We start from the raw sequence: 55,983 nt of genomic DNA, 5'->3' as shown, positions 1-55,983 counted from the left end.
GGAATGGCTCGGGGACGGGCAGCCCCCCGAATTAACCCCGCATTAACCATAACTGTCCCACGGTGAGGCGATCAGGCGTCCGAATTGCCGGCGCCGCTCAAACGCCGCACGGGCCCGTCACGCCATCATGTCGGTCGACAATTCCAGTGCCTCGCAGACGGCCGCATCCGACTCATCGCGGCGCGTTGCGGGCGCGATCAAGCAGGCTTCGAACCAGACCGGCGTCAGCTTCGAATACATGCTGACCACCGCCAAGATGGAATCGGATTTCGATCCGTCGGCCGGTGCCACCACCTCGTCCGCCCACGGTCTCTATCAGTTCATCGACCAGACCTGGCTCGGCACTGTGAAAGAGGCGGGTCCGCAGCTCGGCTATGGCAACTATGCCGACGCCATCAGCAAGACCTCGTCCGGCACTTACACCGTCGACGATCCCTTCATGAAGCGCACGATCATGAAGCTGCGCGACGATCCCGAGGCCGCTTCCAGCATGGCGGCGGCGTTGACGCAGTCCAACAGCTTCAAGCTCACCGGTCTGCTCGGCCGCAGGCCGTCCGACAGTGAGCTCTATATGGCGCACTTCATGGGCGTCGGCGGCGCGGCGAAACTGATCGCCAATGCCGAGGACAACCCGCAAGCGGTCGGTGCGCGGCTGTTTCCCAATGCGGCATCCGCCAACCGGTCGATCTTCTACGCCAAGGATGGCCGCGCGCGCAGCGTCTCCGAAGTCTATTCGGTGCTGAACGCGCGCTATGCGAGCGCCTCGAATGCGAAATCCACGCGCAGCGCGATGGCGATGTATGGTGACACGCCGTCGACCACGCAGGTCGCCGCCGCCAACGGCGTGCAGCCCACCGTGCCGATGGTCAATGGGGCCGCCTATCTCCAGACCTTTCCGGATGCGCGTGGTGTGACGCCGGTGAGCGCGACATCGTCGGCGACGGTCGCCGACAACACGCCGATCACGCCGGCATTCCGTTCGATCTATCAGCCCGGCGATGCGACGCAGCCAGTCTCGACGACGGTGCAGAAATTGTGGGGCAACAACGCCTCGCTCACTTCGGTCGCGTCGACAACGCCCGACGTGCGGCCGCCGCAGCCGCTTGATCTGTTCAGCGATCGCAGCGGCACGTTCTCGAGCTAGCGCGCTATCGCGCCCTTGGGCTGCTTCCAGCCCTTAACAAATCATCAATAAAACCAGCCAGTTATGGTGAACGCTTTGTTAAGCGTCGTGGTTTATTTTGTGTTGCAGGTGACAGGCCGTCACCGTTTTCTTTTTTTCGTTGCGTAAGCCGGAAGCACCATGATTGTTCGGCAGTTCATTAATTGGATCAGGACCGCGCCCGCCGGTGAGCGGGCGGAGGCAACGCGGGCGTTGGCCCGGGCCTGGCTGATCTCGGATCTTTCTCACGACGACCGTGTCGCCGCCGAGGGCGCGCTGCTGATGCTGCTCGACGATCCCTCGCCCCTGGTGCGGCAGGCGATGGCCGAGGCGTTTGCGCGCAGCACGGATGCGCCGGCGTCGATCGTGCGGGCGCTGTCGGCGGACCAGCCGACCGTGGCGCTGCCCGTACTCGAACATTCGCCGCTGCTGATCGATGCCGATCTCGTCGACATCGTCGCGACCGGCAACGACGAGGTGCAATGTGCGGTCGCCCGCCGCATCGCGCTGCCGGTCTCGGTCTGCGCCGCCATTGCCGAGGTCGGCTGCGCGGCCGCCGCACTGGAGTTGATCGAAAATCCCCACGCCGAGCTGGCACCGTTCTCGTGGAACCGCATCGTCGAGCGTCACGGCCATCTCGCCGCGATCCGCGAGGCGATGCTGGTGCTGGACGACATTCCTGCCGCAACGCGCGCGGCACTGGTGGCAAAGCTTTCCGAGACGCTGGCACAGTTCGTGGTGGCGCGGAATTGGCTGAGCGCCGACCGTGCCGAACGCATGACGACCGAGGCGCGAGATCGGTCCACCATGAACATTGCGGCGCGCTCGCGCGGCGACGACATGCAGGGCCTGGTGAAGCATCTGCGGATCACCGGCCAGCTCACCGCGGGCCTGATCCTGCGCGCGCTGCTGTCGAGCAATCTCGAGCTCTTTGATGCTGCACTTGCCGAATTGGCCGATCTGCCGCTCGCGCGCGTCTCCGCGCTGCTGCACGACCGTGGCGGCAACAGCCTGCACGCGCTGCTTCGTCGCGCAGGCTTACCCGAGGCGACGTTCGCAGCATTCCAGGTCGCGCTTGATGCCTGCCACGAGCAGGGCTTTGTCGACACCGACGACACCGCGGCGCGCTTGCGCCGGCGCATGGTCGAGCGTGTGCTCACCCATTGCGAGGCCGACCGCGGCGCCACCGAGCCGCTGATGGTCCTGTTGCGCCGCTTCGCCACCGAATCCGCGCGCGAAGAGGCGAGGTTGTTCTGCGACGAGCTGGTTGCGGAAGACACGATCGATCCGGTGTACGACGACCTGATCGCAGCGTAGTTCAAGCCGGACCCGCAAACTTCGTCATTGCGAGCGCAGCGAAGCAATCCAGAGTCTTTCCGCGGAGGAATTCTGGATTGCTTCGCTGCGCTCGCAATGACGAGAGGAGAGAGCGGAGTCGTTACTCCGCCGGCGCGATGCTCGGCGCCAGGATCACTTCGAGATGCTCGGGGCGGTCGCGGTTGACGTCGGCGAGATAGTCGTCGGCGACCTTGCGCAGACGGCGGCTGAGCTCGGCGGAGATGCTGATGCTGTCGAGCTTGGTGTTCTCGTGCACGATGGCGAGGATCGCGTTGATGTGGTGCGTGAACAGTTCGGCCGGCACCTTCTCGAGATCCGGCGCGTGCTCGATGACGCGGCACAGGCTCTCGGCAACTCCCGCCGCGGCCGGAAAGCCGAACGTGGCGGCGTCGCCCTTGATGTCGTGCGCGGCGTGGAACAGCTCGTCGCGCCGCGCCTTGGTGAAGCCGTCGTTGCCGATGGCGACGTAGGCAGACGACAGCCGGGTGACCTCGGTCGTCATCCAGCTCTTGAACTCGCCGGACAGATCGGCCAGCGCCTGCTCGGCGCGTCCGATCGGATCGTCCAGGTCCTTTTCCTCGACCCGGCGCAGAACTTTACGCAGCGGATTGGGCTGCGTGATGAGTTGATGCGTGGCGAAGGCCGTGACCTCGATGTCCTTTGCGCTGTTCTTCGCCATGATGCCTGCCTCGTCGGGTGGGACCCTGCGCTAGATGGAGGAGCGGGCCTTGTCGAGCAGCGAGGGCTGCTGGAGCACCTCGTGCTTTTCGCCGACGCGGCGCTCCGGGCCCATATAGGCGGAGTTGGTGTTGCGGCGCCGGTCCGGGCCGAAATAGGTCTTGGTCTTGATGAAAGGCCGGGGACTGGCGACCACGTTGAGAATGCGCTGGTAGAGGCCCTTGGCCGAGATCGGCTTGGCCAGGAATTCGGTGACGCCGGCATCGCGCGCGACCGTGACGCGGCGCTTCTCGGAATGGCCAGTCAGCATGATGATCGGCGCGTAGGGGTTGCCCTTGGATTCAGGCTGCCGGATCATCTGCGCGAGCTCGAGCCCGTCGAAGATCGGCATCGCCCAGTCGGTGATGACGATGTCGGGCACGTAGTGACTGTACATTTCGAGCGCCGTGGCGCCGTCCTCGGCCTCATAGACCTCGCGCGCGCCGAACGAATGCAGCAGCGTCCGCAGGATGCGGCGCATGTGCGGATTGTCGTCGCAGACGAGAAAGCGCAGCTTGTTGAAGTCGATGCGAAACATGACGCCTGGGCCAAAGCGGTCAACCTTCGTTAACCATATCGTGCCGAGGGTTAACGAAGCGTTGCGAACAGGCGGCCGGCGGGGGGCGGAGCCGGCAGGTCAGTACCCGAACTGCTCACGCAGGATCCGTTCCTCCAGGCTGTGGCCGGGATCGAACAGCATGCGCATCGAGATGGTCTTGTCGGACAGGATCTCGACGCGCCGGACCCTGCGTACCTCCTCATGGTCGGCAACGGCCGCGACGGGCCGCTTGTCGTCTTCCAGCACCTCGATCACGACGTAGGCCGTGTTGGGCAGCAGTGCGCCGCGCCAGCGCCGCGGCCGGAAAGCGCTGATCGGTGTCAGCGCCAGCAGCGCGGCGTTTATCGGCAGGATCGGCCCCTGTGCGGAGAGATTATAGGCGGTCGAGCCTGCCGGCGTCGCCACAATGATGCCGTCGGCGATCAGCTCGGGCATGCGCTCGCGCTCGTCGATCAGGATACGCAGGCGCGCCGCCTGGTAGGTCTGGCGGAACAGATAGACCTCATTGATGGCGTGATGCAGGTGGACGCGGTCATGGGTGTCGGTCGCGCGCATCAGCAGCGGGTTGATCCCGGATTCATGCGCGGCCTGGAGACGGGCGCGGAGGTCGTGCGTCGAGTATTCGTTCATCAGGAAGCCGACCGTGCCGCGGTGCATGCCGTAGATCGGCTTTCCCGAGCGCATGTGGCGGTGCAGCGTCTGGAGCATCAGCCCGTCGCCGCCGAGCGCGACCACGACGTCGGCCTCGCTCGGATCGCAATTGCCATATTGCGTGGTGAGCTGGTGGAAGGCGGCCTCTGCCTCGCTGCTCGGGCTGGCGACGAAGGCGATCCGGTCGTATCGCGATGGCTTGGTCATGGCTTCCAGGCAGGTGTTGCTGGCTCAAGAAAGTTCCGCCGAGGTCGTCTATACGACCTGGGCCTCCATTGTCGAGGACGACCGCCCGGAAGGCAAACGCGCCCAGCGGGGAGGGCAAAAGCCAAGCGGATCGGCCCGGAAAGCCCTACCTGGGCCTCCAATTCCCCAAACCGTCGCAATTGCCGGCTACAGCTGCGGCCAGCGACCGACGGGCCGGGGCAGGGAGAACAATCATGGTCATAGGCTTGCCGATGCTGCGCTGCGCGGGGCTGGTGCTGGCGGTGTCTGCCTTCGCGCTCGCAGACGTAGCGTTCGCAGACTTGGCGCGCGCGGACGATCCGCCGCAGCCGCGCAACGAGGCGGCGGCGCCTGCGGGACAGAAGGGCGGTCGCGGCGGCAATGCAGCGCAGGCCTCGCCATCTGCCGCCGACCAGCATCGTCTGCCCGGAGATTCGACCACCAAGCAGACCCTCGATCTGCCGGGGCGAACGCTCAACTTTGCCGCGACCGCCGGCTCCATCCGCGTATTCGATGACAAGGGGGAGCCGCTCGCCGACATCGCCACCACGTCCTACGAGCTCGACGGCGCCGATCGCACGCGCCCGGTGACGTTCCTGTTCAACGGCGGGCCCGGTGCCTCGTCGGCGTGGCTCCAGTTCGGTGCGGCCGGGCCGTGGCGGCTGCCGCTCGACGGCGAGGGGGTGTCGCCGTCGGCCTCGCCCGAAGTGAAGCCTAACGCGGAAACCTGGCTCGACTTCACCGATCTCGTTTTCATCGATCCCGTCGGCACCGGCTACAGCCGTGTCATCGCGAGCGGCGAGGATGCACGCAAACGGTTCTATTCGGTCGATGGCGACGTCAACGCGATTGCGCTCGTGATCCGCCGCTGGCTCGAGAAGCACAACCGCCTGACCTCGCCGAAATATGTCGCTGGCGAGAGCTATGGCGGCATTCGCGGGCCCAAGGTCGTGCGCCAGTTGCAGATTCAGCACGGCGTCGGTGTCAAAGGCTTGGTCCTGGTGTCGCCGCTCCTGGATTTCCGCGAGTTCACAGGCACGAGCCTCCTGCAATATGTCGCGACCTTGCCGAGCTATGTGGCGGTGGCGCGCGAAGCCAAGGGGCCGGTCAAGCGCGCCGATCTCGCTGATGTCGAGGCCTACGCCCGCGGCGAATTTTTGGCCGATCTCGTCAAGGGTGAGGCGGACAAGGAAGCCTCCGATCGTCTTGCCGACAAGGTCGCGGAGCTCACCGGCATCGACCCGGCGGTGAGCCGCAGGCTCGCCGGCCGCTTCGACGTCGGCGAATTCCGTCGCGAGCTCGACCGCAAGAATGGCATGGTGACCGGGCGTTACGACGCCTCCGTGCGCGGCTTCGATCCCTATCCGGATTCGAGCAGCTCGCGCTTCGGCGACCCCTCGGGCGATGCGCTTCAGGCGCCGCTGACGAGTGCCGCGGTCGATGTGTTCACGCGCAAGCTTAACTGGCGGCCCGACGGCTCCTATGAAGTCCTCAACGGTGCCGTCGAGCGCAACTGGGACTTTGGTGGCGGCATCAACCCGCCGCAATCCCTGTCGGAGCTGCGTCAGATCCTCGCCACCGACGCGAAGCTGAACGTGCTGGTCGCGCACGGCCTGTTCGATCTCGCCACGCCCTATTTCGGCACGAAGCGGGCGCTCGACCAGCTGCCGGCCTTTGTGACGTCGCGCGTGAAATTCGTCGTCTATCCCGGCGGCCACATGTTCTACTCGCGCGATGGCTCGCGACAGGCGCTTCGGAGCGAGGTCGAGGCGCTGATCAGGGAGTAGGCCGGCGTTTTCGTGGCGGGTATCTCCGTGCGATCTCGCGCGCGACGACGACCGCCGGCTTGACATTGGCGCCGGCGATCCAGATGTCGCTGACCTTGCCGCGCTTGTCACGGACGCGGCGAACCGGCTCGCCGTGGCTGGAAACTCCCGCGGCCCAAGCAAGCCTGCCGGTGTCGCGGCCGGTGACCTCGATCTCGCCGGAATCCATGAACGGATTGTTGAACTGGGGATTGGCGAGCAGCACGCGGTTGCCTATCGGCACGAAATCTGTCGCGCCCCAGATCGTCCACCAGCGGCCGGTCCAGTCGCGCAGGCGCCGGTCGGCTGCGCCGCGGGTCTTGAAGACGCGCAGGATCTGCATGGCGCCGTCCATCCAGATCGGGGCTGGGCCGTCGATGGAGTTGCTGAGGATGCTGATCGCGAGCTCGCATCCGGGGATGGAGCAAGTCCGCGAGATGTAACCCTGGAAGCCGCCGCCATGCCCGAACCAGTCCCAGCCGTCGGTCTTGCCGGCGTTGACGCCAAGGCCGTAATAGCCCTCCAAACTTTGCGGCACGCGCCAATGGTTGCGCGTCATCTCGCGGCGGCTCGCGACCGACAGCACGCTCTTCCTGGCGTTGGGAGCGAGCTGGGCAAAGAAACGCGCGGTGTCGGCTGCGGTAGCGACGAAGCCTGCGGCCGATGCCATCGCGTGCGCGGGATTATCGCCAGGGATTACGCAGCGCTCGCCGAGCGGCAGCTTTCGCGTGTGGCCGCGCGCAAACAGCGCGCCCCTGGGAAGCGGCGCATTTGGCTCGGTCTCGCGGAGGCCTGCAGGCTCGACGATCTCGCGCTTGATCCAGGCGGCGTAGGGCTCCTTGGTCACCGCTTCGATGATGAGCCCCATCAGGGCAAAGCCGTGGTTGGAATATTTGAAGCGCGTGCCTGGCTCGATCGCGGGAGGCCCCTTCAACTCGGCGAGCAGCTCCTTGGCGTCGAGATAGGGACGGCTGTCGATGAACTGGCCGGAATCGGCGCCGTCGCGCGTCAGCCCGGAGCTGTGCGAAAGCACCTGGGCAATCGTGGTCTCGGCCACGCGCGGATGCAGACCGCTCACATATTGGCCGACGGGATCGTCGAGCCTGAGCTTGCGCTGCTCGCGCAGCTTCATGACGCCGGCCGATGTAAAACTCTTCGAGTGCGAGGCGATGCGGAAGCGATGGCGCGGGGTGAGCTTCTCGCCGGTGTCGAGATTGGCAAGGCCGAACGCATGTTCGGCGACGACCTCGCCGCGATGGACGAATGCGACCATGACGCCGGGCTGTTGGACCGTCGTCTGCTGGAATTCGATCCAGGAGCCGATGTAGTCGATCGCGGATCGCAGCCACGTGTCCATTGCGCACCAATTTGCGAGGGGATCGGTTGCGAGAAGCTAGCCGAGAAAGCAGAACGGGCACAACCCGGAAGGTTGTGCCCGTTCTGTCATGCGAAGATGCGATGTCTTCAGTAGACGAGCGTCGCGCCGGTCGGCTTGTCGAGCGCGGCAGCCAGCGAGCGATATTCGGAGCTGTCGGTGCCGGCGAGCATGGCAATCTTGTTCAGGTGATACTGCGCCTGTTCGCGGTTGCCCTGCTCGAGCTGCCAGAGGCCGTAATACTGCCAGGTGCGGACGTGGTTCGGATCGTCCTTCAGCGCGATCTCGTAATAGACTTTCGACGACTGGTAGTCGCCGAGCTTGCGATAGGAATAGCCGATCAGGTTCGCGACGTCGGCGACGTCGTCGCGCTTGAGCGACTTCAGCTGGCCGATCGCGCCCGTATAGTCGTTCCTGTCGTAGATCGTGGTGTAGGCGGTGCGATAGGCCGCGAGGAATTTCGGGTCGCTGACGGAAGAGCTCTTCTTCTTGCCCTTCTTGGACGAGTTGTCCGACTTCGGCGGTGAGGAGGGCTCATCGCTGCCCGCCGCATAGGCGCTGGTCAGCACCGGCGCGGCCGCCAGCGACATGGCGACGAGTCCCGGCACGACAAGCATTGAGAATTTGCGCATCGAAGTTCTCCCGTATGGAACGTGGCGATCCTACACGATTGCCCGAATACCGGAACACCCGGTACGCAAAAACATTCCCGGCACCCCGGTGTATTCGCCTTTCCTCAGATGACAAACTTGTCATCGAGATGAACGGGAGCTGGCCGCGGGCTTCAGACAGGGTTCAGTGCGCTCCCTCTACGCTCTGACCCATGATCGAAGGGTTGGCGAGAGGGCGCCCGCCTCAAGATCCTTCCAAGAGGAGACCACCATGTTGAAGACCATTTCCGCAGCCTTGCTCGCAGCTTCCGTCATCGCAGCCCCGGCCTTCGCAGCTGAAGCCGGCAAGACAACCACGACCGCGCCAGTCATCAAGGCGGACCAGACCCAGAGCAAGGTCTCGACCACCGCCGCGAAACCCGACGCCAAGACGGACGGCAAGACGGACGGCAAGACGGCCGACATCAAGTCGGGCGCCAAATCGGGCGCCAAGTCGGATGTGAAGGCTGATGCCGATACCAAGGCCAAGGCGATGAACGCCAACGCTGCGATCACGCCGGACCAGCACAAGACCGTGCGGACGCATCGTCATCACGACAAGCACCTTTCGGCCAAGAAGTCGCTGAAGACGCCGTCGGGCGTCACCAAGCCGGTGACCATCGAGAAGCGCAGCTAACGACTGATCTGATCCCGCGCGGCGGCATCCCTGGATTGCCCTGCTGCCGCGCGCGGAGTTCAGGCCCGGCTCGCCCGTCACGCCCCGCGCGCAAGCGCGAGGCGCTGGCGGCGGGCCGGTGCGCTGTCTGTGGAAGCGAATTCCCTTTGCGCAACCTTGGAGCTAGAAACAACTCCGAGTCCGACTGGCTGGAGCGAGTCCGACTGGCTGGAGAATGTGATCCCTTGGGGCGATTGGCGAAACGCGCGGCGATCCTGGTGCTGCCTCTGGCGCTCACGGCCTGTTTCGGCAGCGATGGGGACCGTCCGTCCCTGCTGGAGGGACGCGGAGGGCCGCAGTCCTTTCCCGATAATTTTCGTAGTGACGCGCTGGCCCTGATGCGCGCCTATCTCAACAATCCGGTCGGCGTGCGCGACGCCAGCATGGCCGATCCGGTGCTGAGGGAGGTCGGCGGGCGGCAGTTCTATGTCAGCTGCCTGCACTTCACGCCGCGCGAGACCGATGGCACCTATAAGGCGATGCGAGAGCGCGCCATCATCTACGTCAACGGCCGGGCCGACCGCGTCATCGATCGCGCTAACGAGATCTGCGCAGGCGCGGTTTACGCACCCTTTCCAGAACTGGAAAAGATGGCGCGGTAGCGCAAAGCGCGCCTTCATCGCGCGGTGCTAGGACAAGAACCGCCGGAGCCGCTGGATCACATTTCGGCGAGCTTTGAACGGATCGGTTTTGCCCTGCGACAAATCGTTACGGCTGGACATGTGCGGACGACAAAATCTGCCGGCGCAGGCCGGACGAGATGGAACAAAAGCGCGATGTTGCCGCTCCGTCACAGTTGCGAACGATCAACGTTCCGGCATCGCCGCGAAGCAACCCAATTCACGCCACGTTGTTTCCTGAGTGTCGTACGTGAAAGAACGGGGATGACCATGAAGACGATTTTGCTCGGGGCAGCAGCTCTGCTCGCTCTGGCCGCACCGGCGGCCGCAGCGGACATGCAGCCGCACACTTATACCAAGGCTCCGGCCTACACGCCGCCGCAGGCGATCTACAATTGGACCGGCTTCTACATCGGCGGCCATGTCGGCGGCGCCTTCGCCGGGGACAGCAGCTTCCAATCCAGCGACGCCCGCTTCCTGGGCGGCGTGCAGGGCGGCTTCGACTACCAGTTCGCGCCCAATTGGGTGGTGGGTATCGAAGCCCAGTACTCCTGGCTGCCGACCAACAATAACGGTGTCACGTTCCCGCTGGGCACCCAGGTGACCTCGAGCACCGACCAACTCGGGTCGGTGACCGGCCGCATCGGCTACACCTGGGGCCCGACGCTGCTCTACGCCAAGGGCGGTTACGCCTGGCGCAACGGCGGTCTTGGCGTGAACATCGCCGGCGTGCCGCAGGCCTTCACCGCCACCGGCAACAGCAAGGACGGCTATACCGTCGGCGCCGGCCTCGAATACATGTTCGCGCCGAACTGGTCGGCCAAGGCCGAGTACCAGTATTATAACTTCGGCAGCACGACGATCACCGCCGGTCCAGCCGACGTCGTCGGCGTTCGCGGCCGGGACGACGAGCATACCGTCAAGGTCGGAGTGAACTACCGCTTCGGCTGGGGCGGTCCGGCGGCCTCGCGCTACTGATCCGCCGCGCGCGAGCCACGACCACGATCTGACAAAGGCCGGCTTCCTGCCGGCCTTTCGCTTGTTTGCCTTGCGTGAATCATCTGGCGCGTCATTTGCAAGCAAACAGTCTGGCGCGCGCCTTCTCACGCGTGTCACGGGGATCGGGTAAACCAAAAATAATTTCTGCGACTTACGGAACTGGCGCTCCGGAAAGCGGTATTATTGAATTGCTGGGCTGGTGGGACAACGAACATGCGTATCTTGGCGTCGGTGCTGGTGGTCTCGTGCTTCGTCGTCCTGCCGTGCTTTGCCCAAACAATCCTCAAATCCGAGCCTTTGATGTTGGCACCCTACGAGGTCGCCTTCGTGAAGGACGCCTCCTGTCCGTCGGGCAAGGTGCTCAAGGTCACCGGGGCGATCCGCGGGCTGCACCGCCGCAAGGCCTGCGTGGCGCTTGCCGGTGAGCAGGCCTCGCTGGCGATCGCGACACCCTGAGGCACTCGGCCAGATCTCACGAGCTGAGCTGAAGCTCCATCCTGGATTCCCGCTCGGCGTCCGCCTTGTTCTTGGCGGGGTCCTCGCCTTGGGCGGCCAGGCATGATCTGATCTCATAGTCATTGTCGAGCACCCGGCGCGGACCTTGCCGCTCGTCGTCGGTGCCGAGGTCCACGACCAAGCCGCTCCGTTGCGCGAGTTTCCAGACGTCGGCTTCGCTCGGATAGGCCTTGCTGATCTGGCTGTCGTTGCAGAACAGGGCGTAGGGCATGCTTCCCGCTCCCGGAAAGCCCGTTAACGACTTCATGGCGCGAAGGGTTCCAAGCCGATCACGGGGCCGTGATCCGCCCTGATCAAGGGGGGTAGGGGCGCCGTGCCCTGAGTCCCTTAACGAGTCCTGAATCCCCCAAAAAAGAAACTTTGGGACTCATTTGGCGGAATCAGCGGATGTTTCCGGCCATGTCGACCGACCTGAAAACCTGCTGCGGGCACATGCTTCTGCCCCTGACGCTGGCACTGTTCGGTGCCTGTGCAGCCAATCTCTGGCTGGTGTGGTCGTGGCTCTAAGGCCTTGGTCGCAGGCGGGCCCTACTTCTGGGCCGGCGGCGGCGGGGCGGCATCGCGGATGGCGGCGCGCAGCTTGGTCAGGGTCGCCGCGCAATATTCCTCGCGCTCGCGCTCGAAGCGCTCCTGATGCTTTCTGAAGTTAGCGATGCGCGCCTGCATTTCGCTGCGGAAATCGCCGGCCATCCGTGGCGGAGGGACCGGCAGCGGTTGGGGCGGCGGTGCGACCTGCGGCGGCGGATCGGCCTGCTGCGGCTCGAACGCGACGGTCACGGTCTGGACGGAGACAATCTCCGCGGCCAGGATCGGCGCAACGGCAGCGGTATCCGGCTGACGGGCGCCATCCTTCTTGCCGGAAACCGATTGGACGAAGGCCAGCGTCTGCGCGATCAGTGCGTCGCGCTCCCTGATCCACTTCATGATCCACCACCCTGTTGGAGCTATTCCATCAAAGCCTGAGCGCCGAATCAAGAAGGCTGTCGGCAAGGGATTGCATATTTTTCCCGGACACCCGACAATGGATGGATGGATTCCAGGGCCGACCCGTCGGACGAAGCGCAGGGCCTGCGGCTCGTACGCGCCTTTCTGTCATTGCCGCCCGACAAGCGGGCGGAGGTGATAGCGTTCGTCGAGGATCTGGTGCGCGCCCATGCCGGGCCTGACGACGGGCATGGGATCTCCCCCATCCGTGATCGATAGCTATCGCTGGCGGATCGGGTCGCCCATAGTCGATCGAAGCTTACGTGCGGCGTCCCGCTGGCTATTCTCCCGTAAGATTACCCGTGTCATTTCGTATCAAATTTTAACGTTGGCGGGTTCCAATGCCGCCGCCGGGACTGCTTCGGTCAATGGGGACCGAAAGATTATTAGGCGGCTGCGATGAGCTTTTTGAACAATTTGAAGATCGTGTCGAAGGTTGCGTTGATCGTGACCGTGATGGGCTTTGCCCTGGTCGCCGTTGCCGCCTTCGGCATTCGCGAGCTGTCCGCGACGGTCGACGGCTTCGGCGAACTCACCGCCATGCAGTCGGCAGCTCTCAACCTCACGCGGGCCCAGCGCCGCATCGAGACCTATCACGCCGCGCTCTATGCGGTGTTCACCGAGACGACCGAGGCGGGCAACGCCAATCGCCTCAAGATTGCGAGCCAGAACCGCAATGAAATTCGCCAGTATCTGGACGCTGCGGAGCAGGACGACCCGGCGAGAGCGGCCGAAACGAAGAGTGTCGGCGCGCAGTTGACGGCCGCCTTTACCGGCTGCGATCCGGTGCTCCAGGCCGGTGCGGCTGCAAGCAGCCCTGAGGAAAATGCCAAGGCCGCTGATCGTGCTCACAAGGAGTGCGACCCGCTGATCGATGCGGCTCTCGAGCGCGTTGCCAAGTTCACGACCGATACGTCCAAGGCCGTGACCAAGCGCAAGGAAGCCATCGAGGGCGACGCCAAATCCGCGACCTGGACCGTGATGAGCGTCAGCGCCGGCGGCCTGATCATCGGCATCGTGATTGCGCTCTTCATCGGTCTCGTGGCGATGTCGAAGCCAATTGCCCGGCTCAAGCTCGCCATGGAGGGCCTGGCGCGCAATGACCTCAAGACCGAGGTGCCCGAGAAGGACCGCCGCGACGAGATCGGCGAGATGGCCCGGACGGTCGAGGTGTTCAAGACCAACGCGCTCGAGGTGGAGCGGCTCAAGGCGGCGCAGGTGGAAGCCGAGAAGCAGGCCGCCGAGCAGCGCCGCCGCGACATGTTCAACCTGGCCGACGGTTTTGAGCGTGCGGTCGGTGAGATCATCGATACCGTCGGCTCCGCATCCACCGAGCTCGAAGCGTCGTCCTCGACGCTGGCCACCACCGCTCAGCGCGCGCAGCAGCTGACTTCAATCGTCGCGGTTGCTTCCGGTGAAGCCACCGGCAACGTCCAGTCGGTTGCGACGGCGACGGAGGAGTTGTCGTCCTCGGTCAACGAGATCAGCCGCCAGGTGCAGGAATCCGCGCGGATGGCCAGCGAAGCCGTCAACCAGGCCCGCACCACCACTGAGCGGGTCAGCGAACTCTCGCTTGCGGCCACGCGCATCGGCGACGTCGTCGAGCTGATCAACACCATTGCCGGGCAGACCAATCTGCTGGCGCTGAATGCCACCATCGAGGCGGCACGCGCAGGCGAGGCCGGCCGCGGCTTTGCCGTCGTCGCCTCCGAGGTGAAGACGCTGGCCGAGCAGACCGCGAAAGCGACCGGCGAGATCAGCCAGCAGATCTCCGGCATTCAGAACGCCACCCAGGAATCGGTGACCGCGATCCGCGATATCTCCGCGACCATCGAGCGGCTCTCGGAAGTGTCCTCGACCATTGCCGCGGCCGTCGAGGAGCAGGGCGCTGCGACCCAGGAGATCTCGCGCAACGTGCAGCAGGCGGCGCACGGCACCCAGCAGGTCTCGACCAACATCACCGACGTGCAGCGCGGCGCGGCCGAGACCGGCTCGGCGTCCTCGCAGGTGCTTTCGACCGCGAAGATGCTGGCGACCGACAGCACCCGGCTGAAGGACGAAGTCGGAAAATTCCTGCGGACAGTGCGCGCGGCCTGAGCCGCACGACATCCAGGGTCCGGCGGCCTCGCGCCGCCGGTACGCCGCCGCTCCTATTGCGGCAGCAAGAGCGCCATCGCGATCGCGAAAAGGAAGACCGTGGCCACCACGGCCGCGACCGCTCCGGCGATGATCTTGGCGCTTTCCCGGCTGGTATAAGGCTGCATGGTGCCTGGACTCTACCTGATGTTGAACTCTGATCCAATCCGTGGTCAGTAGCCGTCCCCGCGACGCAAGCGGACAACATGCATTCCCGAAGGTTACACCATGAGCGATGATGTCAGCGACGGCTGGACCGCATCCGCGTCTGCATGGATCGTCGAGCAGGGCGAGCACGGTGATTATGGCCGACGTTTTGTGCTGGATGCACCGATGCGGGCGCGCCTCGAGGGGCGCGGCTTCCGCAACGCGCTCGATGTCGGCTGCGGGGAGGGGCGCTTCTGCCGCATCATGCAGCATGCCGGCATCCGCACGACCGGCATTGATCCGACCGAAGCGTTGCTCGGGCGTGCCAGGGAGCTCGACCCGCATGGCGACTACCGGCTTGGCCGTGCCGAGACGATGGAGGTCGAAGCGGAGTTCGACCTGGTCGTCAGCTATCTCAGTCTGATCGACATACCCGATCTCGCCGCGGCGATCGCGAAGATGGTGGCTGCGCTGCGGCCGGGCGGTACGCTTCTGATCGCCAACCTGACCAGCTTCAACACCGCCGGTCCGCCCGAAGGCTGGACACGTGACGGCGAGGGCGCCTTGCGCTTCATTATCGACCACTACATGGACGAGCGGTCGACCTGGGTGACCTGGCGCGGCATCCGAATCCAGAACTGGCATCGCCCGCTCAGCACCTACATGACGCTGCTGCTCGACCACGGCCTCCAATTGCGCCTGTTCGTCGAGCCGGAGCCCAAAGGCGGCGATCCCGACAGGAATGCCTTTCATCGCCGGGTGCCCTTCTTTCATATTATGGAGTGGCAGAAGCCGGCTTGAGCAGGTGCGGTCAGGCGGCGAGCTTCGCCTTGAAGAATTGTGTGACGCGATCGATCGCATCTGATGTCATCGGGTCGGTATCCGAGAAATCAAAGCCGTGGGCTTTGCCCGGATAGGGCACGAATTCGGTCTATACTGCGCTTGCGACGGAATCTTGGCGCGAGTCCCATCCGATGATCTCCCATCGTCCCTCCGTGCTTGCCCATGAGCGGTTCGTTGCCGACCGCGAGAATTTTGCCGGCCTCGATCTCGCCACGCGGTTCGAGCGGATTCAGCGGACCAACCTCTGGGGGGCTCCGACCTCGGTCTCGGGCCTCGGCTCGGAGGATCGCGCCACCGCGGGAATGCGCGAGACGCTGCCCGGCCTGTTGCAGCGGCTTGGCGCGCGTTCGCTGCTCGATGCGCCCTGTGGCGATGCGGGCTGGATCGGCAGCACCAATCTCGAGGTCGATTATACCGGCATCGACATCGTGCCGTCCCTGATCGCGGCCAATACAGCGCGGGTGGCGCGAGGGGATGTGCGCGGCCGCTTTCTCGTCGCCGACATCACGCGCGATCCGCTGCCGGGTTGCGACGTCATCCTGTGCCGCGACTGTCTTGTGCATCTGAGCTTCCAGAACATCGCGCACGCCATCGCTCGCTTCCGCGCAAGCGGCGCGCAATTCTTGCTGGCTACGACGTTTCCGGAGTGGGAAGACAATGGCGATTGCGAGGACGGCGACTGGCGCGCGCTCAACATGATCAAGGCGCCGTTCCACTGGCCGCCCCCGCGCGAACTGATCGACGAGCGCTGCGAGGAAGGCAATGGCGGCTGGCGCGACAAGAGCCTTGGGCTCTGGCGGCTCGATGAGTTGCCCGAAGGCGGCGCAGAGCCCGTCTGACAGGCCGCTTGGCCGTCATCGTCGCGACGCGCGATGCTGCAGGACCAGCACGCCCGTCACGCGTTTTCCGACAATGGGCATGCCAAATCCGCCGTTTCATGAGGCCATGCGAACTTCGCCGGACTCAAACCTCCGGACATCGAAGCAATAAATGCAGGGAGTGTGGTCGATGATCGATGCTAGATGCAGTTGTGGCGCAGTTGTAGTTTCGCTCCCGGGGCCGACCAGTCGGGTCGCGGCCTGTCACTGTATCGAATGCCAGCGGCGGACCGGCGCGCCATTTGGCGTCGGCGCGTTTTATCCGGCTGATGACGTCACGATCTCAGGGGCGCCGAAGGAATATGCTCGTCACGGCGAGAGCGGCGGCACAGTCCGTTCCTATTTTTGTCCTGACTGCGGCTCGACCGTTTACTGGAAGGCCGAAAGTCTGCCGGCGATGATCGGCGTCGCCGTCGGCGTGATTGCGGATCCGAATTTCCCGGCGCCGATCAAATCGGTGTTCGAGCGGTCGAAGCATGTGTGGGTGGAGATCACCGGCGCAGGCGTCGAGCATCTCCAACAGGGCACTCTGCGGAAGACGTCGGGCTGACGGGCGCGCATCGAGGGTGGTGCCGGCTGAGGGGATTGAACCCCCGACCTTCGGTTTACAAAACCGCTGCTCTACCGCTGAGCTAAGCCGGCCACTCGCAAGGAACCCATGCGGGTTGCCGGCTGGCGCCAGCGCGTCCGCTTGTGCGCGGTCGCAATACCAGACTTGTCCGGGAAGTGCCAGAACCTGCGCTGCCGTCCGCCGGCATGAAACAGGCGGCCCCTTTTTGGTGCCGCCTGAGCCATTTCGATTGAGTTTTTGGGCCTACTGGCAGAGGTGCTGCCGACCGTCTTCACCCTTGAACCACGTGCCGGGCCTGCACACGATGCCGTTGCGGGCCGCATAGGCATCCCAATTGCCATACCAGCCGGGTCCGCTGCGGTCGTAGCTCGCATAGGAATTGCTCCAGCCCTGGAACGGCGCGGCGGCGACCGTTGCTGCGGTGCCGACGGCGGCGCCCGCCACCGCCCCCGCCGCGTCGACCGGCCAGAAGCCCGATTGTCCCTGATTGTTCGGGTTCACTTGCCGCTGGGCCGTGTGCCGGCGGCGATAGGTGCGATTGGTGGTGGGATTGGCGGGGCCGAGATTTTGGCAAGCGGGATCCTGGAACAACCCCGTGCAGCGGGCCGAATTGTCGGCCGCGGTCTGCGCGAAGGCTGGTGTGGCCAGCGTGGACGCAACGATTGCGGCCAAGCCAAGAAGCTTCAGGCTTGTCATGGCATTTTCTCCATGTTGTTGAGACCTGTGCTAAGTGCGATCTGACGCTGTCGTTCCGCGTTTTCTGGCCTGCGGGGTCACATCGACGTGAACCCGCTCAGGATGTGAGATCTGTGCCAGGCAACCTTGTCTACGTTAGCGATGCAACGGCTGTCTCTCCCCTTAACGCTTCACTAGCGTGCTTCGCAGCATTTGAGCGCCGCGCGAGGCTTACGCGTTAGGCTTACCGGAATTTGGTCAGCCGTCCTTAACCCTCTCTATGCTGCAATCCGTTAGGTTGTGCTCCGCATAACCGGGATCCTTCCATGCGCGCATTCGCGCTCGCAGCCTTTCTGATCGGACTGCCCGCAACGGCTCTTGCCGGCGGCGGCTTCGATATCGTCGTGCCCGGCCGTCCCGGCGTGCCCATCATCATCAACAATATCGATGCGTCCTACAGCGTCGTCGAAGGTGTCTGGGGCCTGGGCAAGAGCCTCCAGGTGCAGCCCACGATCTATGGCGGGCGCTACGTGGCCGAGCGGCAGCCCTCCGATGTCGGCCATTATTATCCGAGCATGGGCTTGCAGCCCGGCTATGGCCGCCTCGAGATCGAGCCGCCCGCGAACCGCAGATTGCCGCAGCCGGCAGAGAGCTATCACCAGAGCTGGGGCGCGTCATCCGCGCCGCTGCCGCCGCAAATGGATGTGCCGGTCAACCCGCCGCCGGTGATCCTCGCGCCTGAGATCAACGACCATCCGCGGCGCCCTCGGCCGCGACCGCATGCAGAGATGCCCGGCAAGCCGCCGGGTTAAGAAGCGTCAAAATCCAAAAAAACGGAAATCAACAGGAGAGAGTAATGCGTCAGATGATTTCGGGACTGGTCGCGGCGGCTGCCGTGATGTTCGTGGGCAGCGCGCCGGCGATGGCCTGCGGCTTCAATCCGTGCCAGCCGGTTGCGCCGGTCTATTCCGGTTGCAACACCGGCTGCGGCGGTTACGGCTACGGCGCCGGCTACGGTTATGAGCGCCTCGCCGAGCCGAGCTCGCAGTACTACTACGTCAACCAAGGCCCGACCTACACTGGCCCGGGTGCCTTCGCGCCGACTCCGACCTACCAGGAAGACGCGGTCGTCGCGCCCGCCAATTATGGCTACGGCTATGGCTATCGCGCGGCTGCCTATCCCTATCGCCGCCCGTACTACCGTCCGTATCACTATGGCTACGGCCCGCGCTACGGCTACCTGCCGCGCACGCATTACGGCTATGGTCCGCGCTATGGCTACGCCCATCGCTACGCGCCTGCGCCGTATTACGGCGGCCACCGCGTCCTGCGCCGCTATTACTGATCTCTGATCGGTTGAGCCCAATGAAGCGCCCGTCCGCGTGATGCGGACGGGCGTTTTGCTTTTGTCTCCAAAACAACCCCATGCACAGTAGCCGCGGATAGCGAAATCAAGGACTTGAAGCGCAACGGGATCGAGATGAGTGATCATCGCGCACTGGCTCGTTGTTCGAGCCTGTCATTTCCGAAAAACAGAAATTCGCTTGACCCGTCGGGCAAAACAGGCGCACGATGGCATCGTCGGGATGTGGCGGCGACGCCTAGCGCTTCATCAGTCCGAGCCGGCTCGCGCCGACATAGAGCGAGAGCGCGGCGGCGTTCGAGACGTTGAGGCTCTTGATCTCGCCGGGCATGTCGAGCCGCGCCACGACGCTGCAGGTCTCGCGAGTCAATTGCCGCAAGCCTTTGCCTTCGGCACCCAGCACCAGAGCGAGCGGCTCGCGTAGCGTGACGTCCGAGAGGTCCTCGCTGCCTTCGCTGTCCAGACCGACAGTCAGGAAGCCGCTGTCGTTCAACTCGTTCAGCGCGCGGGCGAGGTTCTGCACGGTGATGACAGGCACCAGCTCCAGCGCGCCGGAGGCGGCTTTTGCAAGCACGCCGGTTGCTTCCGGGCTGTGGCGCGCGGTGGTGACGATCGCTTTCACCGCGAACGCGGCGGCGGAACGCAGGATGGCGCCGACATTGTGCGGATCGGTGATCTGGTCGAGCACCAGCACCATGCCCTCCAGCGCCAAATCCTCGATGTCGGGCGAGGGCAGGGGATCGGCCTCCGCGAGCAGGCCCTGATGCACGGCGTCGGGCGACAGCAGCCGGTCGATCTCCTGGGGCCGAACGATCTCGGGCGCGATCCGGGTCTCGATGTTCTCGTCCGCCAGGCGCCGGGCGGCATTCTCGGTCAGCGTCAGCTTGCGGATCCGTCGCTGCGGGTTCGCGAGCGCCATCGTGACGGTGTGCCAGCCATAGAGGATGACGGGTCCGTCGGCATGCGAATCGCGGTCGCGCCAGGCCGGCCGGCCAGCCGATTTTCCCGGTTTGTTGAAGGGCTTAGCCCCGCCGCGGGGGGCCCTTGGGGTGAATTTTCGATCCTTCATGCGCTCGCTTGTGTCACGGGTCCCGGAATATGGCAATTTGGGTGGCTTCGAGGGCGATTTTAGCTGTTCGCCTCGGTTGACTTTGCCCCACCGCATCGCCCATAAACGCGCCCGGTCGCGCCCCCATCCGGGCTGTCGCGGCCTTCACGTTCCATGGCCGTCTTCGGTCGCCGGCAAGGTCCGGCCCGATTGTGCTGCCGTCGAGCGGGGGAGTGTCCCGAGTGGCAAAGGGAGCTGACTGTAAATCAGCCGCCTTATGGCTTCGCAGGTTCGAGTCCTGCCTCCCCCACCAGCCTTCGCTCACTTCGCGAGCTTCGGCTGGGCAGGCCAGCCAAGATGACTATTGCGCGAAGCTAGCGAAGGCTGCCACGCCGTAGCCCGATGGGCGCAGGCGGGCTGTCTCCAAATGCTACCCCAGCATCTCCTTCACCATCGGTACCACCTTGCGCCCGTAGAGCTCGATGCTCTTCATCAGCTTCTCGTGCGGCAACGGCCCCGCCGAATATTTCAGCTGAAACCGCGCAATGCCAAGCGCCTTGGCCGTCCTGGCGATCTTGCGCGCGACCGTTTCCGGCGAGCCGACATAGAGCGAGCCGTGCTCGGCTTCGCTGACGAATTCGTCGCGGCCCATCGCCGGCCAGCCGCGCTCGCGGCCGATGCGGTCGCGCATGGCCTTGTAGTCCGGCCAGAGCTCTTCGCGGGCCTGTTCGTCGGTTTCGGCGACGTAGCCGGGTGAGTGCACGCCGATCGGCTGCGCGGGGCGGCCGAACTCCTTGAAGGCGCGGTGATAGAGATCGACGTAGGGCACGAAGCGTTCGGGATCGCCGCCGATGATGGCGAGCATCAGGGGCAGGTCGTAATGCGCGGCGCGCACCACGGATTGCGGGCTGCCACCGACACCGATCCAGGTTTTGAGCGTTCCGTTCTCGACCGGCGGATAGACCAGCTGATCCCTCAGCGGCGGACGCAGCTTACCTTCCCAGCTCACCGGCTTCTGCGACAGCAATGCGGCGAACAGATCGAGCTTCTCCTCGAACAGGTCCTCGTATTTGCGCAGGTCGAAGCCGAACAGCGGAAAGGATTCCGTGAACGAGCCGCGGCCGAGGATCACCTCGGCGCGTCCATTGGAGAGCGCATCCAGCGTGGCGAAGCGCTGGAATACGCGGATCGGATCGTCCGAACTCAGCACTGTCACGGCCGAGCCGAGACGAATGCGCCTGGTGCGCGATGCGATCGCGGCGAGCACGGTTTCGGGCGAGGAGATTGCGAAATCGGCACGGTGATGCTCGCCGAGCCCGATGAAGTCGAGTCCGAGCTCGTCGGCCAGCACCGCCTCGTCGAGGACGTTGCGGATCACCTGCGCATGCGGAAGCATGCTGCCGGTTGCGTCCCTGGTGACGTCGCCAAAGGTATCAAGTCCGAATTCGAGCGGTGCGGTCATCGATCAGGTCTCTGTGGGGAGGATCGTCGAGACTTAATGGATGGCCACCGAGCCACAAGGGCATTCGCGGAAATGCTCGGTTTCCGTTTTACCGCCACATCCCTCGCATCCGCGCGCCGATGTCGATCTTCGGGCCTAGCGATGCGGCGCGCGCGCCTGCCGCGGCGGCCTTCGGCCAGGCGGCGCGCTCGAACAGATAGACCAGCTGCTCCGGGATGAAGCGGGTGCGTGAGGCGTAGACGTGGCGGTCGCCCCTGGCTTGCTGGCCATGGACGAAGAAGCGTTGCGGCACGACGAGATGCAGATCGTCCTTGGCGCGCGTCATCGCGACGTAAAGCAGGCGGCGCTCCTCCTCGAGCTCGGCGCTGGTGCCGGCGCCGAGGTCGGACGGCATGCAGCCGTCGACGACGTTGAGCACGAACACCGACTTCCATTCCTGGCCCTTGGCGGAATGGATGGTGGAGAGGATCAGATAGTCCTCGTCGCGCAAAGGAGGCCCGGATTTGTCGCTGGTCGCGTTCGGCGGATCGAGCGTGAGTTCGGTCAGGAATTTTTCGCGCGATGAATAGCCGCTCGCGATCTGCTCGAGCTGCATCAGATCGGCGCGGCGCGTCTCGGAATCCTCGTGGATGCGGTCGAGGTGCGGCTCGTACCAGAGACGCGCGCGCTCGAGATCGACCGGCCATTCCGAGTAGCGCAGGTTTTCGATGGTGCGGACGAAGCCGGTCCAGTCCGCGCCGGCGCGCGGCGGCACCGGAAGCTGACCGAGCGCGTGCAGCGGGTCCATGCTCTCCGCCATCTGGTCCAGCACGCGCTGCGCGGTCGCGGGCCCAATGCCCGGTAACAGATGCAGGATGCGAAAACCGGCAACGCGATCGCGCGGGTTCTCGGCAAAGCGCAGCAGCGCCAGCACGTCCTTGACATGTGCAGCGTCGAGGAATTTCAGTCCGCCGAATTTCACGAAGGGGACGTTGCGGCGGGTCAGCTCGATTTCGAGCGGGCCGGAATGCGATGAGGTGCGGAACAGTACCGCCTGGTGCTTGAGAAGCGCGCCTTGCTCGCGATTGGCCAGCACTTGCTCGACGATGTAGCGGGCCTGGTCGGCCTCGTCATGTACGGTGACGAGCTGCGGCTTCTGCGAGGAGGTGCGGTCGGTCCAGAGATTCTTGGTGAAGCGCTCGCGCGCGAGGCCAATGACGCCGTTGGCCGCCGCCAGCACCGGCTGCGTCGAGCGGTAATTGCGGTCGAGCGTGATCATTTCCGCGCGCGGCGAGAAGCTTTGCGGAAAATCCAGGATGTTGCGCACCGTCGCGGCGCGGAACGAATAGATCGACTGCGCATCGTCGCCGACGACGGTGAGCCCGCGTCCATCAGGCTTTAGCGCCAGCAGGATCGAGGATTGCAGGCGGTTGGTATCCTGATATTCGTCGACCAGCACGTGATCGAAGCGGCCGCCGATCTCGTCGGCGATCAGCGCATCGCTCATCATCTGCGACCAGTAGAGCAGCAGATCGTCGTAATCGAGCACGTGCTGGGCCTGCTTGGCCTCCACGTAAGCGGCAAACAGTCCCTTCAGTTCGGCGGCCCAGCCCGCGCACCAGGGATAGTGAGCTCCTAATACCTTCTCGATCTCCATCTCGGCATTGACGCAGCGCGAGTAGATCGACAGGCACGTGCCCTTGGCCGGAAAGCGGCTCTCCGTTTTCGACAACCCGCGTTCGTGCCGGACCAGATTCATCAGGTCGGCGGAATCCTCGCGGTCGTGGATGGTGAAGGCGGGATCGACGCCGATCCGCTCGGCATATTCGCGCAACAGCCGCGCGCCGATGCCGTGAAAAGTGCCAGCCCAGGTGAGCGCATCGCGCATGATCGCGGCGTTGTTCTCGCCCAGCACTTTTCGGGCGATGCGCTCGACGCGGCCGGCCATCTCGGCGGCGGCGCGGCGGGAAAACGTCATCAGCAGGATGCGGCGCGGATCGGCACCGGCGACGATCAGATGCGCGACGCGGTGGGCGAGGGTATTGGTCTTGCCGGAACCGGCGCCGGCAATGACGAGCAGGGGGGCGCCCACGGTCGCGCCATCGGTCACGCCATGCTCGACGGCGCGGCGCTGCTCCGCATTGAGCGTGTCCAGATAGGTTGTCACGAATCGCCCCGATGAAGCCTGCAGAATCAACGATCCCCGGGCGAATCGCAATGCGGCTGGATGCAAGTCGCCCAAGGATTTAGGGGAGAGGGCGTTTGCCCCGCAATATGCGTCCTATTTCTGGTTCCTGGCCTTTGGCGGACGTCTGATCCGCCGCCGCATGGATGCGGCGATGGACGGCAAGACCTGGTGGCGCCGCTGTCCGTCATCCCTTGGTCGCTGCCGCGCCGAACCCATCGGCCGGCACGTAAAGCTTGACCGGTCGGATTTCGTAGACCGCACTGGGATTGACCTGGCGCAACAACCGCGCCGCCGCGATCGCCTCGTCATCCGTGTCGTATTCGACGAGGTGGAAGCCCAGAAGCTGCTCCTTGGTTTCGGCGAACGGGCCGTCCAGCACGATCCCAGGGCCGGGGCCACGCAAGGTGCGGGCCTTTTGGGTGTCATCCAGACGGGCGGCCGGCCCAAGGTGTCCGCTTGCCCTCAAGGGCGCCTGAACCTCGATGACTTTGGCGACGACCGCGGCATCCTCCGCCGGCGACCACGACAAAATCTCGTCTTCCACATGGTAAGCCAGGATCGCGTAAAGCATCTTCACCTCGTTTGTTTTTGGGCGCGCAGCACGAAGGACGTATGGTTGCCGCCGATACCGACAACGGCCGACCTCAAAATATTGCGTCGCGGCGTGTGCGACGAAACGTTTCTGAAACCAGATTGCCGCCCGGCGTGCTGATTGCCTCCGTCGCCGTACGCGAGCGACTTCGCACGCTCTGAGCCGGCGTTGTCAGGGGGCGCTTAGAACCTGCTTGACGAGGGCCTCGCGCAGCGCCGCCAGCTCGCCGCTCGTCTCCATCTGCTCGATCACCTGTCCAACTTTCGGCACCAGGTCGCGGTGGCGTTCGTGCAGGTAATGGTAGATGCGGATGCGCTCGAGCGGCGGCGAGAGCGGGTATATCCTGGCCTGTAGATTGAGCTTGCGAACAGCGACCAGCCCGCTGAAGAGGTCGGTGACCATCACGTCGAAACGATCGGCATCGAGCATCCTGATCATGTTCTCGAGGCTCATGGTCGCCGTGACGTGGTCCATGCCGCGCGTGCCGGCTTCCGATGAGCCGACGCCGCGGACGATGCCGATGCTGTAGTCCCTGATGGAATTCCAGCCATTCACGTCGAAATGGAGTTTGGTCGCGAACACAGCGGGTTCGATGTAGTTGATCGCCGGCGTCACCTGCAGCAGCGTGGGGTAATCGCGTGACAGCGTTCCGATCCGCTGGATTTCACCATCGACCTCGCCGGCGCTCGACAGGGCCAGCGCCCGCTTGCCAGGGACGTCCTCGAATTCGAGCTTGATGTTCAGCTTGGCGTAGACGGCCCGAAGCATCTCGCCGCCGACATACTGATCGGGAATGTCGGCGATCCGCGCCAGCCGGATCACCGACTGCGCGGAGGACGAGCCGGCTGCGAACAGCGACAGGCAGACGATGACTATCCGCCACATGGGGCGCCTCTCTGACTGTTGCTTGCTACCATCGGCTTCGGCAGCGCGCGTGATCTACCAGAGATGGGGACTCGCGCAGGGCCACAACACACATCGTTCGCCCGCCATGCGGGCGACACCTGATTTTCACCGATGTCATTCTAGCATGCGAAGTGGTACCTTGCGCGAGGATCCTGCTGCTGGGCGCAAGATATGACCCCACCGACCTCAGATCGCCCAAGGGCCGACAGGATTGCTGCGCGCATCGCGTGCTGAGGGAGAATCAAAACCGTTGAACTGCGCGAGGCTGCGACCGGCAGGCCGGAGAGGTGTCGCCATTTTCGGGGACGGGGTGCATGGGCAACGCAGGTGACAAGAATCCCGATCTCAGCCGCGCCGTTACGCCGGCGGCCGCGAAGCAGGATTTGAGCGGCATCGGAATCGCGTTCACGTCCCCGATGCTCGCGGCGCTGCTATCGCGGATCTTCAACTGGTCGCGAAGCGGCATCGGGCCCCGCCTGCTTGCTGCCGTGCTGCTGTTCTCCTCGATCGTGACGCTGACACTGACCGCGCTCCAGCTCTATCTGGACTATGATCGCGAAGTCGGCGTGATCGAGACGCGGCTCGAGGAGGTCGGCCGCAGCACCACGGGCAGCCTCGGCGAGAGCCTGTGGAATCTCGACCAGAACCAGCTCAAGCTCCAGCTCGACGGTATCCTGCGGCTGCCTAGCATGCGCGCCGCCGAGGTCCGTGAGATTGCCGATCGCCCTAATCCCATCCGTGTCGCCGTCGGTGAGCAGAGCAGCCGCTCGGTCGTGACGCGCGACTATCCCCTGACCTATGCTGTGCAGGGGACCGCGCGCGCCATCGGCGTGCTCCATGTCGAGGCGACGCTGAGTGATGTCTATCAGCAATTGCTGAACCGGGCTCTCGTCATCCTGGCAAGCCAGGCGGCAAAGACGTTCCTCGTCTCGCTGTTCATCATCTACATGGTCCACATTCTGGTGACGCGGCATCTGGTTGCGATCGCCGAGTTTGTCAGCAAGTACAGCCTGGCGCGGCCGCCGCCGCCGTTGCATCTGGAGCGACGGCCTCCTCACGATCCCGACGAGCTGGACAAGGTGATCGACGCATTCAACGCCATGTGCGCCAACCTCGGTCGTGCCTATGGCGAGTTGCGCGAGGCCAATGCGAATCTCGAACGTGATCTGAAGATCCGCCGGCGCGCCGAAGAGGATGCGCGCGCGAGCGAGCAGCGCTTTCGCGACTATGCCGAGACCGCATCCGACTGGTTCTGGGAAACCGGGCCGGATCATGTGTTCACCTATATATCGGACCGGGCCGGCGCCTTCGGCATGGATTGTGAGGCCCTGATCGGCAAGCGACGTCCGGATGCCGCCTTCGACCACGATGCCGAGGCGCAGAAATGGCATGACCACATGGCGACGCTGGATCGTCACGAGCCGTTCCGGATGTTCGAGTATCGCGGCCGCGATCGGGCCGGGCGTTTGCACTACTTTAGTGTCAACGGTCAGCCGGTGTTCGCCGAGGAAGGCCGTTTCATGGGCTATCGCGGCTCCGCCACCGATCTCACGTCGCAGCACGAGACCGAGGAGCGGCTTCGCCAGTCCCAGAAGATGGATGCGATCGGCCAGCTCACCGGCGGCGTCGCGCACGACTTCAACAACGTGCTCACCGTCATCACCGGCACCATCGAGATCATTCAGGAGGGGCTTGCCGAGAAGCCAGAACTCGCCGCGATCGCCCAGCTCATCGACGATGCGGCCTCGCGCGGTGCCGAGATCACGTCTCAGCTCCTGACGTTTGCGCGGCGCCAGCCGCTGGAGCCGCGCGAGATCGACGTCAATGGTCTCGTGCTCGAGACGGCGAAGCTGTTGCGGCCGATCCTCGGCGAGCATGTCGAGATCGTGACACGGCTCGCGGACGATGCGTGGCTGGCGATGGCAGATCCGTCGCAGCTTTCGTCGGCGATCGTCAATCTCGCCGTCAATGCGCGCGATGCCATGCCGGATGGCGGCAGGCTCACGCTCGAGACGGCAAACCGGGAGCTCGACAGCACCGGCAATGGCGACGGCGATGCCGGCTCCTACGTCATGGTCGCCGTGGCCGACACCGGTCACGGCATCCCCGCCGACATCCGCGACCGCGTGTTCGAGCCGTTCTTCACCACCAAGGGGGTCGGCCGCGGCACCGGACTTGGTCTGAGCATGGTCTACGGCTTCGCCAAGCAGACCGGCGGCACCGTCGCGATCGAGAGCGAGGAGGGCCGCGGCACGGTGATGCGGCTGTTCCTGCCACGATCGGCGGGCGAGGCCGCGGCGAGGACCGGGCCGGTGGCGGCGCCCGCGCCGGCGCCCGGGCGCGAGACCATCCTCGTGGTCGAGGACGATCCGCTCGTGCAGGGTTATGTGGTCGCGCAGCTCGGCAGCCTCGGCTATCGCACGCTGACTGCCAGCGATGGCGCAAGTGCGCTTGCGCTGGTCGACCAGGGGGTGAGCTTCGATCTCCTTTTCACGGACATCATCATGCCCGGCGGCATGAACGGGCGGGAATTGGCCGAAGCGGTCCGGCTCCGCCGGCCGCGCGTGCGGGTGCTCTACACCTCCGGCTATACCGACAACACCATCGTCCACGAGGGACATCTCGATCCCGGCGTGGCGCTGCTCCAGAAGCCGTATCGGAAGACTGACCTGTCTCAGAAGATTCGAGAGATGCTCGCGGGCGAGGGGCCGCTCTGAGCGCACGCGCGAGGCCAGCGAAAACGGCCCGACCAAAGAACCGGCCTGACCAAAGAAAAGGCGCGGCGGGGAGACCCCGTCGCGCCCGATTTCTTGCTCGCTGGTCCAGGGCTGAGAGCGCCCCGATGCCAAGCCCTTATTGAGAACTTAGCGGGCGATCCCAGCGAGGTGACAGCGCTTGGTAAAAGACACTGGATCACCTCCTTTCGTTGATTGCGGGAGACCTCAATATAGGCCGGCAGGCCGCCGCTGTTAAGGGGCCGCGGGCCGGGGCGGAACCAAGCTTGTGCGCAAGGGCCGGAAAGCCGGCGAAAGCCGTCGTAGGGGCAGTTGAGACCGCCGCCCGGCCGTGTTAGGGAGCCGGTGTCGCGGGTGTAGCTCAATGGTAGAGCAGCAGCCTTCCAAGCTGAATACGAGGGTTCGATTCCCTTCACCCGCTCCAGAGCTTTCAATCGCTTATGTTTAGCGCGAGGGACGGCTCTTTTTTGATGATCTCATTCTGACAAAGGCTGCTTTACAGTTTCTGTTGCTCGCTTTTGACCAACTGTTTCTCGTATCTCGCATATTCCCACGTTCACGCCGTCACGGCCTTCTGGGCCGCCGTGAAGACGTCGCGTGCGGACGTCGTACCCGCTACGTGCTCCGTACCCTCGACTCCGAGGTCCATCCATCCTGCATTAACGGCATCAAACATTTCTTCGGCAGGTCCGGTGTAGCCCTTCGGGATGCCGAATTGCTCGAACGCTTCCGCCCACCCTTCACGCGGGACTGCAAAGGCTTTCACGTCGAGTTTCAGGACTTCACCCAATTGCTCGGCGACTTCATCCGGGCTGACCATCGAACCAAGCTCGACGACGCGCTGCCCTGACCACGCTGGCCCGGTCAAAAGGGTTGCTGCCGCCGCGCCGATGTCGTTCGTCGCGACCATGGTCGATTTCCGGTTTGTCGGATTGTAGTAGACCGGTAGCGTTCCGCCCTGGGCGACCTGCAAGCCGTAAAGGAAATTTTCGAAGAATCCACCTGCGCGCACAAATGCGATCGGCGATATCAGGTCGCGAAAACCTTGCTCCAGAAGCGACAAGGCCGTGACCATCCCAAGCCCGCTGGTCCTGTTCGCACCCATCGACGAAAGCGCTACCACTCGCGGCGGCGCTGCCTTGGTGAGCGCCTCGACATAGTTCGCAATCACGCCCTTGGCTTCTTTGTAATCGGGCGAGGGGGCCCAAACAGCCGGCAACATGACAAACGCGCCTTCGACGCCTTTGAGCGCCTGCTCGATGGCTGCCGAATCATTCCAATCACCGTCAACCAGCTCCACGCCCCGGTTCGCCCAGCTTGACGCCTTCTCGCGATTGCGGACCAGCGCGCGTACTTCCATGCCATGCGCCAACAGATGTTCTGCCGTTGCGCCGCCCACTTTTCCCGTGATTCCCATGACTAAGAACATGCGTTTTCTCCCGATCTTGAGGGACAGAGCACTGCCCCGGTTGGTTCAACGGATGAGCGGCAGAACGGCCCGGATACGGGGATCGCGCGCGTAGAGGCCGCCCCATGTCATCGCGCCCAGAAGCAGCGAAATGATTTCCGGCGGCGACCCCAACTCACCAATGCGGACATGGGCACAGATGGCACCTCCCAAAAAGCCGGTCACCAGGATCGCGCCGAGGGCGGCGGTGGCCGGGATGGCGTAAAGGATGGCGCAGGCGAGTATGATCGGAGCGACGACGTGGGTCAGGTCGATCGCGAACCCGGTTTCGTGCAACATGCTCGCGATCTGTGCCGGCGCGAACAGCTGAATAGTCCCGTCTGCAACCAGAGCGATAACGACACACGCGCTCATTATCCGGCCGACCCACTGGGCGCGATGCAAGTTCATGGCATCAGGCGCCTGACGAAGGTTCATGGTTTCAGACATTTTGTGGTTCTCCGAGGGGGCCACCAATCTTCGAGGCCTACTGCCTACTGTGTCTCTAGGGTATGATAAACGCCGCGGAAATGAACTCACTGTTCTCTCTGCGGTGAACAATACCGAGGCACGAAAATGCAGAATCTCGAACCCATCCTCATTTTCATAACGGTAGCGGAAATGGGGAGCTTCACCCGCGCAGCCGATAGCCTCGGCATTCAGAAGGGAAGGGCGTCAACGGCGGTCCGGAAGCTGGAAGAAGATGTCGGTGTCAGGCTTTTGCACCGGACGACGCGTAGCGTGCAGTTGACGGAGGACGGACGCGCATTTCATGCCCGTGCCCGCGATCTCCTTGCTGAAGTCGATGACCTACATTCAATGTTCGCAAGCGATCGCGTGGCACTTCGCGGGCGTTTACGGGTCGATCTTCCGACCGAGGTGGCGCGTACGACGATCGTGCCGGCCTTGCCGGATTTCATGGCGACTCACCCCGCGTTGGAGCTGGAGGTGTCGAGTACGGATCGCCAAGTCGATCTGGTTCAAGAGGGGTTCGACTGCGTATTGCGACTTGGTCCCATCGGGGATGAGACGCTGATCGCCCGCCCGCTGGGCAAGTTGCGCATGGTCAACGCCGCCAGTCCTGCCTATCTGGCGCACTATGGCGTCCCTCGATCGCTAGAAGATCTCCGGCGTCAGGGTCATCGGACAATTCATTTTTCGACGATGTTGGGCGCAAGGCCCTATGGATGGGAATATCCGGACGGCGACAGCTACGCGACGCTCCAGTTGCCAGGTGCGCTGCACGTCAACAGCGCGCAGACCTACGAAGCCGCTGCCCTCGCCGGCCTTGGTCTGATTCAGGCGCCATTCTTGGGGATTGGCCGATACTTGGAGAGTGGTGCGCTTGTGGAGATTATACCCGATTTTCGTCGCCGGGCGCTCGACGTGTCTCTCGTCGTAGCACATCGGCGCAATCTGTCGCGCCGAGTCCGCGCATTCATGAAATGGATCGAAAATGTGCTCGCGCCCTACCTGGAATAGCGAATCGAGCGCTTCGTCCTGCCCTCGAAATCAATGTTTTGAGTTATGTCTGAATAGAGATCGTCGGCCGATCCCCGATCATGCGGCTATCCGGAGCTGCTGGGCCCGAGCATGCGGCCGTGTGGTTCGACCTCGACGTGTCGGTTCTTCCGACCAGGCAACGCGGCTGATGACGTGATGTCATCACAACGCAGCTCCCGCGTTCAATCCTTCAACGCGTAGGCGATGACGTAATCGCCGCGCTTGGTGCCGAACGAGCCGTGGCCGCCGGCTGCGGTGACGACATATTGCTTGCCGTCGACCTCGTAGCTCATCGGCGTCGACTGTGCGCCGGCCGGCAAGCGGTCTTGCCAGAGCACCTTGCCGTCGCGCACGTCGTAAGCCCGGATCGTGTACTCATAGGTCCCGGTGTAGAACGCGACGCCGCCGGCGGTCGTGATCGGCCCGCCCAGCATCGGTACGCCCATCCTGAAAGGCAGCGGCAGCGGCGTGGTGTCCCGGATCGTGCCGTTGGGATGCTGCCAGACGATCTTCATCGTCTTCAGATCGATCGCGGCCATCGATCCCCAGGGTGGCCGGTAGCACGGCACGGACAGCGGCGAGAGAAAGCTCTGGATATCGACGCCGAATGGCGTGCCATACATCGGCTGCACCCCGGCCTCGCTGCCGACCGGCTTCTCGGCCGTCGGCGCTGGAGGATTCTGCGGGCCGCGCGGAATGAGCCTTGAGGCAAAAGGCAACGACATCGGGTTGGCGATGGCGATCTGCCTGACAGGATCGACCGCGATGCCGCCCCATTCGAACATGCCGAGATTGCCCGGGAAGACGAGCGTGCCCTGCAACGACGGCGGCGTGAACGTGCCGTCGTAACGCAGTCGATGGAACATGATCCGGCACAACAGTTGGTCGAAGATCGTGCCGCCCCACATGTCCGCGCCGGTGAGTTTTGCCTCGGGGCGAAATGTCAGCGCGGAGAACGGCTGCGTCGGCGCAGTGTGGTCGCCGGGTGCGGCGCCCTGCGGGACCGGACGTTCCGGCGCCGGAACGATCAGCTCGCCGGTTCTGCGATCGAGCACAAAGATGTTGCCCACCTTGGTTGGCTGGATGATCGCGGGAACGACGCCCTTGGCCGTGGTCACATCGATCAGGCTCGGTTGAGAGGGCACGTCCATGTCCCAGAGGTCGTGATGCACCGTCTGGTACGACCAGGCGCGCTTGCCGGTGTTGACGTCAAGTGCAACGATCGAGCTGGAATAGCGCTCGACCAGCGCATTGCGATTGCCGCCCCAGATGTCGGGCCCGTTATTGCCGGTGGGGATGTAGACCAGGTTCAATTTCGGATCGAACGAGGCTGTGATCCACGAGTTCGGCGAACCGTTGGTGTAGTGACGCGTCGGCGACGGCAGCTCGTTCTCGTCTGCCGCGCCGGAGTCCCAGGCCCAAACCAGCTTGCCGGTGTAGACGTCGAAGCCGCGGATCACGCCCGAAGGCACGTCGACCGCGTAATTGTCGATCACCGCGGCGGCGACGACCAGGATCTTGTCGCTGACAACCGGTGGTGACGTCGGCTCGAAGAAGCCTGCCGTCTTGATCCCCATGCCTTGCTGGAGGTCGAGGCTGCCGTGATCGCCAAAGCTCTCACAGAGCTTGCCGGTGTCGGCATCGAGCGCGATCATGCGGCCGTCATTGACGGGCAGGAAGATCCGCCGGGGGCATTCGGCGGGCGCGGGGCTGCCGCTGCTGTCGACGGCACCCGCGGCAGTTTCGTGGTAGGAGACCCCGCGGCAGGTCATGTGCTGGAACGTCTTGTTGAACACCAGCTTGGGATCGTATCGCCAACGTTCCTTGCCGGTCCTGGCGTCGAGCGCAAACAGCACCTGGTGCTGGGAGCAGAGATAGAGTGTGTCGCGCACCTTGATCGGTGTGACCTCGAAGGTCGTCTCACCGGAATCGTTCGGCGTCGGCATGTCGCCGGTGCGGAAGGTCCAGGCGACCTGGAGCTTGCCGACATTGTCGGGCGTGATCTGCTTCAGCGGCGAATAGCGCTGTCCGAATTGCGTGCGTCCATACGCGCGCCAATCGGCATCAGGCTGAGGATCGGCTTCGCTCTGCTGCACGGCAGAGCCGGATTCGGCGATCGTGCCGTTGATGTCGTGATAGCTGGACAGAAGGGCAATGATAAGTACGGCTGACGCTGCCGCAACGCCAATCCACAGCGGCAGCGTCGCGTTGCGGTAAGACACCGGCTCGTCTCGGAGCAGCCCGCGAACGATCACCGGCGTGAGCAGCCAGAGCGCCATGGGGAAAACGATGTCGCCGCGCGATGCAAGCGGCCACCAGTCGAATTGCACCTCGGAGACGGCCCATGCCAGTGTGCCGACCAGCACGATCGCAAACAGCCACAGCGCCGAACGGCGCTGCGCCAGCAATAACGCACCAGTGGCGAGAATGCCGACACCGAGGACGATGTAGAAGATCGACCCACCCAATGCAGCGAGCCAAAGGCCGCCGCCTGCGAGGACCAGGCCGATCAAGGCGTAGACGAGACCGGTGATAAAGACTGCCCTGGATCGCTGCATGGCTGCTCCGGCGCGGAAAAGGAACTACGTCTGTGCAGCGCAAGCGCAACAGAGGACGCCCACTTTCGAGGAATGTGGTTCAATCAACCAAGGCTGGCAACCGTCAACTGCTGCATTCATGTAACATCTGCGCGCAAAGCCGCGGCGCACTTGGCTGCGGGAGCAAAGTTCTTCTAAATATGCACGTCATGTTTGGCGTCGCGTCCGCACCGACGCCAAATCTCGGGAGCCACGTCCGTCATGTATCTCGGCATCGATCTCGGCACCTCGGCGGTCAAGACCGTTCTCGTTGACGGCGCCCAGCGCGTGATTGCGAGCGAGAGCCGCGCTTTGACGATCACCTCGCCGCTATCAGGCTATTTCGAGCAGGATCCCGCTCAGTGGCTCGCGGCGACCTTTGCCACGCTGGACGCCTTGAAGGCATCGCATGGGAAAGAGCTGGCAGCGGTCGAAGGCATCGGGTTGTCCGGCCAGATGCATGGCGCCACGCTGCTTGATGCGAACGAAAAGCCATTGCGGCCTTGCATTCTCTGGAACGACGGACGCTCTGCTGCGGAGTGCCGCATCCTGGAGCAGCGCTGGCCCGCCCTGCGTGCGGTCACCGGCAATAAGGCAATGCCCGGATTCACCGCGCCAAAACTGCTCTGGATCGCCGCGCACGAGCCCGAGATTTTTGCGGCGACGACACGCGTCCTGATGCCGAAGGCCTATCTGCGGCTGGTGCTATCGGGCGAGGCGATCGAGGACGTCTCGGACGCGTCGGGATCGCTATGGCTCGACGCGGCACGCCGGGACTGGTCCGATGCGGCGCTGGCCGCGACCGGCCTGTCGCGCGCGCACATGCCGCGCCTGGTCGAGGGCTGCGCGCCCGCAGCCACATTGCGCAGCGAGCTGGCGCAGCGCTGGGGCATGGCGAGGTGCCCGATGATCGCGGGCGGTGCTGGCGACAATCCGGCGGGTGCCGTCGGCATCGGCGCGATCAGGCCCGGAACCGCGTTCATCTCTCTGGGAACCTCAGGCGCCTTGCTGGCGCCGACCAGCCACGTTGCCGCCAATCCGGACCGCGTGGTTCACACGTTCTGCCATGCGATCCCTGGAATGTGGATTCAGGCCGGCGCGATCCTCTCGGCGGCCTCGTGTCTGGCCTGGGCCGCGCGGCTGTTCGGCGTCACTGAAACCGAGCTGCTGGCGCCGCTGGGGGCGCGCCCGCAGGCGCCGTCTCCCGTGAGCTTCCTGCCTTATCTCGCCGGCGAGCGGACACCGCATGACGACCCCGTCGTGCGTGGCATGCTCGATGGCTTGAGCCACGGCACCGACCGCGCGGCGATCGTGCAGGCCGTGCTCGAGGGCGTCGCCTTTGCGCTGGCGGATTGTCGGGACGTGCTTGGCGATGCCGGCATTGCCGTTACGGAAGCTGACGTCATCGGCGGCGGCTCGCGGTCGCGGTTCTGGCTGTCGGTGCTGGCCAATGTTCTCAATGTTCCGATCCATCGCTTTGCCGACGGTGAAACCGGAGCGGCGTTCGGTGCGGCGAGATTGGGGCGGCTTGCTGTCACGGGCGAGGCAGTCGCCGCCGTCTGCACGCCCCCGCAACGCGTCGAAACCTTCGAACCCGGTCGCGCGCTGGTCGAATCCTATGCCGAGCGGCTTTCCGCCTGGCACGAACTGTATCGGCGGCGCCACTAACATCGCTTTGGTTGCCCATTTCTGCCTGTTCGCTGTTGCCCTGTGCGACGGCCTTTTGTTTAATGGGTGAACCGCGCTTAAGAACGAGATGCGGACAGGAAACGCCTTGTGTGCCGGGAGGCACGATGAACGATCCGATCCTCGAGATGCGGGGAGTTTCAAAATCCTTCTTCGGCATCAAGGCGCTGCGCGCGGTCGACCTGACCGTCTATGCGGGCGAGATCCATGCCTTGATGGGCGAGAACGGTGCCGGCAAATCGACCCTGATGAAAATCCTGTCGGGTGCCTACCGGCCAGATCCCGGCGGCGAGATCCGCATCGAGGGCAAGCCGGCGCGCATCGAAGGGCCGCTTGGCGGCCGGGCCGCGGGCATTTCGATCATTTATCAGGAACTGTCTTTGGCCCCCAATCTGAGCGTTGCGGAGAATATTTATCTCGGCCGCGAGCTCTCGCGTTCGGGTTTGCTGGCGCGTGGCGCCATGCGCGAGGGCGTCGGCCCGATCCTGGAGCGGCTGGGGGCGGACTTTCTGCCGTCGACACTGGTCGCGCATCTCTCCATGGGTCAGCGCCAGCTCGTCGAGATAGCGCGTGCGCTGCACGCGCGCTCGAAAATCCTGATCATGGACGAGCCGACCACCGCGCTGTCAGCCGGCGAAAGCGAGCGACTGTTCGCGCTGATCCGTCAGCTCCGTGCCGAGGGGCTTGCCATCATCTACATCTCGCACCGCATGGACGAGGTCTATGCGCTCGGTGACCGCGTCACCGTGCTGCGCGACGGCCGCCTGGTCGGCTCGCTCGACAAGCAGGACATCCGCGCCGACGCCATCGTTCGCATGATGGTCGGCCGCGACGTCTCCTCCTTCTACAAGAAAGATCATGATCCCGAGGCCGGGAAGGGGCATCCCGTGCTGAGCGCCATCGACATGGCCGACGGGCTGCGCGTCAAGGGCTGCTCGCTCACCGTGCATGCGGGCGAGGTGGTGGGGCTTGCCGGCCTGATCGGCGCCGGCCGCACCGAGCTTGCGCATCTCATCATCGGCGCGGCGCCGAGAATTTCAGGCCGTCTCGAGCTTGAAGGCCAGCCAATCGACATCCGTACGCCCGGCGAAGCGCTCGAGGCCGGCATCGCCTATCTGACGGAAGACAGGAAGGCGCTTGGCCTGTTTCTGGACATGTCGTGTCAGGACAACATCAATCTCGCCGTGCTCGGGCGCGATGCCAAGCTCGGTTGTTTCCTGGATCGCGACAAGGCGCGCGAGCGTGCCGACAGGGCCTTCACCGGGCTCAGCATCCGCGCTGCCAATGTCGGCGTGCCCGCCGGGGGCCTCTCCGGCGGCAACCAGCAGAAAGTGCTGTTGTCGCGGCTTCTCGCCATCGCGCCAAAGGTCCTGATCCTCGACGAGCCGACGCGCGGCGTCGACGTCGGCGCCAAGTCCGAGATTTATTCGATCATCGACAATCTTGCCAAGGCCGGTACCGCGATCCTCGTCATCTCGTCCGATCTCCCTGAAATCATCGGCATCTGCGACCGGGTCATCGTGATGCGGTCGGGACTTGTCGCGGGCGAGGTCAGGCGAACCGAGACGGCGCCATTAACTCAGGAAGACATCATGGCCCTCGCCACGTGGACGGAGCATCTGGATGCCTGACAACGGATCGACGCAGGCGAAGGCCGCCACGGCGAACGACCTTGCTGTCGCCCAGGCGACCAAGCGCCAGCGCATCAGGCTTCTGATCCGCGCGGCCGGCATGCTGCCAGTGCTGCTGCTGCTATGCGCCGGCTTTCATTATCTCTCCGACGGCCGTTTCTTCACCGGGCAGAATCTCGGCATCGTCCTGCAGCAGGCTGCCGTCAACACCGTGCTCGCCGCGGGCATGACCTTCGTCATCCTCACCGGCGGCATCGATCTCTCGGTCGGCTCGATCCTGGCGGCGTCGGCAATGGCCGGCCTGACGATGTCGAAACTGCCCGAGTTAGGTGCGCTGTGGCTGCCGGCCGCGGTTCTCACCGGTCTCGGCTTCGGCGTCGTCAACGGTGCGCTTATTGCGCTGTTGCGCCTGCCGCCCTTCATCGTCACGCTGGGTTCGCTCACCGCCGTGCGTGGCCTGGCGCGGCTGCTCGGCGCCGACACCACGGTGTTCAATCCATCCATTCCCTACGCCTTCATCGGCAACGGATCGCTGACGCTTGTGCCCGGCGTGGCGTCGATCCCGTGGCTCTCGGTGATCGCCCTGCTCGTCATCCTGGTCTCGTGGCTGGTGCTGCGCCGGACCGTGCTCGGCGTGCATATCTACGCGGTGGGCGGCAATGAGAGCGCGGCGCGGCTTGCCGGCATCAAGGTCTGGGCCGTCGTGATCTTCGTCTATGGCGTGTCGGGATTGCTGGCCGGGTTGGGCGGCGCCATGCAGGCGGCGCGGCTCTACGCGGCCAACGGTCTTCAGCTCGGCCAAAGCTACGAGCTCGACGCCATCACCGCGGTCATTCTCGGCGGCACGTCGTTCGTCGGTGGCATCGGCTCGATATGGGGGACGCTGGTCGGCGCGCTGATCATCGCCGTGCTCTCGAACGGCCTGATCCTCACGGGCGTCTCCGACATCTGGCAATATGTGATCAAGGGTCTGGTGATCATCGGCGCCGTGGCGCTGGATCGCTATCGGCTGCAAGGCTCTGCCAGAACCTGAAAAGGCTCCGCCCGAACCTGAAAAGGCTCCGCCAGAACGTAAGGGATCGGGGCGCGATACGAGATTCCGCTACGGCAACTGGTCTGCCGTGCCGGATTAAGGACAGACCAGGGAGGAAGCCAATGTTGAAGATGACCATGCTCGCCGGCGCCGCAATGGCGCTTGCCCTGACCACCGCGCCGTCCTCGGCCAAGGAGCTGAAGTCGATCGGCGTTTCGCTCGGTTCGATGGGTAATCCGTTCTTCGTCGCGCTGTCGAAGGGTGCCGAGTTCGAGGCCAAGAAGACCAATCCCAATGTGAAGATCACCACCGTCGGGTTCGAATACGACCTCGGCAAGCAGGTCACCCAGATCGACAATTTCATCGCCGCCGGCGTCGACCTGATCCTGTTGAACCCCGGCGATCCCAAGGCGATCGGGCCGGCGATCAAGAAGGCGCAGGCGGCGGGTATCGTTGTCGTCGCCGTCGACACCGCGGCCGAAGGCGCCGATGCCACGGTGACCACGAACAACGTCCAGGCCGGTGAGATTTCTTGCCAGTACATCGTCGATAAGCTCGGTGCCAAAGGCGATGTCATCATCGAGAATGGGCCGCAGGTCTCCGCCGTCATCGACCGCGTCACCGGCTGCAAGAACGTGTTCGGTAAGAATCCCGGCATCAAGGTGCTGTCCAGCGACCAGGACGGCAAGGGCTCGCGCGAGGGGGGCCTGACGGTCGCGCAAGGTTATCTGACGCGCTTCCCCAAGATCGACGCCATCTTCGCCATCAACGACCCGCAGGCGATCGGCACCGACCTTGCGGCGCGCCAGCAGAACCGCAGCGGCATCGTCATCACCGCGGTTGACGGCGCGCCGGATATCGAGGCCTCGCTGAAGGATCCCGCGTCGCCGCAGATCCAGGCGTCAGCGTCGCAGGATCCGTTCTTCATGGCGCGGCGCGCCGTGCAGATCGGCGTCGGCATTCTCAGTGGGCAGAAGCCGGCCTCGACCGTCGAGCTGCTGCCGTCGAAGCTCGTGACCCGAGACAATATCGCGGAGTACAAGGGCTGGACCTCGGACCGGTCGCAGTAACATCCCGCAATTTTGCTGATTGCGGCCCAATTCGAGAGGGGCGTCCCGGGAAACCGGCCCGGGCGCGCCTCTCGAGGTTGACCTCAGCGACCGATCTGTCAAAGAAGGGGGAGTTTTGACGGTGGGGCGGCCGAATGGTAGCGCCCGCGGGCGCTATTGGGAGCAGTTAGGGATATGGCTGAGCGGGTCGCTCTCATCACCGGTGTGACCGGCCAGGACGGCGCCTATCTTGCCGAACATCTGCTGTCGCTCGGTTATGTCGTGCACGGCATCAAGCGGCGCTCGTCCTCGTTCAATACCGCACGCGTCGACCATCTCTATCAGGATCCGCATGTCGGCAACGTGCCGTTCCTGATGCATTACGGCGACATGACGGATTCGACCAATCTGATCCGCCTGGTGCAGCAGATCCGGCCGACCGAGATCTACAATCTGGCTGCCCAAAGCCATGTCGCCGTCAGCTTCGAGAGCCCCGAATACACCGCCAACGCCGACGCCATCGGCGTGCTGCGCCTGCTGGAGGCGATCCGCATCCTCGGCATGGAGAAGCAGACGCGGTTCTACCAGGCCTCGACCTCCGAGCTCTACGGCCTGGTGCAGGAGATTCCGCAGAAGGAGACCACGCCGTTCTACCCGCGCTCGCCTTACGGCGTCGCCAAGCTCTATGGCTACTGGATCACGGTGAACTACCGTGAAGCCTACGGCATGTTTGCCTCGAACGGTATCCTGTTCAACCATGAGAGCCCGATCCGCGGCGAGACCTTCGTGACCCGCAAGATCACCCGCGGCGTCGCCCGCATCGAGGTCGGGCTCGAGGAGACGCTCTATCTCGGCAATCTGTCGGCCAAGCGCGACTGGGGTCATGCCAGGGACTATGTCGAAGGCATGCACAAGATCCTGCAAGCCGACAAGCCCGACGACTTCGTGCTCGCCACCGGCGAGGCGCACTCGGTGCGCGAGCTGGTCGAGCTGTCCTTCGCGCAGGTCGGCCGTCGCCTCGTGTGGCGCGGCGCAGGCGCCGACGAGACTGGCGTCGATGCCGGGAGCGGCAAGACGGTTGTGAAGATCGATCCGACCTATTTCCGTCCGACCGAGGTCGATCTGCTGATCGGTGATGCCAGCAAGGCGCGAAAAGTGCTCGGCTGGAAGCCGAAGCGGACCTTTGCGCAGCTCGTCGAGGAGATGATGGCGAGCGATCTGGCCGAGGCCAAACGGGACATCGCAAATGGCAAGCGTACCGTTTGAGCTGAAGGGCAAGAGCGTCTACGTCGCCGGCCATCGCGGTATGGTCGGTACGGCGCTGGCGCGCCGGCTGGCGCGGGAGGACGTGAAGCTCGTCACGGTGGAGCGGCGCGAGGTCGATCTCTGCAACCAGGCTGCCGTGTTCGACTGGTTCGCGCGGGTGCGGCCGCAGGTGGTCTTCCTCGCCGCGGCAAAAGTCGGCGGCATCTTCGCCAACAACACGCTGCGCGCCGAGTTCATCTACGACAACATTGCGATCGCCGCGAACGTGATCCATGCCGCGCATCTGAACCGCGCCGAGAAGCTGATGTTCCTCGGCTCGTCCTGCATCTATCCAAAGCTCGCACCGCAGCCCTTGCGCGAGGACACCGTGCTGACCGGCCCGCTGGAGCCGACCAACGAGCCTTACGCCATTGCCAAGATCGCGGGGATCAAGATGGCCGAGGCCTATCGCGGCCAGTATGGCAGCGACTTCATCAGCGTGATGCCGACCAATCTCTACGGTCCCGGCGACAATTATCACCCCGAGCTGAGCCACGTCGTTGCCGCGCTGATCCGCCGCTTTCACGAGGCGAAACTGTCGGGCGCGAAGAACGTGGTTGTCTGGGGCACCGGCACGCCGCGGCGCGAGTTCCTCTATGTCGACGATATGGCGGATGCTTGCGTGCATCTGATGAAGACCTATTCCGGCGCAGACCTGGTCAACATCGGCACCGGCGAGGACATCGCCATCGCCGAATTCGCGCATGTCGTCGCCGAGATCGTCGGCTATCGCGGCGAAATCAGCTTCGACAGCTCCCGCCCTGATGGCACCCCGCGCAAGCTGCTCGACGTCAGCCGCCTCGACAAGCTCGGCTGGCGCGCGACGACGTCGCTTCACGATGGCTTGAAGAAAGCCTATGCGGCGTACCAAGCCGCCACGATCGTCCCCGCACAATAGTAGGAACCATCGCTCTCAGCACGAGTTGGCCGGTCGGGTGGAAAACACACGAGGTCAACCGTGCAAGAAGCTGTGCGCGTGCGCTCGACCGCGCAAATCGCAGGCCATCCCATTCATCCGATGCTGGTGCCGATCCCCATCGCGTGCTTCATCGGCGCGCTGCTGACCGACATCGCCTATCTCATCTCGGCCGAGATCATGTGGGCGGATTTTTCCGCCTGGCTTCTGCTGGTCGGCGTCATCTTCGGCGTGCTGGCCGCGATCGCGGGCCTGACCGATTTCCTCGGCAATCGCCTGGTGCGCGCGCAGGCGCCGGCCTGGCCGCATCTGATCGGCAACGCCGTGGCGCTGATCCTCGCGATCACCAATGCGCTCATTCACACGCGCGACGCCTGGACCTCGGTCTGGCCGCTCGGTCTCATTCTTTCGGTGCTTACCGTGCTGATCCTGCCGGTGACGGGTTGGCTCGGCTGGGCCATGGTGTACCGCCACGGTGTGGGAGTTGCGCGATGAACTCTCCCCTTATGCAGGCGCTGCTCTGCGCTTCGCTTCTCGGTCTCCTCGCCGGCTGTGATGACGGCAGCGGCGATCCCAAGGCGCAGATCGGCGCCAATCCGAGGCTGCCCGACATCCGGCAATATCTGCTGCCGCCGGTGCACATCGCCCGCATTGTCGGCTGGAAGAAGGACGAGACGCCGACGGTCGCGCAGGGTCTGCAGGCCAAGGCGTTCGCCACCGGCCTGCAGCATCCACGCTCGCTCTATGTTCTCCCCAACGGCGACGTGCTGGTGGTGGAATCCAAGGCGCCGAAGGCCGCCGCGATCAAGCGGCCCAAGGAGATCGTGATGGGCTTCATCGAGTCCTGGGCGACCTCGGGCGGCGACACCGGCGAGAGCAACCGCATCACGCTGTTGCGCGACACCAACGGCGACGGCGTCCCCGACACGCAGAGCGTCTTCCTCGACCATCTCAACTCGCCGTTCGGCGTCGCGCTGGTCGGCAACGATCTGTATGTCGCCAACACCGACGCGATCGTGAAATACCCCTACACCGAAGGCGATACCAGGATCACCGCGCCGGGTACGGTGCTGACGCCGCTGCCGGGCGGGCCGATCGACCATCACTGGACCAAGAGCCTTGTCGCAAGCCCCGATGGTTCAAAGCTCTATGCCGGCGTCGGCTCCAACAGCAACATCACCGAGAACGGGATGGAGGCCGAGCACAATCGCGCCGACATTCTCGAGGTCGATCGCGCCAGCGGTCGCTGGCGTATCTTTGCCAGCGGCTTGCGCAATCCGAACGGCCTCAGCTTCGAGCCGCAGACCGGTGCGCTGTGGACGGTGGTGAACGAGCGCGACGAGATCGGCCCGGATCTCGTGCCCGACTACATGACCTCGGTGAAGGACGGAGCCTTCTATGGCTGGCCCTACAGCTATTATGGTCAGCACGTCGATCCCCGGGTCAAGCCGCAGCGGCCGGACCTCGTCGCCAAGGCGATCGTGCCTGACTATGCGCTAAGCTCGCATGTCGCGCCGCTCGGGCTCGCGTTCTCGACCGGCAGCAGCCTGCCGAGTGATTATCGCAATGGCGCCTTCGTCGGCGAGCACGGCAGCTGGAACCGGCAGGTGCTCAACGGCTACAAGGTCGTGTACGTGCCGTTCGCGGACGGCAAGCCGAGCGGGCCCGCACAGGACGTCGTCACGGGATTCCTCAACAGCGACGACCAGGCACGCGGCCGTCCCGTCGGCGTCGCCATCGACAAGACCGGCGCGCTGCTGGTCGCCGATGACAGCGGCAACACGGTGTGGCGGGTGACGGCCGCGCATCCGCAGGTCACGCAGCGATAGGAGTTGGACGATGGGCCTTGCTCAATACGCGATCGTGCCAGTGCAGGACGAGTGGGGCGTGCTGCATGATGGCGACGTGAAGAGCAGATACGCCACCAAGGAAGCTGCGTTCGAGTCAGCGGTCGCCGCAGCATCCCTGGCGCTGCGCGAGGGGCACGAGGTTCACGTCAGCGTCCCTGGCCGCGAGGCGGGAGAGACCGCGCTGGGAAGCTAGCTTCTTCACGACCAGCCGCCCGCGCCGCGGTCAGCGTCCGCGCGAAATAACATCAGGTTAGGTTTATCGCATAACTGGGTAATTGTGTTAGCCCGGCGAAAGCCTATTGTCGTGCCAATCAAACACCAATCGGCAGTGACTAACGCTTGCGGAGATCCGCACAGCGCGCGGAGAGTGCTGCCCAATTTCTCCAAGAAGCCCGCCAAGGGACCCAGAAACCAATGTGGAGGAATTTTGATATGACCGCGATCCATCAGATGAGTCAGTCCAGGAAGGCCGCTGCCAGCGGCTGGATCGGGTCGGCTCTCGAATATTATGACTTCTTCATCTACGCGACCGCCGCGTCGCTGATCTTCCCGCAAATCTTCTTCCCGTCGGAAAATCCCACCGTCGCCATCGTCGCATCGCTTGCGACCTATGGCGTCGGCTATGTGGCCCGGCCGATCGGCGCCTTCGTGCTCGGACATTGGGGCGACACTCATGGCCGCAAGACTGTTCTCATCGTCTGCATGTTTCTGATGGGCATCTCGACCATGGCGGTCGGGATCCTGCCGACCTATCAGCAGGTCGGCATCCTCGCGCCGGTCCTGCTCGTCATCCTGCGTCTCATCCAGGGATTTGCCGTTGCCGGGGAAATCTCCGGCGCGAGCTCGATGATCCTGGAGCACGCGCCGTTCGGTCGGCGCGGCTTCTATGCAAGCTTCGCCCTTCAGGGCGTGCAGGCCGGACAGATTCTCGCAGCCGCGGTCTTCCTGCCGCTGGCGGCCTACATGCCGAACGAGGCCTTCAACAGCTGGGGCTGGCGGATTCCCTTCCTGCTCAGCTTCTTCGTCATCGTTGCCGGCTACATCATCCGTCGCGAGGTCGACGAGACCCCCGCCTTTGCCCGCGAGGGCGAGCGGGGAGAAACGCCGCGGGCGCCCATTGTCCAAGCCATCAAGCTGAGCTGGCGCGACATGCTCAGGGTCATCTGCATGGCGCTGATGAACGTCATCCCGGTCGTTGCGACCATCTTCGGTGCGGCCTACGCGGTGCAGCCGGCCTACGGCATCGGCTTTGCCAAGGACGTCTATCTCTGGATCCCGGTGCTCGGAAACATGCTGGCCGTGTTCGTCATTCCCTTCGTCGGCAATCTCTCCGACAAGGTCGGCCGCAAGCCTCCGATCGTCGTCGGCGCGCTGCTCTCCGGTCTGCTCGCGTTCGGCTATCTCTATGCCATCAGCATCAGGAACGTGCCGCTGGCGATCCTGCTGTCGCTGTTGATGTGGGGCGTGGTCTATCAGGGCTACAACGCGATCTTTCCGAGCTTTTACCCGGAGCTGTTTCCGACGCGCACCCGTGTTTCGGCCATGGCGATCTCGCAGAACATCGGAACCACCATCACGGCGTTGCTTCCGGCCCTGTTTGCGACCGTGGCGCCTCCCGGCTCGGCCAACATTCCCTTGACGGTCGGCGCGATCGCCTTCGGCATCACGGTCATCGCGGCGCTGGCGGCCATCACGGCCCGTGAGACCTATCGGGTCAGTATCGACGATCTCGGCAATCCCGAGGCCGTTCCGATGGCACGGGCTGACTATGAGCGACAGCGCGCGGAGGCGGCGAGCGGTGCGGCCGCAATTCCGACCTGATAGGAACGAGTGAACGCAATGCCGCTGCAATCGATCGTGCTTGCAGCGGCAGGGCTTCACGCTTTATGTGGCTCCTTATTCGAACTTTGTGCGCGCGAGCGCGATCATCATGAGGTCAAGGGATGAACCCCGTTGTCGTTGCTGTCGCTATCACCGGCTCCGTTCCGCGCAAGAAGGACAATCCGGCGGTGCCCATCCTGCCGTCCGAACAGATTGAATCGACGCAACAAGCCTTCGAAGCCGGCGCCACGCTTGCCCATATCCATGTGCGCAACGATGACGAGACGCCGTCCTCTGATCCCCAGCGCTTTGCCCTGGTGCAGGAAGGGATCAGGAAGCATTGTCCGGGGATGATCGTGCAGTTCTCGACCGGCGGGCGCGGCCGCGATCCCTCGGCGCGGGGATCATCGCTCTATCTGAAGCCGGACATGGCCTCGCTCTCCACCGGGTCGGTGAACTTTCCGACGATTGTCTACGAGAACAGCGCCGCCCTGGTCGAGACGCTCGCGACCGGCATGAAGGCAGCTGGCGTCCGCCCGGAAATCGAGATCTTCGATCTGTCGCATCTGCACGGCGCCCGACGCCTGATCGAGGCAGGGTTGATCGACCCGCGCCCGCACGTGCAATTCGTTATGGGCGTCAAGAACGCGATGCCCGCCGACGAGCATGTCCTCGACATCCTGCTGGCAGAGCTCAGGCGGCTGATCCCGAAAGCCACATGGACCGCGGCAGGGATCGGGCGCCATCAAGCCGAGGTCATGGACTGGGCGCTGGCGCGCGGCGCCGACGCGGTTCGCACCGGACTCGAGGACAATATCAGGATCGACAAGACGCGGCTGGCCGCCAGCAACGCGGAGCTCGTGACTATCGCTGCCGAAGCTGTCACGCGCCACGGCCGGCGCATCGCGACGGCAGCCGAGGCGCGATCCCTGCTCGGGATCGCGGGGTAGGGAGGACCCGTTCTCCACCTGACATGCTTCCGGGTGCCTTCTGCCATTCGGCGGCCAGCGTTTCCGTGCGCTGAGTCTCCGGGTAAGACAGACTGACAGGTGTGATCGGCGCCTGCCGGGCAGGCGACGGGTGGAATGCGGTTCTTGAAATCTGACGGCAGGCTCATCGGGGTCCTGCTGGTGCTTGCAATCACCCAGCTCATTGGATGGGGCACGATCGGCCTTCCGGCCGTGGTCGGCCGCGACCTCGGGGCCGACCTCGGCCTGAGCCTGCCGGCGGTGTTTGCGGGCAGCTCGGTCCTTTACGTCACCATGGGCCTGTGCGCGCCCTGGCTCGCCAAGGCCTTTGCGCGGCACGGTGCCCGCAAGGTCATGATGGTGGGCACTGTTGTCGCCGTGCCGGGCTACATCGTCCTCTTCTTCGCGCGTGAGCCAATACTCTATTTCGCCGGCTGGGTCGTTCTCGGCATGGGCGGCAGCGCCACGTTGTCGACCGGCGCGTATATCATGCTGAACGAGGTCGCCGGACGGGGCGCCAAGAATGCCATCGGCGGGCTGATGCTGGTGACGGGTCTCTCCAGCAGCATCTTCTGGCCGACCACGTCGTTCCTCAGCGCTTGGCTCGGCTGGCGGGGGACCTGTCTCGTCTATGCGGCGATGATGCTCTCCATCAACCTTCCGCTCTATGCGTTTCTCGCGCCGCGCCGGAAAATCGCGACGGACGATGCTGGCGAGGCCGTCAAGGCCGCGCCGCCGCCTGCGATTCCAAGAAGCACCTTCGGTCTCGTCGTCTGCGTCATTACGCTGAATGCCTTCGTCAATTTCGGCATCGGTGCCATCCTGATCGAGCTGTTGCGGGCGGAAGGCCTTGCGCCGGCGCAGGCGCTCGCATTCGGCTCCATGCTGGGCGTGATCCAGGTCAGCGCCCGCGGCCTCGATTTCCTCGGCGGCGGCCGGTGGGACGGCATCACCACCGGGTTGGTCGCCGGCACCGCGCTTCCCGTCGCCATGGTGCTGCTGATGCTGAGCGAGGGTGCGACCTGGGCGGTCGCGAGCTTCATCCTGCTTTACGGTGCCGGCAGCGGCGCAATGGCGGTGGCGCGGGCGACGATCCCACTCGTGTTCTATGACCAGGCCGAGTTCGCCAAGGCGATGTCGATGATCGCGCTGCCGCTCAATCTGGCCTCCGCGATCTCGCCGCCGCTTCTGGCTGGCCTGCTTACCCAGTTCGGCAGCCGCGGCGCGCTTGGGCTCACCTTGGCCTTTTCCTGCGCAACGGTGCTGATCCTGATTCTACTGGGCCGGCGTCGTCCGCAGTTGGCTGCGGTAGCCGCGACCTGAGGTCGACCGGATAATATTCGCAACGCGGAATTGGGCGTCGCAGGCTACTTCTGCTGCGGGGCGGGGGATGGCCGTATGCCCAGCGCGCAGTGCTCGGGGCCGCAAAAATCGTGTATCCGCAGGGAGCACGGTCCGCGATCTCGCTGCCGCGCCAAAATCCAGTTCCCCGGAGGAAATCGACATGTCGGCCCTGCCGCTCTCAGGCATCAAGATCCTTGACCTCACGCGTGTGCTTGCAGGGCCCTTGTCGGCCCAGATGCTGGGCGATCTCGGCGCGGAGGTGATCAAGATCGAGCGGCCCGGCACCGGCGACGACGCGCGCGCCTTCGGCCCGCCTTATCTGACCGATCCCGAGGGCAAGGCGAACAACAACAATTCATTCTATCTCTGCGCCAACCGCAACAAGAAGTCGGTCACCGTCAACATCGCCAAGCCCGAGGGGCAGGCGATCATCCGCGAGCTCGCCAGGGACGCCGACGTCTTCATGGAGAACTACAAGGTCGGCGATCTCAAGCGCTACGGCCTCGACTACGAGACCATCAAGGCGATCAACCCCAGGATCATCTATTGCTCGGTGACCGGCTTCGGCCAGACCGGACCCTATGCGCCACGCGCCGGCTACGACGCGATCCTCCAGGCGATGGGCGGCCTGATGAGCGTCACCGGCCATATCGACGGCGAGCCGGGCGAGGGGCCGATGAAGGTCGGCCCGTCGATCGTCGACTACATGACCGGCATGAACACCTCGATCGGGCTTTTGTCGGCGCTCTACCATCGCGACGTCAATGGCGGGCAGGGGCAGCACATCGACGTCTGCCTGTTCGACACCGTCATCGCCTCGCTGTCGCACTGGCTGCAGATCTACCTCGTCAACGGCAAGACGCCGCCGCGCCGCGGCACCTGGGGCAATGGCGGCATGCCCGCCGGCGTGTTCCGCTGCACCGACGGCGAGCTGATGCTGGTGGTCGGCAATGACGGCCAGTTCCAGCGCACCTGCGCCGTGCTGGGCCAGCCCGAGCTCGCCAACGACAAGCGCTTCATCAAGAACAACGACCGCGTCGTGCACGGCAAGGAGATCATGGCGATCTTCGCCGGCCTGTTCCTGACCAAGCCCGTGGCCTATTGGCTGGACAAGCTCGAGGAGGCCGGCGTGCCGTCGGGGCCGATCAACAATTTCGAGCAGGTGTTTTCCGATCCGCACGTCCAGTCACGCGGCATGCGGGTGAAGGTCGACCATCCCTTCGATCCCGATCTGTCGCTGATCCGCAATGCGCTGACCTTCTCGGAGACGCCGATCGAGACTTACCGCGCCCCGCCGCTGCTCGGGGAGCACACCCAGGAAGTGCTCGGTGGCAAGCTCGGCTATGACGCGGGGAAGATCGAGGAGCTGAAGAAGCAGGGGATCATCTGATTTCATGACCGGCAAAAGCAAGGCGCGACGTCCGCGCTGAAAGCGTGCGCGCGATGCTCGGGCTCGCGTAGAGCCGGGAATGGCGCCGATCAATTCGTGACGGAAGCATGACGATCTAGTGGCCTTACCCGAGGCTTGCGCGCAATCCCCAGACAAACCCGGTCCGTAGTACAACCGGCTTCCGCTTCGTCCGCGACTCAGATTCGATCTCTCCCACTGAGTTCGGGAGGGAAGCGCATGTCCTATACCATCGGGTTCCAAGCAAAGAACCAGAAGGCCATTCTGGCGACTGAGGCGGCCACGGCCAACCAGGCTGTCGCGATCATTGCGGCGCTGCGGCAAAGTGCCGAAGAGATCAAGTTCATCCGCTCGCCACAGGAAGGCGAGATGGGCATCGAGATGCTGCTGCTGCTCGCCAAGGAAGAGGCCGAGGAGATGCCGCAGCGGGCCTAGCCCGCTACCGCGATCACACTTCGATCAGAAGCGAAGCATGCCGGCTGCAGTATAATGTAGTCAGGCACCAGTCTCGCTTGAACCGAAGGTGGCCGTCATGAAACGCGAAGCGCTCCGCGTCGAACCGATCTCGTCCTTTCTCGACCGTGTGAAGGCGCCGACCTCGCCGGTGACGCGCGCCGGCAACATGATCTTCGTCGCCGGCCTGCCGCCATTCGACCCCGAGACTGGCGAGATCGGAGGGATGCCGATCGAGCGGCAGAGCGAGATCATCATGGAGCAGATGAAGCTCTGCCTTCAGACGGCTGGCGCCTCGCTGGACAACGTCATGAAGTGCAACGTCTACTGCACCTCGACAAGACACTTCGCCGCGTTCAACGCGGTCTACGCGCGCTATTTCCCGGTCGATCCGCCGGCGCGGATCTTTGTCTGCACGCCGGAATGGTTCGGCCCCTTCGACGTCGAGATCGACTGCATCGCGATGATGTAAGGGCTACCGCGCGGCGATCCGTGATGGCACCTTGGCTTCGGCCTTGCCCGCCGTCAGCGCCATCGTCGCGACGTTGACGACGCGCGCGACCACGTCCTCGACGTCGTCGAGATCGCATTTGCCGTCCGACAGCTTTGTCAGGCGCTCGCTCTCGCGGATGGTGTGGTGCGCCATCGCCAGCGCAAAATTCAGGCCCCAATAGATATCGACGTCGCTGCGGTCGGGCAGGGACCTTCGCATCGCGCCGGCGAATTTCCGCAAGTGGTCGATCTCGCGGTTCTTGATGCGGCGGATCGGCGGCACGGACTCGATCGAGGCGCGGATCATGAAGCGGGCCGCGGTGGAGCGTTGGTTCTCCGGGCCTAAGCAGCCGCGCAGGGTCGGCCCGACCAGCGCGCGCAAGATCACCTCGATCGGCGCGCGGCCGCCGCCTTGCTCTTCCGCCGCCTTCAACTCGCGCAGGCGCTCGCGGTTGGTCGCGATCGAGCGGGTGACAAATAACTCCGCGATCAGCTCGTCCTTCGAGCCGAAATGGTAGTTCACCGCGGCCAGATTGACATTGGCCTCCGCGACGATGTCGCGCAGCGTAACGTCGCCAAAACCGCGATCGGCATAGAGCCGTTCGGCGGCGGCGAGAATGGCAGACCTCGTATGATCGCTGGCCATGGATGCGCTCAGGGGAGGGGAGTTGCAATTCAAACACTTGTATGAAACTATCGTTTGAAGGCCGGAGAAAGTCAATCCGCACGATGGAAATTGCGCCGCCGTTGAAAGCGGTGCGGGTTCCTCGACCCGCGAACCGCCGAATGGCGCTTGCGGGCCGCGCGCGGCGGGAGGACAGTCCGGCGCAAAACAGGCTTTCCAAAACAGGCTTTCAAAGAGAGACCGAGGAGCGTCCCATGGATTTCGATCTGTCGCCCAAGCAGAAGGAATGGCTCGACCGCGTGCAGTCCTTCATGACCAAGCACGTGCGGCCGGCGGTGCCGATCTATAACGAGCAGGACAAGAGCGGCGATCGCTGGAAGGTCATCCCGGTCCTGGAAGACCTCAAGAAGAAGGCGAAGGCCGAAGGCCTCTGGAACATGTTCATGCCGCCGAACGAGCATGAAGACGACGAATTCCGCGGCGCCGGATTGACCAACCTGGAATACGCGCTGCTGTCGGAGCAGATGGGTCACATCTCCTGGGCCTCGGAAGTGTTCAACTGCTCCGCGCCCGACACCGGCAACATGGAAGTGTTCATGCGCTACGGCTCCAGGGAGCAGAAGCGCAAATGGCTGCGTCCGCTGATGGACGGCGAGATCCGCTCCGCCTTCCTGATGACGGAGCCGGCGGTTGCCTCGTCGGACGCCACCAACATCGAGACCAGCATCGCGCGCGACGGCGATCATTACGTCATCAACGGCCGCAAATGGTGGTCGTCCGGCGTCGGCGATCCCCGCTGCAAGATCGCGATCCTGATGGGCAAGACTGATTTCAACGCCGCGAAACATCAGCAGCAGTCGCAGATCCTGGTTCCGCTCGACACCCCCGGCATCAAGGTCGAGAAGATGCTGCCGGTGTTCGGCTTCGACGACGCGCCGCACGGCCACGCCCAGGTGCTGCTCGAGAACGTGCGCGTGTCGAAGGAGAACATCCTGCTCGGCGAAGGCCGCGGCTTCGAGATCGCGCAGGGCCGCCTCGGTCCCGGCCGCATCCATCACTGCATGCGCACCATCGGCAAGGCCGAGGAGGCCTTGGAGAAGATGGTGAAGCGGCTGATGTCGCGCACCGCCTTCGGCAAGAAGATCGTCGAGCACAGTGTGTGGGAGCAGCGCATCGGCGAGGCCCGCACCAACATCGAGATGACGCGCCTACTGTGCCTCAAGGCCGCCGACATGATGGACAAGGTCGGCAACAAGACCGCGCAGGCCGAGATCGCCATGATCAAGGTCGCAGCGCCCAACATGGCGCTGAAGATCATCGACGAGGCGATTCAGGCCTTCGGCGGTGCGGGCGTCTCCGACGAAGCCGGGCTTGCCAAGGACTATGCGGGGATCCGCACGTTGCGGCTCGCCGACGGTCCGGACGAGGTGCACAATCGCGCCATTGCAAGGTTAGAGGTTCGGAAGTATGCCAACTCTCCCAAGCATTGACAGGGAGAGCTGATGGCGCTCCCTTCACTGTCATTTCGGTCTGGTCCTTCGGACCGTCCCGGAATGACGGAAAACAAAAAGAGGGAGCGTCACCGTGGCTGACGGCGTCAGGAAAGACGAAGAGTTCTCGGGCACCAAGCCGGTCGAGGAGCGTCATCGCTTCGACGAGCTCGGGCTCGAGGCCTGGATGCGTGACAACGTCGAAGGCTATGAGGGCCCGCTGGTCGTCCTGCAGTTCAAGGGCGGCCAATCCAATCCGACCTACCGGCTGAACACGCCGAAGCGCTCCTACGTGATGCGCAGAAAGCCCTTCGGCAAACTGCTGCCGTCGGCGCATGCGGTCGATCGCGAATATCGCGTCATCGCGGCCCTTGGAAAGCAGGGCTTTCCGGTCGCGCACGCCTATGCGCTGTGCCAGGACGACAGCATCATCGGCGCCGCCTTCTACATCATGTCGATGGAGGAGGGGCGGGTGTTCTGGGATCCGACGCTGCCGAGCCAGGATGGCGATGCGCGCCGAAAGATCTTCACCAGCAAGATCGAGACGCTGGCAAAGCTCCACATGTACGATCCCGTCGCGATTGGCCTCGGCGAGTTCGGCAAGCCTGGCAATTATTTCGCGCGCCAGATCGACCGCTGGACCAAGCAGTATCGGGCGTCCGAGACCCAGCACATTCCCGAGTTCGAGAAGGTCGCGGAATGGCTGCCCAAGACCGTGCCGGAGCAGGCGCGCGTCTCGATCGTCCACGGCGACTACCGCCTCGACAATATGATTTTCCACGCGACGGAACCGCGCGTGCAGGCCGTGCTGGATTGGGAGCTGTCGACGCTCGGCGATCCCATGGCCGACTTCACCTACCTGTTGATGCAGTGGATCATGCCGGGCTTGCACGGCGCAGACCTCAAGGCGCTCAACATCCCGAGCGTGGAGGAAGCCGCGCAGATCTATTGCAACGTCACCAAGATGACGGTGCCGGATCTCAACTGGTACTTTGCCTACAATCTGTTCCGCCTCGCCGGCATCACCCAAGGCATCGCCGGCCGCGTCCGCGACGGCACCGCCGCCAACGCCAAGGCGCTGGAGTCCGCCAAGCGCACCGTGCCGCTGTCGCAGGCGTCATGGGAGTATGCGCAGAAGGCGGGCGCGGTGTAGAAATAACGAGGGCGCGGTCGGTGGGCGCGCCTTTTTGCTTGGTGCGTCGCTGTCACCACACGTTCTGTCATTGCGAGCGAAGCGAAGCAATCCAGACTATCTCTGCGGCGGCAGTCTGGATTGCTTCGTCGCAAGAGTTCCTCGCAATGACGAGGATGCGTGCCGCGGGTGGGGTGCGTAGGGTGGGCAAAGGCGCGTAGCGCTGTGCCCACCATCTGTCAGCGATCGCAGTGAAAATGGTGGGCACGCTTCGCTTTGCCCACCCTACGAAGGCCGGCTGACTTCTCGGTTTGACGGCGCGCCGTTCGACCCTATCTCTCCCCGCAAGGAGACGGTCATGATCCAGCAATTGCGCATCTACGAGATCTTCGAGACAAACAAAGCTGCCTTTCACGCCCGTTTCCGCGACCATGCCGCGCGTATCATGCGAAGCCGATATGGCTTTCAGATGGTGGCGATGTGGGAAACCAAATTCGGCGATCGTACCGAGTTCGCCTATCTCCTGGAGTGGCCGGACGAGGCAGCGAAGATTTCGGCGTGGGCGGCCTTCATGGCGGATACCGAGTGGGCCGAGATCAAGCGCGTGACCCACGCCGAGCATGGCCTGATGGTCGGCCAGATCGAGGACCGGCTGCTCGTGCCGGTGGACTATTCGCCGTCGCTCAGCCTGTCATACTAATTCGCCCTCGGGACCGCGCGCATGATCGACCACGCCACCCTCGTCACCTACATCCTGATCGTTCTCGGCTTCGTCTTCATTCCTGGCCCGGCCACGCTGCTCACCATGGCGCGAGCTGCAAGCTCGGGAACGAGGGTCGGCATCGCCACCGGCGCTGGCATTGCTGCGGGTGACGTGATCCACACCAGCATGGCGATCGTCGGCCTTTCGGCCGTCATCGCCACGTCGGCGCTCCTGTTCAGCATCGTCAAATATGCGGGCGCGGGATTCCTGATCTATCTTGGCATCCGCGCGATGCTCGACAAAGCACCGATCAAGCTGGACGACGGCGCGCCCGCGATCAGCGCGGGGCGCGCCCTTCGGCAGGCCGTGCTGACCGAAGTGCTCAATCCCAAGACCGCACTGTTCTTCCTCGCCTTCCTGCCGCAGTTCGTCCGGCCTGAGAACGGTTCGACCGCGCTTCAGCTCGCGATCCTCGGCATCGTCTTCGTGCTGCTCGGCCTTGTCAGCACCGTCGTATTCGCCGTCGGCGCCGGCCGTCTCGGCAATCTCCTGCGCCGCCACCCTGCGGTCGTGCGGTGGCAGGGCAAGGTGGTCGGGATCATCTACTGCGCCGTCGGCGTCCGGCTGGCCTTGCAGGAGCGCTGAGGCGCGGCGCTCCCGTAGCCCTACGCATCGGAGCTTGTAGCAAGGGTGGGCAAAAGCGCGTAGCGCTGTGCCCACCATCTGTCAGCGATCGCGGTGAAAAATGGTGGGCACGCGTCGCTTTGCCCACCTTACGGCAGCGTCGTTTATGACCCCGCCTTCGCGCAATGCGCGATCAGCTTCTCCACGAACCCCGCGCACTTCTCCAGCTCGGCCATCGCCACGAATTCGTCCGGCGTATGCGCCTGCGCGATCGAGCCCGGGCCGATCACCACTGAGGGGATATCGGCCATGCCGGCGAACAGGCTGGCTTCGGTGCCGAAGGCGACCTTGGCGTGGTCGTTGCGTCCCGCAAGCTGCTTCGCCAGCGTGACGATCGCGGCGTCCGCCTTGGTGTCGAGGGCGGGATAGTCGAGGATCTCCTCGAAATCGATGCCGCATTCCGGATGCTGCTTCTTCATCGCGGGCTCGAGCTCGGCCTTGGCCCAGGCGACGATCGCATCCGTCACCTCCCTGGACTCGGTGATGCCGATGCCGCGGCATTCGAAATCCACGGTGCAGGTGTCAGGCACGATGTTCAGCGCGGCGCCGCCATGCACGATGCTGGTCAGCAGCGTCGAGTGCGGGACATCGTAGAGACTGCTGCGCTCGACCTCGCTTGCAAGCTTCACTGCGCGGCGGCGGATCTCGCTGATCATCTCGGCCGCGTATTCGATGGCATTGACGCCGTCGGGCGCAATCGAGGAGTGGCGGGCGAGGCCGTGGAACGTCGCGCGCACGCCATGCTTGCCCTTGTGGCCGATGATGACCTTCATCTCGGTCGGCTCGCCGATGAAGGCGCCGAGCGGTCGGACTTTCTTCTTCGCGACCTCGGCAAGCATCGGCCGCACGCCGACGCAGCCGATCTCCTCGTCATAGGAGATGGCAAGATGAATCGGCGTTGTCAGCTTTGCCTCCAGCATCTCCGGCACCATGGCGAGGCACACTGCGACAAATCCCTTCATGTCGGTGGTGCCGCGGCCGTAGAGCCTGCCGTCGCGCTCGATGAGCTTGAACGGATCGTGGCTCCAGTCCTGGCCGACGACGGGCACGACGTCGGTATGCCCTGATAGCACGAGACCGGGTCGATCTTCCGGGCCGATCGTGACCCAGAGCGAGGCCTTCTCGCCGGTCTCGTCGGTGATGCGTTCGCCCTTGACGCCGAGGAAGGCGAGATAGCTCTCGATATGCGCGATCAAGGGCAAGTTGGTGCGGTCGCTTATCGTGTCGAAGCCGACGAGGTCGGCAAGAAGTTTGCGGATACGGTCGGGTCTGGAGTCCGGCATTTTCACGTTCTTGTTAGAGAATTGCGGAGGCTGATGCCGCTTGCATGAACCATACCAATGTTGCGGCCGGTCGGGCAAATGAAGCCGCGGCTGTCATTCCGGGGCAATGCGCAGCATTGAGCCCGGAATCCATCGGGCGGCATCACGCGCGGTGAAATGGATACCGGGTTCGCGACTTCGTCGCGCCCCGGAATGACGCGGTAGGGCTACGAGACCTTGCGTTGCCCGACGGGCAAAACACCCAAGCCCTCGGTCAATCCGCATCGGCACAAATATTCCACTTTACCGAAATTCGGAAACGGCGTATGTGTGGTCCCACTCCGGCCCAAGGAAGAGGGGCGTATCGCGATCGTCACGAACGCGGGCCGGGCGGCGGTGGGCGAGGGTCACAGCGGCGCGAAGGGTTTTGCAGGGCGGGCAACCGTGAGCGAAGACCTCGCGCACACGACCGGTGTGATCCGCGTGCGGCCAAATCGTGTGGTCCTGACGCCCGGAGTCTGTGCGTCAAGTCTTGCGGTGATGCGTGTGGCCCGACCGAGTTCGCGCATCGGCCATCCGCGAGACGACGGGGCAATAGTGCATCGCTCCCCGGGGAGAGCACGACATAAGCCGTTCCAACCATCCGCGCAGGGAAGGCCGGGATGCCTCCGGCTGCCCTGTTACCCGCTGTGCAGTGTAGCGCAATCTACTCATGGCATAGCGGTCAATGGGAGCCAGCCGGCTCCCGGCCTTCCCTGCGCCCTCTTTCAAATGAGGGTGAGGCGACGGAGCAAAGCTCGGGCGA

52 protein-coding genes and 3 tRNA genes are annotated in these 55,983 nt (G+C 64.2%); 36 read left to right on the top strand and 19 right to left on the bottom strand.

The window, feature by feature from the left end:
* Positions 1-127: 127 nt before the first annotated feature.
* Both ABID58_RS33895 and ABID58_RS33890 read left to right on the top strand, forming a co-directional pair.
* Complete coding sequence (locus tag ABID58_RS33895; RefSeq protein ID WP_354037257.1) at positions 128-1,144, top strand: lytic transglycosylase domain-containing protein; 1,017 nt, start codon at positions 128-130, stop codon at positions 1,142-1,144.
* Between the two features lie 159 nt (positions 1,145-1,303).
* Complete coding sequence (locus tag ABID58_RS33890; protein WP_148750168.1) at positions 1,304-2,479, top strand: DUF2336 domain-containing protein; 1,176 nt, start codon at positions 1,304-1,306, stop codon at positions 2,477-2,479.
* Positions 2,480-2,600: 121 nt separating this feature from the next.
* On the opposite strand, the gene ABID58_RS33885 is transcribed toward ABID58_RS33890, so the two are convergent.
* From ABID58_RS33885 to ABID58_RS33875, 3 genes are all read right to left on the bottom strand, one after another.
* Complete coding sequence (locus tag ABID58_RS33885) at positions 2,601-3,179, bottom strand: Hpt domain-containing protein (RefSeq protein ID WP_354037256.1); 579 nt, start codon at positions 3,177-3,179, stop codon at positions 2,601-2,603.
* 30 nt (positions 3,180-3,209) lie between these two features.
* Positions 3,210-3,755, bottom strand: coding sequence for a response regulator (locus ABID58_RS33880; RefSeq protein ID WP_008133731.1), 546 nt, complete (start codon positions 3,753-3,755; stop codon positions 3,210-3,212).
* Between the two features lie 99 nt (positions 3,756-3,854).
* Positions 3,855-4,634 carry an NAD kinase gene (locus tag ABID58_RS33875; protein ID WP_148750172.1) on the bottom strand — a complete coding sequence of 260 codons (780 nt, stop codon included), beginning with the start codon at positions 4,632-4,634 and terminating at the stop codon, positions 3,855-3,857.
* A 233-nt stretch (positions 4,635-4,867) separates the two neighbouring features.
* Here ABID58_RS33875 and ABID58_RS33870 point away from each other — a divergent pair, with 233 nt between their 5' ends.
* Positions 4,868-6,439 carry a S10 family peptidase gene (locus ABID58_RS33870; protein WP_354037255.1) on the top strand — a complete coding sequence of 524 codons (1,572 nt, stop codon included), beginning with the start codon at positions 4,868-4,870 and terminating at the stop codon, positions 6,437-6,439.
* Here ABID58_RS33870 and ABID58_RS33865 read toward each other — a convergent pair.
* Entirely contained in the window at positions 6,429-7,814 is a 1,386-nt protein-coding gene (locus ABID58_RS33865) for a serine hydrolase domain-containing protein (protein ID WP_354037253.1), read from the bottom strand. The genes ABID58_RS33870 and ABID58_RS33865 overlap by 11 nt on opposite strands.
* A 107-nt stretch (positions 7,815-7,921) precedes the next feature.
* Positions 7,922-8,464, bottom strand: a complete 543-nt coding sequence (locus ABID58_RS33860; protein WP_354037252.1) for a tetratricopeptide repeat protein — start codon at positions 8,462-8,464, stop codon at positions 7,922-7,924.
* A 250-nt stretch (positions 8,465-8,714) separates the two neighbouring features.
* Here ABID58_RS33860 and ABID58_RS33855 point away from each other — a divergent pair, with 250 nt between their 5' ends.
* The 4 genes from ABID58_RS33855 to ABID58_RS33840 all read left to right on the top strand — a co-directional run bounded on the left by ABID58_RS33855 (position 8,715) and on the right by ABID58_RS33840 (position 11,233).
* The gene (locus ABID58_RS33855; protein ID WP_354037251.1) at positions 8,715-9,119 is read left to right on the top strand and encodes a His-rich protein BRANT; all 405 of its coding nucleotides are present in this window, start codon (positions 8,715-8,717) and stop codon (positions 9,117-9,119) included.
* A gap of 224 nt (positions 9,120-9,343) precedes the next feature.
* Positions 9,344-9,760 (top strand): hypothetical protein, encoded by a 417-nt coding sequence (locus ABID58_RS33850; RefSeq protein WP_354037250.1) that lies wholly within the window; start codon positions 9,344-9,346, stop codon positions 9,758-9,760.
* A gap of 288 nt (positions 9,761-10,048) precedes the next feature.
* Positions 10,049-10,756 carry an outer membrane protein gene (locus ABID58_RS33845; RefSeq protein ID WP_187434723.1) on the top strand — a complete coding sequence of 236 codons (708 nt, stop codon included), beginning with the start codon at positions 10,049-10,051 and terminating at the stop codon, positions 10,754-10,756.
* A 234-nt stretch (positions 10,757-10,990) separates the two neighbouring features.
* Positions 10,991-11,233, top strand: a complete 243-nt coding sequence (locus tag ABID58_RS33840) for a hypothetical protein (RefSeq protein WP_354037249.1) — start codon at positions 10,991-10,993, stop codon at positions 11,231-11,233.
* Positions 11,234-11,249: 16 nt separating this feature from the next.
* Here the strand turns inward: ABID58_RS33840 and ABID58_RS33835 are convergent, their stop codons facing one another.
* Complete coding sequence (locus ABID58_RS33835) at positions 11,250-11,504, bottom strand: hypothetical protein (RefSeq protein ID WP_354037248.1); 255 nt, start codon at positions 11,502-11,504, stop codon at positions 11,250-11,252.
* Positions 11,505-11,821: 317 nt separating this feature from the next.
* Positions 11,822-12,217, bottom strand: a complete 396-nt coding sequence (locus ABID58_RS33830) for a hypothetical protein (protein WP_354037247.1) — start codon at positions 12,215-12,217, stop codon at positions 11,822-11,824.
* Positions 12,218-12,676: 459 nt separating this feature from the next.
* On the opposite strand from ABID58_RS33830, the gene ABID58_RS33825 reads away from it, so the two are divergent.
* The 4 genes from ABID58_RS33825 to ABID58_RS33810 all read left to right on the top strand — a co-directional run bounded on the left by ABID58_RS33825 (position 12,677) and on the right by ABID58_RS33810 (position 16,831).
* Complete coding sequence (locus ABID58_RS33825) at positions 12,677-14,374, top strand: methyl-accepting chemotaxis protein (protein WP_354037246.1); 1,698 nt, start codon at positions 12,677-12,679, stop codon at positions 14,372-14,374.
* Positions 14,375-14,641: 267 nt separating this feature from the next.
* Positions 14,642-15,361: a class I SAM-dependent methyltransferase gene (locus tag ABID58_RS33820; RefSeq protein WP_354037245.1), complete on the top strand. Its 720-nt coding sequence runs from the start codon at positions 14,642-14,644 to the stop codon at positions 15,359-15,361.
* A 173-nt stretch (positions 15,362-15,534) separates the two neighbouring features.
* Positions 15,535-16,242 (top strand): class I SAM-dependent methyltransferase, encoded by a 708-nt coding sequence (locus ABID58_RS33815; protein ID WP_354037243.1) that lies wholly within the window; start codon positions 15,535-15,537, stop codon positions 16,240-16,242.
* A gap of 169 nt (positions 16,243-16,411) precedes the next feature.
* Entirely contained in the window at positions 16,412-16,831 is a 420-nt protein-coding gene (locus ABID58_RS33810; protein ID WP_354037241.1) for a GFA family protein, read from the top strand.
* 17 nt (positions 16,832-16,848) lie between these two features.
* Here the strand turns inward: ABID58_RS33810 and ABID58_RS33805 are convergent.
* Positions 16,849-16,923 (bottom strand) — tRNA-Thr (locus ABID58_RS33805).
* Positions 16,924-17,095: 172 nt separating this feature from the next.
* Positions 17,096-17,548: a hypothetical protein gene (locus ABID58_RS33800; RefSeq protein ID WP_354037239.1), complete on the bottom strand. Its 453-nt coding sequence runs from the start codon at positions 17,546-17,548 to the stop codon at positions 17,096-17,098.
* A 305-nt stretch (positions 17,549-17,853) separates the two neighbouring features.
* Here ABID58_RS33800 and ABID58_RS33795 point away from each other — a divergent pair, with 305 nt between their 5' ends.
* Both ABID58_RS33795 and ABID58_RS33790 read left to right on the top strand, forming a co-directional pair.
* Positions 17,854-18,339, top strand: coding sequence for a hypothetical protein (locus ABID58_RS33795; protein ID WP_148750264.1), 486 nt, complete (start codon positions 17,854-17,856; stop codon positions 18,337-18,339).
* Between the two features lie 44 nt (positions 18,340-18,383).
* On the top strand, positions 18,384-18,872 hold the full coding sequence (locus ABID58_RS33790) for a hypothetical protein (RefSeq protein WP_354037237.1): 489 nt from the start codon (positions 18,384-18,386) through the stop codon (positions 18,870-18,872).
* 256 nt (positions 18,873-19,128) lie between these two features.
* On the opposite strand, the gene rlmB is transcribed toward ABID58_RS33790, so the two are convergent.
* Positions 19,129-19,959: a 23S rRNA (guanosine(2251)-2'-O)-methyltransferase RlmB gene (rlmB, locus tag ABID58_RS33785; protein ID WP_354037236.1), complete on the bottom strand. Its 831-nt coding sequence runs from the start codon at positions 19,957-19,959 to the stop codon at positions 19,129-19,131.
* Positions 19,960-20,165: 206 nt separating this feature from the next.
* On the opposite strand from rlmB, the gene ABID58_RS33780 reads away from it, so the two are divergent.
* Positions 20,166-20,251 (top strand) — tRNA-Tyr (locus tag ABID58_RS33780).
* Positions 20,252-20,368: 117 nt separating this feature from the next.
* Here the strand turns inward: ABID58_RS33780 and ABID58_RS33775 are convergent.
* From ABID58_RS33775 to ABID58_RS33760, 4 genes are all read right to left on the bottom strand, one after another.
* On the bottom strand, positions 20,369-21,400 hold the full coding sequence (locus tag ABID58_RS33775; protein WP_354037235.1) for an LLM class flavin-dependent oxidoreductase: 1,032 nt from the start codon (positions 21,398-21,400) through the stop codon (positions 20,369-20,371).
* 88 nt (positions 21,401-21,488) lie between these two features.
* Entirely contained in the window at positions 21,489-23,546 is a 2,058-nt protein-coding gene (locus ABID58_RS33770; RefSeq protein ID WP_354037234.1) for an ATP-dependent helicase, read from the bottom strand.
* Between the two features lie 205 nt (positions 23,547-23,751).
* On the bottom strand, positions 23,752-24,138 hold the full coding sequence (locus tag ABID58_RS33765) for a YciI family protein (RefSeq protein ID WP_354037233.1): 387 nt from the start codon (positions 24,136-24,138) through the stop codon (positions 23,752-23,754).
* A gap of 192 nt (positions 24,139-24,330) precedes the next feature.
* Positions 24,331-25,044 carry a substrate-binding periplasmic protein gene (locus ABID58_RS33760; protein WP_354037231.1) on the bottom strand — a complete coding sequence of 238 codons (714 nt, stop codon included), beginning with the start codon at positions 25,042-25,044 and terminating at the stop codon, positions 24,331-24,333.
* Positions 25,045-25,379: 335 nt separating this feature from the next.
* Here ABID58_RS33760 and ABID58_RS33755 point away from each other — a divergent pair, with 335 nt between their 5' ends.
* Both ABID58_RS33755 and ABID58_RS33750 read left to right on the top strand, forming a co-directional pair.
* Complete coding sequence (locus ABID58_RS33755) at positions 25,380-27,782, top strand: ATP-binding protein (protein ID WP_354037230.1); 2,403 nt, start codon at positions 25,380-25,382, stop codon at positions 27,780-27,782.
* Positions 27,783-28,150: 368 nt separating this feature from the next.
* Positions 28,151-28,224: transfer RNA gene (locus ABID58_RS33750), tRNA-Gly, on the top strand.
* Between the two features lie 132 nt (positions 28,225-28,356).
* Here ABID58_RS33750 and ABID58_RS33745 read toward each other — a convergent pair.
* Both ABID58_RS33745 and ABID58_RS33740 read right to left on the bottom strand, forming a co-directional pair.
* Entirely contained in the window at positions 28,357-29,229 is an 873-nt protein-coding gene (locus tag ABID58_RS33745; protein WP_148750296.1) for an NmrA family NAD(P)-binding protein, read from the bottom strand.
* A 45-nt stretch (positions 29,230-29,274) separates the two neighbouring features.
* A complete protein-coding gene (locus ABID58_RS33740; protein ID WP_354037229.1) occupies positions 29,275-29,697 on the bottom strand; it encodes a DoxX family protein in 423 nt (140 codons plus the stop codon).
* Between the two features lie 126 nt (positions 29,698-29,823).
* Here ABID58_RS33740 and ABID58_RS33735 point away from each other — a divergent pair, with 126 nt between their 5' ends.
* The gene (locus ABID58_RS33735) at positions 29,824-30,729 is read left to right on the top strand and encodes a LysR family transcriptional regulator (protein WP_148750298.1); all 906 of its coding nucleotides are present in this window, start codon (positions 29,824-29,826) and stop codon (positions 30,727-30,729) included.
* Between the two features lie 203 nt (positions 30,730-30,932).
* Here ABID58_RS33735 and ABID58_RS33730 read toward each other — a convergent pair whose 3' ends face one another.
* On the bottom strand, positions 30,933-33,308 hold the full coding sequence (locus ABID58_RS33730) for a glucose/quinate/shikimate family membrane-bound PQQ-dependent dehydrogenase (protein ID WP_354037228.1): 2,376 nt from the start codon (positions 33,306-33,308) through the stop codon (positions 30,933-30,935).
* A gap of 240 nt (positions 33,309-33,548) precedes the next feature.
* On the opposite strand from ABID58_RS33730, the gene xylB reads away from it, so the two are divergent.
* From xylB to ABID58_RS33655, 15 genes are all read left to right on the top strand, one after another.
* Positions 33,549-34,994 carry a xylulokinase gene (gene xylB / locus ABID58_RS33725; RefSeq protein ID WP_354037227.1) on the top strand — a complete coding sequence of 482 codons (1,446 nt, stop codon included), beginning with the start codon at positions 33,549-33,551 and terminating at the stop codon, positions 34,992-34,994.
* A 125-nt stretch (positions 34,995-35,119) separates the two neighbouring features.
* A complete protein-coding gene (locus ABID58_RS33720; RefSeq protein ID WP_354037226.1) occupies positions 35,120-36,643 on the top strand; it encodes a sugar ABC transporter ATP-binding protein in 1,524 nt (507 codons plus the stop codon).
* Complete coding sequence (locus tag ABID58_RS33715) at positions 36,636-37,676, top strand: ABC transporter permease subunit (protein ID WP_148750302.1); 1,041 nt, start codon at positions 36,636-36,638, stop codon at positions 37,674-37,676. The genes ABID58_RS33720 and ABID58_RS33715 overlap by 8 nt, the downstream gene beginning before the upstream one ends.
* Positions 37,677-37,798: 122 nt before the next feature.
* Entirely contained in the window at positions 37,799-38,746 is a 948-nt protein-coding gene (locus ABID58_RS33710; RefSeq protein WP_148750303.1) for an ABC transporter substrate-binding protein, read from the top strand.
* A 174-nt stretch (positions 38,747-38,920) separates the two neighbouring features.
* Positions 38,921-39,991, top strand: a complete 1,071-nt coding sequence (gene gmd, locus ABID58_RS33705; RefSeq protein ID WP_354037225.1) for a GDP-mannose 4,6-dehydratase — start codon at positions 38,921-38,923, stop codon at positions 39,989-39,991.
* Positions 39,972-40,928: a GDP-L-fucose synthase gene (gene fcl, locus ABID58_RS33700; RefSeq protein ID WP_354037224.1), complete on the top strand. Its 957-nt coding sequence runs from the start codon at positions 39,972-39,974 to the stop codon at positions 40,926-40,928. Before gmd ends, fcl begins: the two co-directional genes overlap by 20 nt.
* Positions 40,929-40,988: 60 nt before the next feature.
* Positions 40,989-41,441 carry a DUF2231 domain-containing protein gene (locus ABID58_RS33695; RefSeq protein ID WP_148750306.1) on the top strand — a complete coding sequence of 151 codons (453 nt, stop codon included), beginning with the start codon at positions 40,989-40,991 and terminating at the stop codon, positions 41,439-41,441.
* Positions 41,438-42,775, top strand: a complete 1,338-nt coding sequence (locus tag ABID58_RS33690) for a PQQ-dependent sugar dehydrogenase (protein WP_354037223.1) — start codon at positions 41,438-41,440, stop codon at positions 42,773-42,775. The genes ABID58_RS33695 and ABID58_RS33690 overlap by 4 nt, the downstream gene beginning before the upstream one ends.
* 10 nt (positions 42,776-42,785) lie before the next feature.
* Positions 42,786-42,989, top strand: a complete 204-nt coding sequence (locus tag ABID58_RS33685) for a hypothetical protein (protein WP_148750308.1) — start codon at positions 42,786-42,788, stop codon at positions 42,987-42,989.
* Between the two features lie 239 nt (positions 42,990-43,228).
* Positions 43,229-44,617, top strand: a complete 1,389-nt coding sequence (locus ABID58_RS33680; RefSeq protein WP_354037222.1) for an MFS transporter — start codon at positions 43,229-43,231, stop codon at positions 44,615-44,617.
* Between the two features lie 122 nt (positions 44,618-44,739).
* Complete coding sequence (locus ABID58_RS33675; protein ID WP_354037221.1) at positions 44,740-45,567, top strand: 3-oxoadipate:acetyl-CoA acetyltransferase; 828 nt, start codon at positions 44,740-44,742, stop codon at positions 45,565-45,567.
* A 135-nt stretch (positions 45,568-45,702) separates the two neighbouring features.
* Positions 45,703-46,908: an MFS transporter gene (locus tag ABID58_RS33670; RefSeq protein WP_354037220.1), complete on the top strand. Its 1,206-nt coding sequence runs from the start codon at positions 45,703-45,705 to the stop codon at positions 46,906-46,908.
* A 181-nt stretch (positions 46,909-47,089) separates the two neighbouring features.
* Positions 47,090-48,319, top strand: a complete 1,230-nt coding sequence (locus tag ABID58_RS33665; protein ID WP_354037218.1) for a CaiB/BaiF CoA transferase family protein — start codon at positions 47,090-47,092, stop codon at positions 48,317-48,319.
* A 237-nt stretch (positions 48,320-48,556) separates the two neighbouring features.
* Positions 48,557-48,772: a hypothetical protein gene (locus ABID58_RS33660; RefSeq protein ID WP_128951178.1), complete on the top strand. Its 216-nt coding sequence runs from the start codon at positions 48,557-48,559 to the stop codon at positions 48,770-48,772.
* A 97-nt stretch (positions 48,773-48,869) separates the two neighbouring features.
* Positions 48,870-49,262 (top strand): RidA family protein, encoded by a 393-nt coding sequence (locus tag ABID58_RS33655; RefSeq protein ID WP_187434737.1) that lies wholly within the window; start codon positions 48,870-48,872, stop codon positions 49,260-49,262.
* Positions 49,263-49,265: 3 nt separating this feature from the next.
* Here ABID58_RS33655 and ABID58_RS33650 read toward each other — a convergent pair whose 3' ends face one another.
* A complete protein-coding gene (locus ABID58_RS33650) occupies positions 49,266-49,928 on the bottom strand; it encodes a TetR/AcrR family transcriptional regulator (RefSeq protein ID WP_148750314.1) in 663 nt (220 codons plus the stop codon).
* A 233-nt stretch (positions 49,929-50,161) separates the two neighbouring features.
* On the opposite strand from ABID58_RS33650, the gene ABID58_RS33645 reads away from it, so the two are divergent.
* The 4 genes from ABID58_RS33645 to ABID58_RS33630 all read left to right on the top strand — a co-directional run bounded on the left by ABID58_RS33645 (position 50,162) and on the right by ABID58_RS33630 (position 53,877).
* Positions 50,162-51,397, top strand: a complete 1,236-nt coding sequence (locus ABID58_RS33645) for an acyl-CoA dehydrogenase family protein (RefSeq protein WP_354037216.1) — start codon at positions 50,162-50,164, stop codon at positions 51,395-51,397.
* A 94-nt stretch (positions 51,398-51,491) separates the two neighbouring features.
* Positions 51,492-52,550, top strand: a complete 1,059-nt coding sequence (locus ABID58_RS33640) for a phosphotransferase family protein (protein WP_354037214.1) — start codon at positions 51,492-51,494, stop codon at positions 52,548-52,550.
* A 337-nt stretch (positions 52,551-52,887) separates the two neighbouring features.
* Positions 52,888-53,229, top strand: a complete 342-nt coding sequence (locus ABID58_RS33635) for an NIPSNAP family protein (protein ID WP_354037211.1) — start codon at positions 52,888-52,890, stop codon at positions 53,227-53,229.
* 21 nt (positions 53,230-53,250) lie between these two features.
* On the top strand, positions 53,251-53,877 hold the full coding sequence (locus ABID58_RS33630; RefSeq protein WP_354037209.1) for a LysE family translocator: 627 nt from the start codon (positions 53,251-53,253) through the stop codon (positions 53,875-53,877).
* 143 nt (positions 53,878-54,020) lie between these two features.
* Here the strand turns inward: ABID58_RS33630 and argE are convergent, their stop codons facing one another.
* Positions 54,021-55,199 carry an acetylornithine deacetylase gene (gene argE / locus ABID58_RS33625; RefSeq protein WP_354037208.1) on the bottom strand — a complete coding sequence of 393 codons (1,179 nt, stop codon included), beginning with the start codon at positions 55,197-55,199 and terminating at the stop codon, positions 54,021-54,023.
* Between the last annotated feature and the right edge of the window lie 784 nt (positions 55,200-55,983).

It is taken from the genome of Bradyrhizobium sp. S3.2.6 (assembly GCF_040546885.1).
In the GTDB taxonomy this organism is placed as follows: domain Bacteria; phylum Pseudomonadota; class Alphaproteobacteria; order Rhizobiales; family Xanthobacteraceae; genus Bradyrhizobium; species Bradyrhizobium cytisi.
This window is presented reverse-complemented; position numbering and strand designations above follow the sequence as displayed.

Excerpts from the sequence above, each read along its gene's own strand:
- ABID58_RS33895 (WP_354037257.1), top strand. The coding sequence starts at position 128 with ATGTCGGTCGACAATTCCAGTGCCTCGCAGACGGCCGCATCCGACTCA.
- ABID58_RS33890 (WP_148750168.1), top strand. The coding sequence starts at position 1,304 with ATGATTGTTCGGCAGTTCATTAATTGGATCAGGACCGCGCCCGCCGGT.
- ABID58_RS33885 (WP_354037256.1), bottom strand. The coding sequence starts at position 3,179 with ATGGCGAAGAACAGCGCAAAGGACATCGAGGTCACGGCCTTCGCCACG.
- ABID58_RS33880 (WP_008133731.1), bottom strand. The coding sequence starts at position 3,755 with ATGTTTCGCATCGACTTCAACAAGCTGCGCTTTCTCGTCTGCGACGAC.
- ABID58_RS33875 (WP_148750172.1), bottom strand. The coding sequence starts at position 4,634 with ATGACCAAGCCATCGCGATACGACCGGATCGCCTTCGTCGCCAGCCCG.
- ABID58_RS33870 (WP_354037255.1), top strand. The coding sequence starts at position 4,868 with ATGGTCATAGGCTTGCCGATGCTGCGCTGCGCGGGGCTGGTGCTGGCG.
- ABID58_RS33865 (WP_354037253.1), bottom strand. The coding sequence starts at position 7,814 with ATGGACACGTGGCTGCGATCCGCGATCGACTACATCGGCTCCTGGATC.
- ABID58_RS33860 (WP_354037252.1), bottom strand. The coding sequence starts at position 8,464 with ATGCGCAAATTCTCAATGCTTGTCGTGCCGGGACTCGTCGCCATGTCG.
- ABID58_RS33855 (WP_354037251.1), top strand. The coding sequence starts at position 8,715 with ATGTTGAAGACCATTTCCGCAGCCTTGCTCGCAGCTTCCGTCATCGCA.
- ABID58_RS33845 (WP_187434723.1), top strand. The coding sequence starts at position 10,049 with ATGAAGACGATTTTGCTCGGGGCAGCAGCTCTGCTCGCTCTGGCCGCA.
- ABID58_RS33840 (WP_354037249.1), top strand. The coding sequence starts at position 10,991 with ATGCGTATCTTGGCGTCGGTGCTGGTGGTCTCGTGCTTCGTCGTCCTG.
- ABID58_RS33835 (WP_354037248.1), bottom strand. The coding sequence starts at position 11,504 with ATGCCCTACGCCCTGTTCTGCAACGACAGCCAGATCAGCAAGGCCTAT.
- ABID58_RS33830 (WP_354037247.1), bottom strand. The coding sequence starts at position 12,217 with ATGAAGTGGATCAGGGAGCGCGACGCACTGATCGCGCAGACGCTGGCC.
- ABID58_RS33825 (WP_354037246.1), top strand. The coding sequence starts at position 12,677 with ATGAGCTTTTTGAACAATTTGAAGATCGTGTCGAAGGTTGCGTTGATC.
- ABID58_RS33820 (WP_354037245.1), top strand. The coding sequence starts at position 14,642 with ATGAGCGATGATGTCAGCGACGGCTGGACCGCATCCGCGTCTGCATGG.
- ABID58_RS33815 (WP_354037243.1), top strand. The coding sequence starts at position 15,535 with ATGATCTCCCATCGTCCCTCCGTGCTTGCCCATGAGCGGTTCGTTGCC.
- ABID58_RS33810 (WP_354037241.1), top strand. The coding sequence starts at position 16,412 with ATGATCGATGCTAGATGCAGTTGTGGCGCAGTTGTAGTTTCGCTCCCG.
- ABID58_RS33800 (WP_354037239.1), bottom strand. The coding sequence starts at position 17,548 with ATGACAAGCCTGAAGCTTCTTGGCTTGGCCGCAATCGTTGCGTCCACG.
- ABID58_RS33795 (WP_148750264.1), top strand. The coding sequence starts at position 17,854 with ATGCGCGCATTCGCGCTCGCAGCCTTTCTGATCGGACTGCCCGCAACG.
- ABID58_RS33790 (WP_354037237.1), top strand. The coding sequence starts at position 18,384 with ATGCGTCAGATGATTTCGGGACTGGTCGCGGCGGCTGCCGTGATGTTC.
- rlmB (WP_354037236.1), bottom strand. The coding sequence starts at position 19,959 with ATGAAGGATCGAAAATTCACCCCAAGGGCCCCCCGCGGCGGGGCTAAG.
- ABID58_RS33775 (WP_354037235.1), bottom strand. The coding sequence starts at position 21,400 with ATGACCGCACCGCTCGAATTCGGACTTGATACCTTTGGCGACGTCACC.
- ABID58_RS33765 (WP_354037233.1), bottom strand. The coding sequence starts at position 24,138 with ATGCTTTACGCGATCCTGGCTTACCATGTGGAAGACGAGATTTTGTCG.
- ABID58_RS33760 (WP_354037231.1), bottom strand. The coding sequence starts at position 25,044 with ATGTGGCGGATAGTCATCGTCTGCCTGTCGCTGTTCGCAGCCGGCTCG.
- ABID58_RS33755 (WP_354037230.1), top strand. The coding sequence starts at position 25,380 with ATGGGCAACGCAGGTGACAAGAATCCCGATCTCAGCCGCGCCGTTACG.
- ABID58_RS33745 (WP_148750296.1), bottom strand. The coding sequence starts at position 29,229 with ATGTTCTTAGTCATGGGAATCACGGGAAAAGTGGGCGGCGCAACGGCA.
- ABID58_RS33740 (WP_354037229.1), bottom strand. The coding sequence starts at position 29,697 with ATGTCTGAAACCATGAACCTTCGTCAGGCGCCTGATGCCATGAACTTG.
- ABID58_RS33735 (WP_148750298.1), top strand. The coding sequence starts at position 29,824 with ATGCAGAATCTCGAACCCATCCTCATTTTCATAACGGTAGCGGAAATG.
- ABID58_RS33730 (WP_354037228.1), bottom strand. The coding sequence starts at position 33,308 with ATGCAGCGATCCAGGGCAGTCTTTATCACCGGTCTCGTCTACGCCTTG.
- xylB (WP_354037227.1), top strand. The coding sequence starts at position 33,549 with ATGTATCTCGGCATCGATCTCGGCACCTCGGCGGTCAAGACCGTTCTC.
- ABID58_RS33720 (WP_354037226.1), top strand. The coding sequence starts at position 35,120 with ATGAACGATCCGATCCTCGAGATGCGGGGAGTTTCAAAATCCTTCTTC.
- ABID58_RS33715 (WP_148750302.1), top strand. The coding sequence starts at position 36,636 with ATGCCTGACAACGGATCGACGCAGGCGAAGGCCGCCACGGCGAACGAC.
- ABID58_RS33710 (WP_148750303.1), top strand. The coding sequence starts at position 37,799 with ATGTTGAAGATGACCATGCTCGCCGGCGCCGCAATGGCGCTTGCCCTG.
- gmd (WP_354037225.1), top strand. The coding sequence starts at position 38,921 with ATGGCTGAGCGGGTCGCTCTCATCACCGGTGTGACCGGCCAGGACGGC.
- fcl (WP_354037224.1), top strand. The coding sequence starts at position 39,972 with ATGGCAAGCGTACCGTTTGAGCTGAAGGGCAAGAGCGTCTACGTCGCC.
- ABID58_RS33690 (WP_354037223.1), top strand. The coding sequence starts at position 41,438 with ATGAACTCTCCCCTTATGCAGGCGCTGCTCTGCGCTTCGCTTCTCGGT.
- ABID58_RS33685 (WP_148750308.1), top strand. The coding sequence starts at position 42,786 with ATGGGCCTTGCTCAATACGCGATCGTGCCAGTGCAGGACGAGTGGGGC.
- ABID58_RS33680 (WP_354037222.1), top strand. The coding sequence starts at position 43,229 with ATGACCGCGATCCATCAGATGAGTCAGTCCAGGAAGGCCGCTGCCAGC.
- ABID58_RS33675 (WP_354037221.1), top strand. The coding sequence starts at position 44,740 with ATGAACCCCGTTGTCGTTGCTGTCGCTATCACCGGCTCCGTTCCGCGC.
- ABID58_RS33670 (WP_354037220.1), top strand. The coding sequence starts at position 45,703 with ATGCGGTTCTTGAAATCTGACGGCAGGCTCATCGGGGTCCTGCTGGTG.
- ABID58_RS33665 (WP_354037218.1), top strand. The coding sequence starts at position 47,090 with ATGTCGGCCCTGCCGCTCTCAGGCATCAAGATCCTTGACCTCACGCGT.
- ABID58_RS33660 (WP_128951178.1), top strand. The coding sequence starts at position 48,557 with ATGTCCTATACCATCGGGTTCCAAGCAAAGAACCAGAAGGCCATTCTG.
- ABID58_RS33655 (WP_187434737.1), top strand. The coding sequence starts at position 48,870 with ATGAAACGCGAAGCGCTCCGCGTCGAACCGATCTCGTCCTTTCTCGAC.
- ABID58_RS33650 (WP_148750314.1), bottom strand. The coding sequence starts at position 49,928 with ATGGCCAGCGATCATACGAGGTCTGCCATTCTCGCCGCCGCCGAACGG.
- ABID58_RS33645 (WP_354037216.1), top strand. The coding sequence starts at position 50,162 with ATGGATTTCGATCTGTCGCCCAAGCAGAAGGAATGGCTCGACCGCGTG.
- ABID58_RS33635 (WP_354037211.1), top strand. The coding sequence starts at position 52,888 with ATGATCCAGCAATTGCGCATCTACGAGATCTTCGAGACAAACAAAGCT.
- ABID58_RS33630 (WP_354037209.1), top strand. The coding sequence starts at position 53,251 with ATGATCGACCACGCCACCCTCGTCACCTACATCCTGATCGTTCTCGGC.
- argE (WP_354037208.1), bottom strand. The coding sequence starts at position 55,199 with ATGCCGGACTCCAGACCCGACCGTATCCGCAAACTTCTTGCCGACCTC.